Consider the following 57671-nt stretch of genomic DNA (forward strand, 5'->3'; position numbering starts at 1 on the left):
GCTGCTGGCCGTAACCCTGCTGCTGGCCGAAGCCACCCGGCTGCGGCGGGCCGAAGCCGCCCGGGCCACCGTAGCCGCCGGGGGCGCCGAAGCCACCGGGACCGCCGAAACCGCCAGGCCCGTCCGGCGGCAGGCCCACGAACTGCTTCGTCCCCGGGAAGAAGCCGAGGGCCGAGTACGCGGCGATCAGCAGGCCGAAAATCAAGGTCAGCGTGGCCCGAGTGGTCTCGGGAAGCGAGATCAAGTAGATCAGGGCGGCGATGGCGGCGACCGCTCCACCGGACACCGCGAGGATCACGCCCAGCTTGGCCGATTTGCGCAGCGCCACGAGCACGCCACCGGCCACCGCGAGGGCAGCGCCGACCGTCATCAGGACGGTGTAGATCCACGCCTCGGTCGTGCTGCACTCGTCCGGGCTCTCCCCCTTGAGTTGGGCCAACTGCTTGCACGCCTCGATGTCTTGATCGCCGATGCTGCCGAGGTCGGCCATCATCGTGATCATCAAAATGAGGACGGTCAAGCCCAGGGCGCCGATCACGGCGCCGGCGATCCAGGCGAACATCGCATTGTTCTGCCCGGGCCAGGCGCCGAAACCGCCCGGGCCACCAGGGCCGCCGTAACCCGGCTGCCCCATGGGCTGGCCGTAGCCCTGCTGCGGGAAACCCTGCGGCGGCTGGCCGTAGCCCTGCTGCGGGAAACTCTGCGGCGGCTGGCCGTAGCCCTGCGGCGGCTGGCCGAAACCACCCTGCTGCGGCGGCTGGCCGAAGCCGCCCTGCTGCGGCGGCTGCTGGCTGAAACCGCCCTGCTGGCCCTGCTGCGGGTTCTGCTGCCCGCCCGGGTTGTCCTGCGCGCTCGGCGGCGGGGTGTACGGGATCGACGGGGGCTGCGTGCCGGGCGAGACCATCTGCGTGGCCTCGCTGCTCTGGTCCTGCCCGCCCGGTGGCGACGGCGGCTTCACCATCTGCGTGGCGTCGCCCGCGCCTGCCGGCTCGTCCGGCGTCTGACCGGGCTGCACCACCTCGGTGGGCTCTGGCGCGTCACCGAACGGCGCGTTCTGCTGCTCCGCCTGCGGCTCAGGGCCGCTCGGCGGACCCCCCTGGTTCTCCTGTTGCGGATTCGGTGGCTCGGGAGCACTCATGTGGGCTCAATCCCCTTATGAGAAACGACGGGTGAAAAGCACCAACGTCGTTGGTCAGTCAGTTGTTGTCCTTCGCTGCGCCACACGCTATCGGATCATCGTGCCGTCCGCTGGAAAGGCCCCCCGGGGTGCCGGCCCTCAGCGCTGCTCGGAAGCGAAGAACGCGAGCATGTCGTGCCGCGTGATGACCCCGACCGGGCGACCGTCCTCCAGCACGAGTGCCCCGTCGGCGTCCGCCAGCGCGGTCATCGCCGCCTGGACCGGCTCGCCTGCGCCGATCGTCGGCAGCGGAGCCGACATGTGCCGGTCCAGCCGGTCGGACAGCTCCGCCTTGCCGGCGAACAGCGCCTGCAGCAGCTCCCGCTCGTTGACCGCACCGACCACCTCGGCGGCCATCACCGGGGGTTCGGCCGAGACCACCGGCATCTGGCTGACGCCGTACTCGCGCATGATCTGCACTGCCTCGGCCACCGTCTCGTTCGGATGGGTGTGCACCAGGTCGGGCAGCGACCCGTCCTTGCGGCGCAGCACGTCACCGACCGTGGCATGGCTGGACTCCGGCGGCAGGAACCCGTGCCTGGCCATCCAGGAGTCGGAGAACACCTTGGTCAGGTAGCCGCGGCCGCCGTCCGGCAGCAGCACCACGATCACCGCGTCGTTGCGGCCCTCGGCGGCCAGCCGTTCCGCCAACCGCACCGCTGCGGCCGTCGCCATGCCGCACGAGCCGCCGACCAGCAGCCCCTCTTCCCGCGCCAGCCGGCGCGTCATGGCGAACGACTCCGCATCGGAGACCGCGATGATCTCGTCCGGAACGGTCCGGTCGTAGGCGTCCGGCCAGAAGTCCTCGCCGACCCCTTCCACCAGGTACGGGCGGCCGGTGCCACCGGAGTACACCGAGCCCTCCGGATCGGCGCCGACGACCCGCACTGCGCCGTCGGAGACCTCCTTGAGGTACTTGCCGGTCCCGGAGATGGTCCCGCCGGTGCCCACGCCCGCCACGAAGTGCGTGATCTTGCCTTCGGTCTGCCGCCACAGTTCCGGGCCCGTGGTCTCGTAGTGGCTGCGCGGGTTGTTCGGGTTGGAGTACTGGTCGGGTTTCCACGCCCCCTCGATCTCCCGCACCAGGCGGTCGGAGACGCTGTAGTACGAGTCCGGGTGCTCCGGCGGCACCGCCGTCGGGCACACGACCACCTTGGCGCCGTACGCCTTGAGGACGTTCCGCTTGTCCTCGGACACCTTGTCCGGGCAGACGAACACACAGTTGTAGCCCTTGCGCTGGGCGACGAGGGCCAGCCCGACGCCGGTGTTGCCGGACGTCGGCTCCACGATGGTGCCGCCCGGCCGCAGCTCGCCGGATTCCTCGGCGGCCTCGACCATGCGCAGCGCGATGCGGTCCTTCACGCTGCCGCCCGGGTTGAAGTACTCGACCTTGGCCAGCACCAGCGGCCCGTTGTCGATGTGCGCGGTGACGGCGTTGAGTTTGACCAGCGGCGTGTTGCCGACGAGGTCGATGACGTGCTCGACGTAGTCCACGGGTCCTCTTCCTGACGTGAATGCCGACGCGAAGCTGCCACTGCCGACGGCCCGGACGGCACCTAAGCCTATGCCGACCGCGGTGACCGGGCAGCTTGCCACCGGTACCGGTGCGTCGATCAGGCCACGACGAACGACGTGACCGGCGACACGTCCGGCCATCCGGCTGGCAACCGTTGTCCGTATCGCCCGAAAGTGCTTAGCTTCCCGTCGTTCCACCGGACGACCAAGGGGTGATCATGTCCGCACGATCTTCTCGCCGGAGCAGGCTGACCGCCGCTGCGGCGGCCGCGGCCCTCGTTGTCAGCGCAGGCGTGACCGGCAGCGCGAGCGCCGTCGCCGCACCGCAGAAACCCGCGTTCACCCTGCACGTGCTGTTCACCAACGACGCCGAGTCGGCGTTGCTCGGCGTGGACGGGGACGGCAGCACGGACGAAGGGCCGATCGTCGACGACGGGCCGAGGCCCTACGGCAGCGCCTCCCGCATGGTGGCGTTGGCGAAGAAGCTGCGCGCGGAAGCCACCCGGGGCAAGCCGCCCGCGGGCCAGGCGGCCAAGCGCGGCGTGCTCACCCTGTCCGGCGGGGACAACTTCCTTGCCGGGCCGGAGTTCGCCGCCAGCCTGGACAAGGGCGTGCCGTTCTACGACTCGCTGGCGCACAAGGCGATGGGCTACGACCTGTCGATCATCGGTAACCACGAGTTCGACTTCGGCCCCGAGGTGACCGCGCAGTTCATCGACGGCTTCCGCGGAACCGTGCCGTTCGTGAGCGCGAACCTCGACGTCAGCGGGGAGCCGGCGCTGCAGTCGCACGCCGACCGCGGCACGATCGTGGCCACCCACGTGGTGAAGATCCGCGGCGAGCGGGTCGGCGTGATCGGCCTGACCACGCCGGAACTGCCATCGGTGTCCAGCCCGCGCAACGTCAAGGTCGACCCGGACCTCGCCGGGATCGCCAACTGGCACGCCGGCTACCTCGAGGCCAAGGGCGTGAACAAGATCCTGCTGGTCAGCCACCTGCAGGACATCGACAACGAGCTGGCCCTGGTGCCGAAGCTGCGCGGCGTGGACGCGGTGATCGGCGCGGGCGGGGGTGAGATCCTCGCCGACGAAGGCGACCGGCTGATCCCCGGCGACCAGGCCGAGCGCGGCTTCCCGCTGTGGGCGACCGACGCCCAGGGCAAGAAGGTCCCGGTGGTCACCACCACCGGCGACTACAAGTACCTGGGCCGCCTGGTGCTGAACTTCGACCGCAACGGCACTGTGATCGGCATCGACGAGGAGCAGACCCAGCCGGTGCGGGTGTCCGGTGTCGGACCGGACGCCATCAAGGGTGACCGCAAGGTGCGCGAGCAGGTGGAGAAGCCCGTCGCCGACTACATCGAGGGCCTGGCGGACAAGGTCGTCGCGGACAGCGCGGTGGCGCTGGACGGCGTGCGCAACAACGTCCGGTCCAAGGAGACCAACCTGGGCAACCTGATGGCCGACGCCCTGCTGTGGGCGGGCAAGCAGCAGGCGGCCGAGTACGGGGTTCCCGAGCCGCAGGTGTCGATCCAGAACGGCGGCGGCATCCGCAACGACTCGGTCATCCCGACCGGCCCGGTGACCGCTCTGAACACCTACGAGATCGCGCCGTTCGCCAACTTCGTGGCCGTGGTGCCCGACGTGCCGCGGGAAACGCTGAAGCAGCTGCTGGAGCGCGGAGTCGCCGCCGCGCCCGACGCATCCGGCGCGTTCATGCAGGTCGGCGGCCTGCGGTTCACCTACGACACCTCGAAGCAGGCGCAGGTGGTGGAGCCGGGCAGCGGCGGAACCATCGTGACACCCGGCGAGCGGGTGCAGGAGGTCGTGCTGGACGACGGCACGGTGATCGTCGAGAACGGCCAGGTGGTGGACGGTCCGCCGGTCACCATCGCGACCAACGACTTCTCCGCCCGCGGTGGCGACGACTACCCGTTCGGCGGCCTGCCGTTCACCCCGGTCGGCATCACCTACCAGGGCGCGCTCGAGCAGTACCTGACCGACGGCCTGTCCGGGAAGGTGACCGCCGAGGACTACCCCGAGGGCGGTGAGGGCCGCATCACACCGATCAACTGATCGATCGGCCTGGCCCTGCTGCGGGCAGGCGGGCACGATAAGGGGACTGGTTCGTGCCGTGGCCGGCCAAGGCCGTGTGCCGAGGGCACCGGGCCACGGCACGAACCGGGCACGAGCCACAGCCGTCTCACCGGTCCGAGGAGCCCGCCATGCCCGAAGCCGTCATCGTCGCCACCGCCCGCTCGCCGATCGGGCGCGCGAGCAAAGGATCGTTGGTGGACATGCGCCCCGACGATCTCACCGTGCAGATGGTGCGGGCCGCGCTGGCCAAGGTGCCGCAGCTCGACCCGGCCGACATCGACGACCTGATGCTCGGCTGCGGCCTGCCGGGCGGTGAGCAGGGATTCAACATGGCCAGGGTGGTGGCCGTCGCGTTGGGCTACGACCACTTGCCCGGCACCACGGTCACCCGCTACTGCGCGTCGTCCCTGCAGACCACGCGCATGGCCATGCACGCCATCCGGGCCGGCGAGGGCGACGTGTTCATCTCCGCGGGTGTGGAGACGGTGTCCCGCTACGCCAAGGGCAACTCCGACTCGCTGCCCGGCACCCACAACCCGTTGTTCGCCGAGGCGGAAGCGCGTACCGCCAAGGCGGCCGCCGAAGGGGCCGACGGCTGGACCGATCCGCGCGAGTTCGACCAGGTCCCGGACATCTACATCCCGATGGGGCAGACGGCGGAGAACGTCGCCCTGCTCAAGGACATCAGCCGGGAGGAGATGGACGAGTTCGGAGTCCGCTCGCAGAACCTGGCGGAGAAGGCGATCGCCGACGGCTTCTGGGCCAAGGACATCACGCCGGTGACGCTGCCGGACGGCACCCAGGTGACCAAGGACGACAGCCCCCGCCCCGGCGTGACGATGGAGGGCGTCGCCGCGCTGAAGCCGGTGTTCCGGCCGGACGGCCGGGTGACCGCGGGCAACTGCTGCCCGCTCAACGACGGCGCCGCGGCGGTGATCGTCATGTCCGACACCAAGGCCCGCGACCTCGGCATCACCCCGCTGGCCCGGATCGTCTCCACCGGCGTCAGCGCGCTGTCGCCGGAGATCATGGGGCTCGGCCCGGTGGAGGCGACCCGGCAGGCGCTCGACCGGGCGGGCATGACCATCGACGACGTCGACCTGGTGGAGATCAACGAGGCGTTCGCCGCCCAGGTCATCCCCTGCTACCGGGAGCTGGGCATCGACATCGACAAGCTCAACGTCAACGGTGGTGCGATCGCGGTCGGCCACCCGTTCGGCATGACCGGCGCCCGGATCACCTCGACGCTGATCAACTCGCTGCAGCACCACGACAAGCAGGTCGGCCTGGAGACCATGTGCGTCGGCGGCGGCCAGGGCATGGCCATGATCATCGAACGACTGTCGTAGGTCCCGGCACACGAAAGCGGGGCGCCTGACACCAGACGCCCCGCTTCGGCAGCTCGCTCACCGGCAGCCGGTCACTCGGAGTTGAAGATGGCCAGCAGCCGCACGATCTCGAAGTACAGCCAGACCAGCGCGGTCATCAGGCCGAACGCGGCGTACCAGGCGTACTTGGCCGGCATGCCCGCGCGGATCATGTTGTCGGCCATGTCGAAGTCCAGCAGCAACAGGAACGCGCCGAGCGCGACGAAGGCCAGGCCGACCAGCACGCCGAGGGTGCCGGTCCCGCGCACGCCCAGCTCGGCGTCGAACAGGCCGAGCAGCAAGTCGACGAGAACCAGGCCCATGGCCCCGAGCAGCGCACCGGTGACCCACTTGCGCATCCGCGGCGTGACCTTGACCGCGCCGCTGCGATAGACGAACAGCATCACGACGAACACCACCGCGGTGCCCATGACCGCCTGCAGCCCGACCCCGCTGGCGGCCGGCGGCAGGAGCGCCTCGAGCGTGCCGGTCATCGCACCCAGGAACACGCCCTCGACGGCCGAGTAGCCCAGGGTCAGCCCCGCGCTGGCCTTCACCGTGAACGAAATCGCGATCGCCAGCACGAACCCGGCCACCGCGGCCAGGGCGGTCACGATGAACACCGACAGCTGGGCACCGGCGGCCAGCTGACCGTGCGCCCACACCGCGGCGAAGATACCGGTGAGGATGGCCACGCCGACGCTCGCAGCCGTCTTCGTCACCACGTCGTCGACGGTCATAGGCCGCTCGATGGCCTCCGTCGCTCCGGGGTAGTGCGGCACCCCGGTCTGCGTGCCACCGAAACCCGCATAAGGCCCGCCGTCGATCACACCGCTCGGCAGCCTGCGGAATGCGGGGTTGCCACTTTGATGCACTACGTCCTCCTCGGGAGGTCACTGGAAGGTCTTTCCCGGCGCCTGCACCTGGTCAACGTCCGGTGTGGCGCACCAGTTCCACGGACACTCGACGATCTTCACCCTACTTGTGCTGCACGCACGACAGCGAGATCCGCGACCGGACCGTGACCGTGAGTCGACAATCGGCAACGACGGCACGAGAATGCACGTCATGACCAACTACCTGGTGACCGGGGCGACCGGGCTGATCGGGCGCCATTTCATGAGGGAAGTCCTGGCCGACCCGGAGACCGAACGGGTGTGGGTCACCGTGCGGCCCGGCTCACGGGACAAACTGGACAGAATGGCCCGCGACTGGCCGAATCGCGACAAGCTCACGCCGGTGATCGGCGACGTCAGCGAGGAACGCCTGGGGCTGTCCGAGGACGTGGTGCAGCAGTTGCGCGGCCGCGTCGACCATCTGGTTCACCTGGCCGCGCTGTACGACATCGAAGCGGACGACGAGGCCAACGAGCGGATCAACATCGCCGGAACCGCCAACACCATCGCCCTGGCCGCCGAGATCCGGGCAGGCTGCCTGCACCAGGTGTCGTCGGTGGCGGTGGCGGGTGACTTCGCAGGCACCTTCACCGAGGACATGTTCGACCAGGGGCAGCGGTTCCCGACGCCGTACCACCGCACCAAGTTCGAGTCCGAGAAGCTGGTGCGGGACCAGCACGACGTGCCGTGGCGGGTGTACCGGCCGTCGATCGTGGTGGGCAACTCGCGCACCGGCGAGATGGACAAGATCGACGGGCCGTACTACCTGTTCCCGGCCATCCAGAAGCTGGCGACGCTGCCCGCCGTGCCGTTCGTCGCCCCGGATCTGGGGGACACCAACATCGTCCCGGTGGACTACGTGGCCCAGGCGCTGCACGAGCTGGTGAAGCGTCCCGGCCTGGACTACCGCACGTTCCACCTGGTCAACCCGGAACCGCAGCCGGTGCTGGCGGTGTTCAATGCGTTCGCCAGGGCGGCGGGCGCCCCGACCGTGGCGACCACCATCGGCGGCAAGCTCGGCCGCACCCTGGTCGACGTGGTGAAGTTCACCGAGCACCTGCCCGGGGTGACCATCGCCAGGGACGCGCTGCTGGAGCGCCTGGGCATCCCGGCGGTGCTGCTGGACAACATGAACTTCCCGTCGGTGTTCTCCTCCGCCGCCACCCGCAAGGAGCTGGCAGGCACCGGGATCGATCTGCCCCGGCTGGAGGACTACGCGGCCACGCTGTGGGCCTACTGGACCGAGCACCTCGACCCGTTCCGGGCGCGCAGGCACCGTGGGCCGCGCGGCAAGCTGGACGGCAGGCACGTGATCATCACCGGTGCGTCGTCCGGCATCGGCCGCGCCACCGCGTTGAAGGTCGCCGCGGCCGGAGGGGTTCCGCTGCTGGTGGCGCGCCGCCAGGCGGAGCTGGAGCAGGTGCGCAAGGAGATCCTGGACGCGGGCGGCAAAGCGGCGATCTACCCGTGCGACCTGACCGACCACGAGGCGGTGCACAAGATGGTCGAGCAGATGCTCGACGAGCACGGCCACATCGACATGCTGGTCAACAACGCCGGCCGCTCCATCCGCCGGTCGATCCGGCTGTCGTACGACCGGATGCACGACTACGAGCGGGCGATGGCGATCAACTACTTCGCCGCCGTGCGGCTGATCCTCGCCGTGCTGCCGCACATGACGCAGCGCAAGTTCGGGCACATCGTCAACATCTCGTCCATCGGCGTGCAGGGCATCGCGCCCCGGTTCTCCGCCTACGTGGCGTCCAAGGCTGCACTGGACTACTTCTCCAAGATCGCCGCCGTGGAGATGCACGGCGACGGCATCACGTTCACCACGATCCACATGCCGCTGGTGCGCACGCCGATGATCCGGCCGACCAAGATCTACGACGCGTTCCCCACCAAGTCGCCGGACGAGGCGGCGGACATGGTCATGGACGCGTTGATCAACCGGCCCAAGCACATCGGCACGCCGACCGGACAGCTGATCAACGCCGCGTACAACGTCACGCCGGGGCTCACCGACGCGGTCGCCTACCAGGCCTTCCGCGTCTTCCCGGACTCCGCGGCGGCCGGCGGCGACGGCAAGCTGAAGATCGGCAAGGGCGAGCGGCACCTCGGCAGGGCGGCCAGCGCGCTGGTGCGGCTCACCAGGGGCTTCCACTGGTGACCATGATCGTCACTGTGGGTAACCGCGTCACCCGTTCGGGCAGCCCGACAGGCCGATGCCCGCTCCACCGGTGACATCGGGCCGTGCGAGAGTACCTTCGGAGTGGTCAGCGGCGTTCCCCGCGAGCCGTGGCCGATGAAGGAGGATCCTTGACTTCACCGACTCCGCCACCGCCTGTCCACCACGTCCCCGTGCCCGTCCAGCGGGAGTTCTCCACGCACTGGAACGGCTACGACCGCACCGAGGTGCGCACGCACCTGGCCCGTGTCGAGGAAGACATGCGCCAGCTGATGGCGGAGCGGGACAAGCTGACCGCGCAGCTGGGCTCCATGGCCAAGCAGCTGGAGGTGCTGCGCAAGGAGAACGCGAAGCTGAAGGAGCGGGTCGAGGAGCTGAAACAGCCGCCGAAGAACCTGGCGGACCTGGACGAGCGGATGCAGCGGGTGGGCAAGCTGGCGCACCTGCGGGCGGAGGAGATCACCACCAGGGCGCAGACCGCCGCGGAGGAGAACTGGAAGGCCACCGCCCAGGCGTCGATCGCGCTGCGGGAGCGGTACCGCAAGCTGCTCAAGGAGCTGGACGAGTACGCCGAGCAGCTGCACGCCGAGCACCGGGCGGCGCTGGAGGAGACCAGGGCGGAGGTGCAGGAGCTGGTGGTGGATTCGGTCCGCCGCCGGGAGGCGCTGGACGCGGAGGCGGAGCGCAAGCGCAGGGCCATCGAGCAGGAGTTCGACGCGACGATGGCGGCCAAGCGCAAGGAGCTGGAGAAGCACCTGGCCGATCAGCGCACGGCCGCCAAGCAGCAGGCCGAGCGTCGGATGGCGGAGGCGCAGGCGGAGGCGCGGCGCATCGTCGCGGAAGCCAATGCGGAGGCGCAGCGCCGCACCGACGAGGCCAGCCGGGTGGTCGACCGGCTGCTGGCGATCAGCAAGGCCGCGCACAGCCGGATGGCGGCCGCGAACCAGTACCTGGCGTCGGCGGAGGAGACGCTGAAGCCGACCGCCGAGGAACTGCAGCCGGTGCCGCGGGCCGAGGATGCCGTGCCGACTGTCCCGGAACCGCAGGCGAACGGGGCCAAGCCGGCGCCGGCCCAGGAGAAGGACGCGGACGGCAAGGCGGGCGGCGAGCAGGCCGCCGACGGGAAGACCGTCGCCGAGAAGGACTCGGCCGAGAAGGCCCCGGAGGCCGAGCCCGACGGCCGGCAGACGGCAGGCGGGAAGGCGGCCAACGGCAAGGCGCCCGACGACAAGGCCGCCGAGACCACCGTCGACGCCAAGGACGACACAGCGGACGAGCGCGAGCCGGAAGCCGCCAAGACCAGCTGAGGACCGGTCGGCCGAGCCGTCCCCGCACGGTCGTCGATTCGTGAGGTTTGCCCGTTCCGGCCCAGCCCGGCACGCGGGCGGCAGCACCGACCGCGCTGCCGGTGCGCTCAGCCCGCGTCCTGGATGCGCCGGAACGGCCGCTCCGCCTCCAGCTCGTAGGCCAGCTCCAGCAGCGTCCGCTCGTCCCCGTGGGTCGCGGCGAAGTGCACGCCAACCGGCATCCCGTCGGGTGTCTGTCCGAGCGGCAGCGACATGGCCGGACCGCCTGCCACGTTGTTCAGCGGCGTGAACGCCACGTATTTCGTCAGCCGGTCGAGCAGGTCGTCGAACGGGACGGTCGGGCTGAGATACCCCAGCTTGGGCGTGCTGTGCGCGAGCACCGGCGAGATGATCACGTGATAGCGCTCGAACATGCGCGCGTACTCGTGCTTGATCTGGTTCAGCCGGTACAACGCCTGCGGGAAGCGGTGCAACGATCGCTGGTAGCGGCGCCGCAGTCCCTTCGTGAAGCCGTCCAGCTTCTTGCTGTCGAAGCTCCGGTCCATCACGCGGCCGAACGCGCTGATGGTGAACGCGAGGAAGCCCCAGTAGACGATGAAGTCCTCGACGAACTGCGTGCTCAGCGGCAGCTCGACCGGCTCGACGGTGTGGCCGAGCTTTTCCAGCAGCACGACGGTGTCCTGCAGCGCGTCGGCGGTGGGCGCGTCGACCTCGGCGTCGGTGATCGAGCGGGTGACCAGCCCGATGTGCAGCCGCCGCTGCGCCGGCCCGCTGACCATGCCCAGGGCCGGGTAGCGCGGGTTGCGCCAGTACTGCTCGGCGGCCGCCCAGAACGCCGCGGTGTCCCGCACGGTCCTGGTCAGCACGCCTTCGGACACCAGGTTCAGCGGCATCGTCCTGGCCTGCTCGCCGTCGACGTGCCTGCCCCGGGTGGGCTTGAGCCCGACAAGGCCGTTGACCGCGGCGGGAATCCGGATGGACCCGCCGCCGTCGTTGGCGTGGGCGATCGGCACCGCCCCGGAGGCGACCAGCGCCGCGGCGCCGCCGGACGACGCACCCACCGAGAACTCGGTGTTCCACGGGTTGCGGGTGGGCTCGCGGCGGGCGTACTCGGTGCTGGCGTTGAGCCCGAACTCCGGCAGGGTGCTCTTGCCGAGTACGGTGAACCCCGCGCTGAGCAGCTGCTTGGCAACCCGCCCGTGCCGCGCAGCCGGCCGCGGCCGGTACGCGTCGGTGCCGTTTCCGGTGGGCATGCCCGCCACGTCGGTGTTGTCCTTGACGAAGAACGGCACGCCGGACAACAGCCCGGGCGCGGGGTTCGCCGCGGCCTCGACGGCCTGCTCGAACGCGGCGAACTCCACCGCGTTGAGCGCCGGATTCACCTTCTCCACCCGCGCGACGGCCGCCTCGGCGACCTCGACCGGGCTCAGTTCCCGGCGGCGGATCAGCTCGGCCAGCGCCACCGCGTCGTGCTCGCCAAGAGCATCGTCGGCGAACGCGTGCACCCTGGTGTCGGTCATCGGCGAGCTCCTTAGACGTCTGTATGAATCCGGACTCAGCGTAACCGATCCGCCAAGTGGGAATCCTGCATCGACCTACGGCGGCAAAAGGTGTCCTTGTGCCCTATTCGGACGCACACCTTACGCCGTAGCTTCAGCCATTCGGACGCCGTCGCGCGAGTCGGCGTACGCGGTAGGACACGAGGAGCTTGGCCGATGGCGCGCAGATCCCCTGCTCAACGCCCACCTGCGCCGGTAACCGGCACCACCGGCAAGGCCACCGGCGACGACGGCATGACCGACGACTTCTGCCCGGAGGCGACAGCCCGCGAAGAGGGCTTGCACCAACTGCTGCACGGGCTGCGCGCGGTCCGCGACGGCGACTTCTCCACCCGGCTGCCGCGCGTGGACGACCCGCTGATGGACGAGATGGGCACCGTGTTCAACGGCATGGTGGACCAGCTGACCCGCTTCACCTCCGAGGTGACCAGGGTGGCCAGGGAGGTGGGCACCGAGGGCAAGCTCGGCGGCCAGGCCGAGGTGCCCGGCGTCTCCGGCACCTGGAAGGACCTCACCGACTCGGTCAACGCCATGGCGGGCAACCTCACCGACCAGGTGCGCGACATCGCCCGGGTGGCCACCGCGGTGGCCAACGGCGACCTGACACAGAAGATCACCGTGGACGTCAAGGGCGAAGTGCTCGAGCTGAAGGACACCGTCAACACGATGGTCGACCAGCTCTCCTCGTTCGGCGCCGAGGTCACCAGGGTGGCGCGGGAAGTGGGCATCGAGGGCAGGCTGGGCGGCCAGGCGACCGTGCCCGGTGTGGCGGGCACCTGGCGCGACCTGACCACCTCGGTCAACTTCATGGCGGGCAACCTCACCGACCAGGTGCGCAACATCGCCCAGGTCACCACGGCGGTGGCCAAGGGCGACCTGACCCAGAAGATCACCGTCGACGCCCGCGGCGAGATCCTCGAGCTGAAGAACACCATCAACACGATGGTCGACCAGCTGTCGTCGTTCGCCGACGAAGTCACCCGCGTCGCCCGCGAAGTCGGCACCGAGGGCCGGCTCGGCGGGCAGGCCGACGTCAAAGGCGTCTCCGGTACCTGGAAGGACCTCACCGAGTCGGTGAACGTCATGGCGGCCAACCTGACCGACCAGGTGCGGTCCATCGCCGAGGTCACCACCGCGGTGGCCAAGGGCGACCTGACCCAGAAGATCCGGGTCGACGCGCGCGGCGAAATCCTGGAGCTGAAGGAAACCATCAACACGATGGTCGACCAGCTGTCGGCGTTCGCCGACGAAGTCACCCGCGTCGCCCGCGACGTCGGCACGCAGGGCAACCTCGGCGGGCAGGCGATCGTGCGCGGTGTCTCCGGCACCTGGAAGGACCTCACCGACAACGTCAACGTCATGGCGTCGAACCTGACGTCGCAGGTCCGCTCGATCGCCCAGGTCGCATCCGCGGTCGCCCGCGGCGACATGTCGCAGAAGATCACCGTGGAGGCCAAGGGCGAGGTCGCCGCGCTGGCCCAGACCATCAACACGATGGTCGACACCATCTCGGCGTTCGCCGCCGAGGTGACCAGAGTGGCCCGCGAGGTCGGCACCGAGGGCATCCTCGGCGGGCAGGCCAGGGTGCCGAACGTGGCGGGCACCTGGAAGGACCTGTCGGACAACGTCAACTCGATGGCCTCGTCGCTGACCAGTCAGGTGCGCAACATCGCCCAGGTGACCACCGCGGTGGCGCAGGGCGACCTGACCAAGAAGATCGACGTGGACGCCCGCGGCGAGATGCTGGAGCTGAAGACCACCATCAACACGATGGTCGACCAGCTGTCGTCGTTCGCCGCCGAGGTCACCAGGGTCGCCCGCGAAGTCGGCACCGAGGGCATGCTGGGCGGTCAGGCGCAGGTCGAAGGCCTGGCGGGCACCTGGAAGCGGCTCACCGAGAACGTCAACGAGCTGGCGGGCAACCTCACCAGGCAGGTGCGGGCCATCGCCGAAGTGGCCAGCGCGGTCGCCCGTGGCGACCTGACCCGCTCCATCGACGTCGAGGCGCAGGGCGAGGTCGCCGACCTGAAGAACTACATCAACGCCATGGTGCGGTCGCTGCGCGAGACCACCAGGGCGAACGAAGAGCAGGCGTGGCTGAACACCAACCTGGCCCGCATCTCCCGGCTCATGCAGGGCCACCGCGACCTGCGCAGCGTCGGCGAGCTGATCATGGACGAGCTGGCCCCGCTGGTCGGCGCCCAGCACGGCACGTTCTTCCTCGCCGAGACCACCGACCACGGCAGGCGGCTGCGGCTGATCGCCAGCTACGGCCGGTACTACGACGACCTCAGCCCCCGGCAGATCGAGCTCGGGCAGACCCTGATCGGCCAGGTCGCGCAGAGCAACCGGCTCGTGGTCATCGACCAGACGCCGCAGGACTTCCTGACCATCTCCTCCAGCCTCGGCGAGGCCGCTCCGGTCAACGTCGTGGTGCTGCCGATCACGTTCGAGGACCAGCTCATCGGGGTGCTGGAGCTGGCGTCGTTCAACCGCTTCACCGACGTGCACGTCGAGTTCCTGCGGCAGCTGAGCGAGTCGATCGGCGTCATCGTCAACACGATCATCGCCAACGCCCGTACCGACGCGCTGCTGGAGGAATCCCAGCGGCTGGCCGCCGAGTTGCGCGTCCGCTCCGAGGAACTGCAGGAACAGCAGGCCGAGCTACGCCGCTCCAACGCCGAGCTGGAGGAGAAGGCCGCCCTGCTGGCCAGGCAGAACCGCGACATCGAGATGAAGAATTTCGAGATCGAGCAGGCCAGGCAGGAGCTGGAGGAGCGGGCCCGCCAGCTCGCGCTGGCCTCGAAGTACAAGTCGGAATTCCTCGCCAACATGTCGCACGAGCTGCGCACCCCGTTGACGTCGCTGCTCATCCTGGCCGGCGTGCTGGCCAAGAACCCGACCAAGAACCTCACCGCCAAGCAGGTGGAGTTCGCCAACGTCATCCACTCCGCGGGCAGCGATCTGCTGCAGCTGATCAACGACATCCTGGACCTGTCCAAGGTCGAAGCGGGCAAGATGTACATCCACCCGGAGCCGTTCCCGCTCGAGCAGCTGCTCAGCTACGTCCGCACCACGTTCGCCCCGCTCACCGCGGAGAAGGGGCTGGATTTCGAGGTCGTGGCGGACGACGACGTGCCGGACCAGCTGGTGACCGACGAGCAGCGGCTGCGTCAGGTGTTGCGCAACCTGCTGTCCAACGCGGTGAAGTTCACCGAGCGGGGCATGGTGAGCCTGCGGATCAGCATGGCCGATCCGGACTCGCTGGCCGAGACCCCCCGCCCGGTGATCGCGTTCTCGGTGTCGGACACCGGCATCGGCATCGCGGAAGCCAACCTGGAGGCGATCTTCGGGGCGTTCCAGCAGGCCGACGGCACCACCAGCAGGCGGTACGGCGGCACCGGGCTGGGGCTGTCCATCAGCCGCGAGGTCGCCTATCTGCTCGGTGGGGAGATCCGCGCGAAGAGCAGGCTGGGCCAGGGCTCGACGTTCACGTTGCTGCTGCCCGTCGCCGCGACCGCCCCGGCGGACGGGGGTTCGCCGGCGGGCGAGCAGTTGCACACCGGCCGTGGCAAGGAGACGGCCGAGCCCGACCACAGTCGCGTGCTGGTGGTCGAACAGTCGGACGAGCAGCCGGGCCCGTTGCTGTCGCTGGCTCGTGGGGTGGCCAACGAGCTGGCCGCGGGCCAAGGGGACATCGGGTTGACCACGGTGGCCGACGCGGGGGCGGCGATCACCGCGCTGACCGCACGGCGCCATCGCTGCGCGGTGCTGGAGATCGCGCCGAACAAGCGGACCCTCGACGTGGTCAAGGCGCTGACGGAGAACCCGACGCTGCGCTCGCTGCCGATTTTGGCGGTGGTCACCGGCAAACTCACCGCGGCGCAGGACCGCATGCTGCGCAGCTACGCCCGCATCCAGCCGATGGAGCTGCTGTCGTCGTACGAGGAACTGCGCAACCGGATGCTGCTGTACTTCTCCGCGGGCGACCCCGGCGACCTGCTGCCGATGCTGCTGACCCAGCAGAAGGCCGGCGACGAGGCGGACGGCAAGGACGAACGGCCCGACGACTCACTCGACTACGGCGTGCTGCAGGGTCGCAAGATCCTGCTGGTCGACGACGACTTCCGCAACGTGCTGGCCATCGCGGGCATGCTCGAGTTCTACGGCATGACGGTGGTGCATGCCGCCAACGGCCGTCGAGGCATCGAGCAGCTGCTGGCCAACGACGACGTCGACGTCGTCCTGATGGACGTGATGATGCCGGAGATGGACGGCTACGCGACGACGACGGCGATCCGGCACATGCCGCGACATGCCGACTTGCCGATCATCGCGGTGACCGCCAAGGCCATGGAGGGTGACCGGGAGAAGTCGTTGGCCTCCGGGGCTTCGGACTACGTCACCAAGCCCGTGGACGCGGACGAACTGCTGTCGTGCATCCATCGGTGGATCACGCGGCGGGACGCGGCCAGGTCCCGGCCGGAACCGGAACCCGCCGTCGATCCCGCACCGCAGTGAGCCCTCTCCGGCACAGGCAGTGCCGATGACCAGGCCGAGGTGCCCGGCCAACCTCGAGAACGCAGGTCGCGGGCCATGCGAGCGTGCTCGCCGCCCCGGTCGGCACCGGCGGGTGTGCGCTACCTGCCCCGCGCGGCGCGCTGGCCCAGTACCCGGACGGCGTCGACCACTTCGTGGTTCGGCGCGCCTTTGACCAGGTAGTCCGACACCCCCAGGGACCGCATGGTGGCGATCGATTCATGGTCGCCGAGCGCCGAGAACGCCAGCAGCTTCGTGGCAGGCACCCTCCGGCGCAGCTCGCCCGCGGCACGCTCGCCCCCGCCACCGGGGAGCCGGATGTCCAGCACGATGACGTCCGGAGCCAGCTGCTCGGCCAGCGACACGGCCTCCTGCGCCGAACCGGCGACGCCGACCACCGCGATGTCCGGCTCGATCTCCAGCAGTGCGTGCAGCGCCGCCCGGATCGCCGGCTCGTCGTCCACGATCAGCACGCGTATCGGATCGTCCCCGATGGTCATGGTGTGGCTTCCAGCAGACGCAGTGGCAACCAGAATCGCACCGTGGTGCCCGTGGCGGACGCCTCGCTTTCCCACCACCCGCCGCCGGACAGCGCCCATTCCCGCATCACCCGGGAGCTCAGTTCGGCGCCTTCCGGCTGCCCGTCGTGCGGCCCGTTGTCCCCGACCTCGGTGAGCAGGCCGCCGTGGTCCGGCCTGACGGTGACCGTCAGCCGGGTGGCACTGCCGCGGCGCCGCACGTCCTCCACCGCGATCTGGGTGAGGCGGAAGGCCGTGAGGACGACGCGCGACTCGAGCTCGTCGGCCACCAGGTAGTCGACCTGCCCGTCCAGCGCCCACTCCTCGGCCGCGTGCAGCACGTAGGCGCGCAGCATCTCCTCGAGCGTGCCCAGTTCGAGCGCCCGCGGCCGCAGCGAGGTCACCAGCCCACGCAGCGTCGTCATCGCCGCCGAGACCGCCTCGGTCACCTCGTTCATGTGCTCGCGTTCGGCTTCCGGCAGCCGTGCGGCCAGCAGCTGCATGCGCAGCCCGACCGCGACCAGTGCCTGCATGGGGTCGTCGTGGATGCGTTCGGCGAGCCGCTGGCGGTCGAGCTCGTGCGCGTGCAGCAGGTGGTCGATCAGCCCGGCCGGGTCGGCGACGGGGCGTTGTCCGTCCAATGGCTCAGGCAGCACGCTGTCCACCCGCCGATTCGGCCAGCACGGCCATCGCGGCGTTGTGGCCGCCGATGCCGCTGACCCCGCCGCCCCGCAGCGCTCCGGCGCCGCAGAGCAGCACGCGCGGGTACTTGGTGGCCACTCCCCAGCTGCCCGGGTCGTGCTCGCCGTGTGCATACGGCCACTGCAGATCGCCGTGGAAGATGTGCCCACCCGGCATGCCCAGCTCGCCCTGCAAATCCAGCGGTGTCTTCGCTTCCAGACACGGCCTGCCCGCCGCGTCGGTGTGCAGGCAGCTCTCGATCGGCTCGCCGAGCACCGAGTCCAGCGACCGCAACGTGGCGCGCAGCGCTTCGGCTTTCGCCGCCTCGTGGTCGGCGGCGAACAGCCGTGCGGGCATGTGCAGGCCGAACAGCGTCAACGTCTGCATGCCCGCCTGGCCTTCCTCGGGCCCGAGAATCGAGTCGTCGGTCAGCGAGTGGCAGTAGATCTCGCACGGCGGCAGCTGCGGGATGCGCCCTTCGGCGGTGACCCGGTACGCCTCCTGCAGCTGCGCCAAGTCCTCGTTGACGTGCAGCGTGCCGCTGAACGCGTCGCGCGGATCCACCGCGGGGTCGGCCGGCTTCGGCAGCCGCCGCAGCACCATGTTGACCTTGAGCTGCGCGCCTTCCGGCGCCGACGCGGGGTCGCCGAGCAGTTCGCTCAGCACGCTCGGCGCCACGTTGGCCAGGATCCACCTGCCGTGCGCGGTGTGCTCGGCGTCGCGGCGGCGGAAGCGCACCTCGCCGTCGGGGTCGATGGCGGTGACCTCGGCCTCGGTCACGATGTCCGCGCCCGCCGACCGCGCGGCGTCGACCAAAGCAGCGGTGACCGCTCCCATGCCGCCGACCGGAACGTCCCAGTCGCCGGTGCCGCCCCCGATCACGTGGTACAGCCAGCACCTGTTCTGCCGCAGGTCCGTGCCGTCCAGGTCGGCGAACGTCCCGATCAGCCCGTCCGTGGCCACCACGCCGCGCACCGTGTCGTCAGTGAAGCGTTCCCGCAGCGTCTCGCCGAGCGGTTGCTCGAAGACCACCCGCCATGCCTCGTCGTCACCGACGGCCGCCCGTAGTTGCTCGCGGGTGGGCAAGGGCTCGGTCAGCGTGGGGAACACGCGCTGGGCGACACGACCGGTCAGCGCGGACAGTTCCTGCCACGCTTGGTAGTCGCGCGTCGATCCGGTCACACGGCGGAACGACTCGGCGGTCCGCTCGGCGTCCTCTCCGTCCACCAGCAGTCCGGTGGCCGCGTCGCCCCGCTTGACCGGCGTGTACGAGGAAATCCGGCGGCGCCGCAGCCGCACACGCAAGCCCAGGTCGTCGACGATTCGCTTGGGTAGCAGGCTCACCAGGTAGGAGTACCGCGACAGCCGCACGTTTACGCCTTCGAAGGCCGCATGGCTGACCGCGGCACCGCCGGGCGACGCTCCCCGTTCCAGGACCACCACGCGCAGGCCGGCTCGGGCCAGGTAGGCGGCGGCCACCAAGCCGTTGTGCCCGCCGCCGACGATCACCGCATCGTGTGAAGTCATCCCGCGAACCTACCTCCGTTCCGCGCCGCAGCGGAGCCCCCGCCCGGCCGGACGCCGGCCGCGTCAGACCTTCGAGCGGGCGCGGGCGGTTCGTTTCCGCACTTCACGCAGCATGAGCCGATGCAACTGGTGGCTCGCCTGCGGGGAGAGACGTTCCAGCCACCAGCCCAGGCGGGCGTAGAACGGGGTGATCACGAAGCGTCGCCCGCGCCGCACACCACGCAACAGCCTGCGCACCGCCTCCTCGGTGGGCAGTGGCCTGACCGGGACGATCGTCCTGGGGTTCGGCACGCTCATGCTGCCGTGCAGGGTGGCCGTGTCGAACATGCCGGATTCCACCCAGGCGGGGCAGAACACCGTGGTGCGAATGCCCGCCTCTTCCGCCTCCAGCGCCAGCGCCTTGTGCAAACCGACCACGGCGTGCTTGGTGGCGGTGTAGTGCACCTGCAGCGGGACCGGCACCAGGCCGGCCGCCGAAGCGGTGCTGACGATGTGGCCGGAGCGTTGGCGGAGCATCTGGCGGTAGGCGATCATCACCCCGTTGAGCACCCCGCGCAGGTTGACGTCGACCGTCGTGTCGGACTCGTCCAGGCTCACCGTTTCGACTTCGCCGAAGATGCCCACACCCGCGTTGTTGACCATGTAGTCCAGGCGGCCGAATTCGGCGACCACTTCGTCGACGGCGTCCTGCACGTCGGCCCGGTCCGCCACGTCCACCCGCATCGCCCGGGCCGAGCCGCCTGCACGCTTGATCTCGCCGATCACGGCGTGCAGCGGCTCCTCCGCCACGTCGGTGGCCAGCACGAATGCCCCTCCGGTGGCCATTTGCCTGGCGATCTCCGCGCCGATGCCGCTTGCCGCACCGGTGACGATGGCCGTCGCTCCCGCGAACGGACGCGTCATGCCGACCTCCTGGTGAATCGTGCGCTGACGGCCTGCACCACGCGGGCCAGACCGGTCGGCCGCCGTGGGGTGTCCGGCTGGATGCCGAGAGCGTTGATGGTCATCGCCACCATTTCGTAGTGCCCCACGAGCATGGGGAGTTCGATCAGCTGCCGCTCGTCGAGACAGCCGCGCAGCTGCTGCCACGTTCCGGACGTGATGGATCGGTCGTGGTGCAGCTCGTCGACGGCGGTCAGCAGCGAGCGATGCCGCGGTGTCCATGCCTGCGCCGACGGACCCACCGCGACCGCCTCGATCTCGGCGTTCGTGATCCCGGACTGCCGGGCGAGCTTCACGTGGTGCTGCCACTCGTACGCGCAGCCGCACAGGTGGGCGACGCGCAGGATGACCAGCTCGGTGTCGCGGCGCGGCAGTGTCCCGCCGGGCATGAGCGTGCCGGCGAACATCAGCCATGGGCGGAACATGCGGCGGTGGCGGGCCAACGTGGTGAACAGGTTGGGCGGCCCGGTGCCCGCCGCAGCGCCGAGCGCTCCGGTGATGGCCGTGTTCACCAGCCCCATGTCGCGCCGGGTGGCCGGTGGGATCCGCGGTTGGTCCACTACCGGACGGTAACATAAGTGAACACTTTTGTTCATAGAACCGAGCGTGGCCGCCGGACAGCCGACCGCCAGCCGGACGTCCACCACTGACGGCGGGGCGCGGGTCCGGTGGAGCCGGGAGGTTGTGCTGCGTAGTCGGCGCACCAGCGACCGGCCAGCGGCCGCACTGCGACAGCGCCTCCACCACGGGCGTCGTCGGCGCACGCAGGAACCGACCAGCCAGTGCCTGCCCTCGGCCACACGCCGGCTGGCCGGAGTCTGCCGTCCTCTCGCGTCGAGCCGGCGGCGATCGGCCAGGTCTGCCGTCAGCGGTCGGCAGCGCGCGAGCGGCCTGGCCGCCACGCGACCGCCGAACGTCCGCCCTCGTTACGGGCGACCATGCACAGCGGCGCCGGGTGGATCAGGTGGGGTTGCGCCTCGGTTTGATCACCACGTTCGGCAATGGCGGCGCAGGTAGGCGGCTGGGCTCGCCCCGATAACCGTCGACCCGGCCGAAGCGCTCGGACCCGGCTTCCCAGTCCGCCCGGTACTCGACGATTTCGTCGTGGCTGCGGGCGACGAAGTTCCACCACATGACGATCTCGTCCCCGAACGGAGGCCCGCCCAGGACCAGCATCCGCGCCGGAGCGTCGTCACCCGCGCGGAGCTCGACGCTTGCGCGCCGTGGCGCAAGGTAGGCGAGCTCCGCTTCTTTCACCGGGGTGCCCGCGACCGTGACGGCACCTTGGTCGAGCAGGACGCCGTGCTCGAAGGTCTCGTCCAGCGGCAGCTCGAACGTCGTGCCGGGATCCAGCACCAGTTCCGCGCCGAGCAGCGGAGTGAAGGTCCGCACCGGAGAGCTCGCCACCCCGGGCACCGATCCCAGGAACACGCGCGCGACGGCACCATTCGCCCGCACCGGCTCGGGCACGTGGAACTGCAGGTCACGCGGGGCATGGCGGGCGGAATCCGGCAGCGCCACCCACAGCTGGACACCGTGCAGGATCTCGCCGCTCCGCGTGGAGACCTCGGAGTGGCTGATGCCGTGTCCGCCCGTCATCAGGTTCAGCTCACCGGGCCGGACGAACTGATGGTGCCCGCCGCTGTCGCGATGCTCGATCTCCCCGTCGAACAGCCAGCTCACGGTCTGCAGCCCGGTGTGCGGGTGAGGCGGGACGATCATCGGCGTGGTGTCCGGCCCGTAGTGGTCGGCGAAGCACCAGGCGCCGATCAGCGTGCGAGCGCGTTGCGGGAGCGTGCGGCGCACCAGCAGCGCCCGCGGGCCACCGAGAGGAACCTCACGCGCGGTGAGGATCTGCACGCCTGCACCCTGGGCACCCTCTGCGCAGGTGACCTCGGGCGGGCGGCTCTCGGTGTTGCTCATCGTCATCCCATCGTAGGCTCGGCGCCATGGACTCCACGGCCGCGACGGTGACCGACAACCCGGACAAGCGTCGTTTCGAGCTGACCGCCGACGGCCGGCTCGCCGGGTTCGCCGAGTACCGCCTCGATGCGGACACCATCACGTTCATCCACACCGAAGTCGACCAGGCGTTCAGCGGCCGCGGACTGGGCAGCGTGCTGGCGCGCGGGGCGTTGGACGACGCACGCAGGCGGGGCCTGCGCGTGGTCGCCGAGTGCCCGTTCATCCGCGGGTGGATCGCCAAGCACCCGGACTACTCGGACCTGGTGTCCGGCTCGGCGCCGGAACCGGCCGCCGGCTCCGCGGACTCCGCCGATCCGGATCCGGCCTCCGGACGCTGATTCCGCTTGGCCACCCTAGGGTGCACCGGGGCCTCCGGGACGTGCGCGGGCCGCAGCGCGTCGAACTCCTTGCGCAGCACCGGGATGACCTCTTCGCCCAGGATGTCCAGCTGCTCCAACACGGTCTTCAACGGCAGGCCGGCGTGGTCGGCGAGGAACAACTGCCGCTGGTAGTCGCCGAAGTGCTCGCGGAAGGTCATCGTCCGGTCGATGACCTGCTGCGGGCTGCCCACGGTCAGCGGCGTGGTCTCCATGAACTCCTCCAGTGACGGCCCGCCGCCGTAGACCGGGGCGTGGTCGAAGTACGGGCGGAACTCCCGGATGGCGTCCTGGGAGTTCTTCCGGATGAACACCTGGCCGCCGAGGCCGACGATGGCTTGGTCGGCCGAGCCGTGGCCGTGGTGCTCGTACCGCTCCCGGTACAGCCCGACCAGCCGCTGGAAGTGCTCCTTCGGCCAGAAGATGTGGTTGGCGAAGAAGCCGTCGCCGTAGTAGGCGGCCACCTCGGCGATCTCCGGGCTGCGAATGGAGCCGTGCCAGACGAACGGTGGCACGCCGTCGAGCGGGCGCGGCGTGGAGGTGAACCCGTACAGCGGGGTGCGGAACTTGCCCTCCCAGTCCACGACGTCCTCGCGCCACAGCCGGTGCAGCAGCCCGTAGTTCTCGATCGCCAGCGGAATGCCCTGGCGGATGTCCTTGCCGAACCACGGGTAGACCGGGGCGGTGTTGCCGCGGCCCATCATCAGGTCGACCCGGCCGTCGGCCAGGTGCTGCAGCATCGCGTAGTCCTCGGCGATCTTCACCGGGTCGTTGGTGGTGATCAACGTGGTCGCGGTGGACAGGATCAGCCGCTCGGTGCGGGCCGCGATGTAACCGAGCATGGTGGTCGGCGACGACGGCACGAACGGCGGATTGTGGTGCTCTCCGGTCGCGAAGACGTCCAGGCCGACCTCCTCGGCCTTGAGCGCGATGGTGACCATCGCCTTGATCCGTTCCTCCTCGGTGGGCGTCCGCCCGGTGGTCGGATCCGGAGTCACATCGCCGACGCTGAAGATGCCGAACTGCATCGCGCCTCCCGTAGTCGCATGTTGCGTTGACGCAACCGGCGTACCGGCCACGATATTCCGCCCCGGCGGGGCAGGTCCGGCCACGCCGCCGAGTGGCCCGGCGAGCACGGCCCGGGATCCGGCCGCAGGCAGGGCGGGAACGGATCAGGCGGCCCGCCCGGCCTTCTTCTCCGCGCGGCGGATGGCCTTGCGCAGCTCGGCGGCCGTCATCGTGGACCGGCCGGCGATGCCGAGCTTCCTGGCCAGCTTCACCAGGTCGGTCTTCGACGCCTCGTCGAGATCGGGCTTCCTGCCACTCCCCTTACCGGATTTCGTGGCCTTGCCGGAGGCACCCTTGCCCTTGGCCTGCGCCACGCTGCGCTGCAGGACGTCCATCAGACTGGACACCTCGGTGGGCTCGGCGGGCTCGGGCGCGGGCTCCGGCTTCTTGCCCGCCTTCTTGTCCGCCACCAGCTTCTCCACCCGCTCGGTGTAGGTGTCGCGGTAGTCCTGCGGCCGCCACGGCGCTTCCATCGCCTCGATCAGCGCCACCGCCATGTCCAGCTGCTTGCCCTTGCCCGGCCGTTTGCCGAGATCGACGTCCAGCACGTCCGCGGGATCACGGATCTCGTCCGCGAAGTACAAGGTGTCCAGGGCGAGGACACCCCGGTCGGCACGCACCGCGGTGAGGTACTGCTTGTTGCGCATCACGAACTGGGCGATGCCGACGCGGTTGGTGCGGGCCATGGCCGCGGCCAACAGCCGGTACGGGTTCACGCTGCCCTCGCCGCTCGGCCCGAGCCAATAGGTGGTGCGGAAGTGGACGGGATCGATCTCGTCCAGGGCGACGAACGACTCGATCTCGATGGAACGGGAGCGCCCGGGGGCGATGTCGGCCAGCTCGTCCGGCTCCACCACGACGTATTCACCGTCGCCGACCTCGCGTCCTTTGACGATGTCGTCGAAGCCGACGTCGTCGCCGGTGCGCTCGTTGACCCGCCGATACCGGATGCGGTCGTTGGTGCCGCGCTGGAGCTGATGGAAATGGACGGTGTGATCGTCGACGGCGCTGTAGAGCGCCACCGGGATGCTCACCAATCCGAAGGTGATCGATCCACGCCACACCGGCCGAGCCATGCTGCCTCCTCGCTGCTTGCGCAGCTGACTACCCCGCACGAGGCCACCCCACACGACGACCGGAAGCGCGCGAGTGGCCAGCACGCGACAACGCCGCCGACCGGAAGGGCTCGGCGGCGTTGTCGGCCGATGGCAAGGTCGGACGTTGCCCGGCTGTCACAGCCTGCGCACGCGGCTGGCCTGGGGGTCCTTGTGCCCTTGCGCCAGCTCGAATTCGACGCGCTGGTTCTCCTCCAGGCTGCGGTAGCCGTTGCCTTCGATGGCCGAGAAGTGCACGTACACGTCGCTGCCGTCTTCCGCGGCGATGAAGCCGAAACCCTTTTCGGCGTTGAACCACTGCACGGTTCCGCGGGGCATTCGCCATCCCTTCAGGGTCGCACTCGTTCCGCACCGTGACGGTGCGGCTACTGAACACTTTCCCTGCGAGGCGAACGACGTCGCCCACGGGGTGGGCCAACGGCGCAGGGGCCTGTTTACTTCCCATCCTGCCGTCGGCAGGCCCTACGTCGCACGTCTCAGTACCGTCAGGAGGAGCGTCGCACGGCTCAGCGCCGTCAGGAGGACTCGGACATCTCCGCGCGGCTGCGGAGCCGGTTGCCCCGCACCAGGGAACGCGGAGCTGGTCACCCCACGCCACCAGAGACAGAGGGCTGGACATCTCCACGCGGCTGCGAAGCTGGCGCGCGCGGTCAATGACCAACAGCACGAGGGCCACGGCACCCGCGACGATCGCCGCCATCACCGCCGATCGGGAGCGGGGAAATCGGCGGCGTCCACGGTGACCGGCGCGTCGGCCGCGCTCACCACGAAAACGATGCCGCCGACGCCGCAGTGGCCGTTGAGTTTCGCCTCCGCCTGCGGGCCATTCTGCGCCGCGGACGCCCCCGGTCCGCCGAACAGGTTCCCGGCCGAAATCGGCTCGAGTGCTTTCGTGCCCCCGACGGGACTCGAACCCGCACTCGATCGGTTTTAAGCCGACTGCCTCTGCCAATTGGGCTACGGGGGCGAAAAAAGCCTATCGCGCCGCAGCTGGCGGCTTCCGGTCCGCGGACGGCCCATGCGGGCGCGCTTTCCCGTGGCGGCGGGCAGTCGCGCTGACCAACGCCGGCGTGCTCCCCAGTGACCGGCCGGAGCGGGGGTGACGATCGAGACACATCCGCCGTCTTATACAAGCGTGTAAAATCTGTCCGCATGGTGGCGCAGCACACAGACGTCCTCATCATCGGCGCGGGCCTGTCCGGGGTCGGAGCGGCCTGTCACTTGCGCCGGGAGCTGCCCGAGATCACGTTCACCATCCTGGAGCGGCGCGACTCGATCGGCGGCACCTGGGACCTGTTCCGTTATCCGGGGGTGCGGTCCGACTCGGACATGTACACCCTCGGCTACCGGTTCAAGCCGTGGCCGGGACAGAAGGCCATCGCCGACGGGCCGTCGATCCTGCGCTACGTCCGCAAGACCGCGTCGGAATACGGCATCGACCGGCACATCCGCTTCGGGCACCGGGTGGTGGCCGCCGAGTGGTCCAGCGACGACGCCGTCTGGCGGGTCACCGCCGAGCACGAGGGCGAGAAGGTGCAGTTCACCTGCAACTTCCTGTGGTCGTGCAGCGGCTATTACGACTACGACAGCGGCTACACGCCGCAGTTCGAGGGCGTCGAGGACTTCACCGGCACGGTGGTCCACCCGCAGCATTGGCCGGAGGACCTGGACTACGCGGGCAAGCGGGTCGTGGTGATCGGCAGCGGGGCCACGGCCGTGACGCTGGTGCCCGCCATGGCGCTCGGCGAGAACGCCGCCGAGCACGTCACGATGCTGCAGCGCTCACCGACCTACATCGTCACCGCACCGTCCCAGGACCCGCTGGCCACGCTGCTGCGCAGGTTCCTGCCCGACAAGGCGGCCTACGTCGTCAACCGCTGGCGCAACATCCTGGTGCAGACCGGTCTCTACCAGCTCAGCCGCCGCCGACCGCAGCTGGTGCGCAGACTGCTCAAGCGCATGGCCGCCCGCCAGCTCCCGCCGGGCTACGACGTCGACACGCACTTCTCGCCCAGCTACGACCCGTGGGATCAGCGCATGTGCCTGGTCCCCGACGGCGACCTGTTCAAGGCCATCCGGTCCGGCAAGGCGGACGTGGTCACCGACCACATCGACCGGTTCACCGAGAAGGGCATCCGGCTGCGGTCCGGTGTCGAGCTGCCCGCGGACATCATCGTCACCGCCACCGGGCTGAAGCTGCTGGCGTTCGGCGGCATGACGCTGACCGTGGACGGCAAACCGGTCGAGCTGTCCGACCGCATGGCCTACAAGGGCATCATGCTGTCCGGGGTGCCGAACTTCGCCTACATCATCGGCTACACCAACGCCTCGTGGACGCTGAAAGCCGACCTGGCCTGCGAATACGTCTGCCGGGTGCTGCGGCACATGCGCACCCGCGGCCACCAGCGGTGCGAACCGGTACCCGAGCCGGACGTTCACCCCGAGCCGTTCATCGACCTCAAGGCCGGCTACGTGCTGCGGTCGCTGCACGAGCTGCCCAAGCAGGGCGACCGGACGCCGTGGCGGCTGCGGCAGAACTACCTGCGGGACATCCCGGAGCTGCGGCACAGCCCGGTGGAGGACGGCGTGCTGACGTTCAGCCGCTGACCTCCGGCCGGCACGCCGCTCCCTCCACGCCGCGGAGATCCGTCAATCGTTCCAGAGCGACGGCATGGCCAGTGGAGGCCTGCTCGCAGGTGGCGCGAACGGCACGCCCGGTCGACGCTCTCACGCGGCGTCGACGTCTGCCTCCGTAGCGGTGTCCCCGCTCTTCGTGACCGCCGCCTGCTCGCGAACTTCTAGATGTCCGGCTTGCTGGCCCGCTGGAACTCCGCGAGCGGGTCGTGCAGCTGGCCCAGCGACAGGATGTCCCGCCGGAACAGCCCGCCGAGCAGCCAGTCGAACGTGATCCGGACCTTCCGGTTGAACGTCGGCATGGCCTTGACGTGGTACGCCCGGTGCATGGCCCACGCCGGCCAGCCCTTGAGCTTGAAACCCAGCGTGTCGGCGACGCCCTTGCCCAGCCCGAGGCTGGCCACCGAGCCCAGGTTCTTGTGGCGGTAGTCCTTCAGCTCCTTGCCGCGCATCCACCGGATCACGTTCTTGGCCAGGTGCCGCGCCTGCCGCACCGCGTGCTGGGCGTTGGGCGGGCAGACCGCGTTCGAGTCCTCCTCGATCCTGGACAGATCGGGAACGCCCGCGCAGTCGCCTGCCGCCCACACCTCCGGCATGTCCACCACCTGCAGCGTGGCGTGCGTCCGCACCCGGCGCCGGTCGTCCAGCGGAAGGTCCGAGTTCTTCAGCACCGGGTTGGCCTTCACGCCCGCGGTCCACACGATGGTGTCCGACTCGAACTCGGTGCCGTCGGAGAGCACCACGCGGCCGTTCTCGAACGACTTGGCCAGCGTCGACAAGTACACCTCGACACCGCGCTTCTCCAGCGCCCGCACCGTGTAGGCGCCCAGCGTCGGGCGCACCTCGGGCAGGATCCGGTCGGCGGCGTCGACGAGCACCCACCGCAGGTCCTTCTCGTCGATCGTCTCGTAGAACCGGCAGGCGTAGCGGGCCATGTCCTCCAGCTCGCCGAGCGCCTCGACGCCCGCGAACCCGCCGCCGACGAACGTGAAGGTGAGCTTTCTCCGCCGCACCTCCGGGTCGGTCGTGCTGGCCGCCTGGTCCATGCGCGAGATCACATGATTGCGCAGCCAGATGGCCTCACCGATGCTCTTGAAGCCGATTCCCTCCTCGGCCAGGCCGGGAACCGGCAGCAGACGGGCGACCGAGCCGAGCGCCACGATCAAAATGTCGTAACCCAGCTTCTTGGTCTCGCCCGCCGCGGTTTCCACGGTGACCGCGCGATCGGCGTGCCGGATTTCCTGCACGCGCCCGTTGAGCACATGGCATCGCCGCAGCACCTGCCGCAGCGGGACCACCACGTGCCGCGGTTCGATCGATCCGGCGGCTGCCTCCGGCAGGAACGGCTGGTAGGTCATGTGCGGTTGCGGATCGACCACGGTCACCGACGCCTCGTTGGCGCGCAGCCTGCGCTGCAGACCCAGCGCGGCATACAGTCCGACGTAGCCTCCGCCCAGGATCAAAATGCGTTTCGGTCCAGCCTTCTTGGCAGCCATGCCACTATCGTCGCACTCCCCCTGTCCGCGCGCCGCCGGAACGGGGGCCGAATGATCGCGTGCGTCACAGTCGGGCAACCGATTTCGCCCGGCGTAACACGTCTTTGATCATTTCCGGCGTAAGTTTTCCGGTGAAAGTGTTCTGTTGCGAAACGTGATAGCAACCGAACAAACGTAGTCCGTCGATGTCGTATTCGACACCGTGTCCAAATCGTGGACGGGGACGGGGCACCTGCCAGCCCGCCGGCGCCAGCGCGCTCAGCGTGGCCTGCCAGCCGAACCCGCCCAGCACCACGATCGCCCGCAGGGTCGGGGCGAGCAGCTCCAACTCACGTACCAGCCACTGACGGCAGGTGTCCCGTTCCGCCGGGGTGGGTTTGTTGGCCGGCGGAGCGCACCGGACCGGGGCGGTGATGCGCACGCCGAACAACTCCAACCCGTCACCGGCGTGCGTGCTGGTCGGTTGGGAGGCCAGGCCGACGTCGTACAGGGCGGCATAGAGAACGTCACCGGAACGGTCCCCGGTGAACATCCGGCCGGTGCGGTTGGCACCGTGCGCCGCTGGTGCCAGACCGATGATGGCCAGCGCGGCGTCCGCGGGTCCGAAACCCGGCACCGGCCGTCCCCAGTACTCCTGGCGGGCGAACGCTGCCCGTTTGGTGCGCGCGACCTCCTCGCGCCACGCGACCAGGCGCGGACACGCCCTGCAGTGCGTCACCGCCTGGTCGAGCTCCCCGATGCTGGTCGCGTGCACGCCGAATTCGATCACTTCCCCAGTGTGGACGCTTTAGTGTTGCGGCATGACATCCCCTGCCGACGAAACCCGACCCGAGGAGACATCGACGACCGAGACCACCGGCCAGCCCGAGGAACCCGTCGACGAGCTGGTCACCACGCACCACACGCTCGAACTGCCCACCGGCCCGCTGCGGTACACCGCCCAAGCCGGGCGCGTGGTGCTGCGCAAAGAGGTGTTCACCGACGGCAAGTCCGAGGGGTTGAAGCCGGTCGCGGCGATCTTCCTCACCAGCTACACCGTGGACGACGCCGACCCGACCCGGCGGCCCGTCGTGTTCGCGTTCAACGGCGGGCCGGGCACCTCGAGCGCCTGGCTGCACCTCGGGCTGCTCGGACCGCGCCGGGTGGTCTCCGGTGACGTCGGCGCCATGGAACCTCCGCCGTACGGGCTCACCGACAACCTGGAGACCCTGCTGGCCCACGCCGACCTGGTGTTCGTCGACCCGGTGTCGACCGGCTACTCGCGCCCGGTGAAGGGCGAACCGGACAAGGACTTCCACGGCTTCACCGGCGACATCGAGTCGGTCGGCGAGCTGATCCGACTGTGGATCTCCCGCAACGGCCGCTGGCTGTCGCCGAAGTTCCTGGCCGGCGAGTCCTACGGCACACTGCGCGCCTCCGCGCTGGCCGAGCATCTGCAGACCCGCTTCGGCCTCTACCTCAACGGGCTGATCCTGATCTCGGCGGCGCTGGACCTCGGCACGCTGATCGCCGACGGCCACAACGACCGCCCGTACCCGCTGTTCGTCCCGACGTACGCGGCGATCGCCCACTACCACGGCCTGCACGGCGACCGCCCGCTGGCCGACGTGCTGCGCGAAGCCGAGGAATTCGCCTCCCGGGAGTACCCGTGGGCGCTGGCTCAAGGTGCCCGGCTGTCCGCCGAGGAACGCGCCGACATCGCCGCCAAGCTCGCCCGGCTGACCGGCCTGTCCGCCGATTACATCGACCGGGCCAACCTGCGCATCGAGCACATCCGGTTCTTCACCGAGCTGCTGCGCAGCCGGCGCAAGGTGGTCGGCAGGCTGGACGCCCGCTTCACCGGGCCGGAGGCCGACTACGCACGGGAGCGGTTCAGCTCCGACCCCACGATGGACGCGCTGCTCGGCCCGTATGCCGCGGCGTTGAATCACTACGTACGCGCGGAGCTGAACTACCACAGCGACCTGCCGTACGAGGTGATCAACCTGCGGGTCAATGCGAAGTGGTCGTACGCCGAGTTCGAGGGCAAGCACATCAGCGTGGTGGACCGGCTGTCCGCGGCCATGCGCGCCAATCCGCACCTGAAGCTGCACGTCTCGTTCGGCTACACCGACGGCGCCACCCCGTACTTCGCCGCCGAGCACAGCCTGGCCCAGCTGGCCATTCCCGACGAGCTGCACCAGAACATCGAGCGGGCGTACTACCCCGCCGGGCACATGATGTACGTACACGACGAGACCCGCGTCCAGCAGGCCGCCGATCTCGCCGCCTTCGTCCGGAGCGCGTCGAACCGGTAGCCCGATCACGCACAGCACACCCGAGGGCCGCGTTGCGAGCGTCAACGCGGCCCTCGGCATGCCCTATTCCCGCAGCTCATGAGGGCTTCCCCACATACCGTTAGCCAAGGTAATGAGCTAAACTAACTATGTCTCGTCACGCTACGCTGTCAGGAGGCGAATCCACCCCAGTGCGTCAGATGTTCCGCTCGCTGCGGCACCGTGACTACCGGCTCTACTGGTCGGGAATGTTCGTGTCCAACGCCGGAACGTGGATGCAACGGGTCGCCCAGGACTGGCTGGTGCTCGTCACCCTCGGCGGTGGCGCAACGGCCGTCGGCATCACCACCGGGCTGCAATTCCTTCCCTTCCTGCTGGCCGCGCCGTTCGGCGGGGTACTGGCCGACCGGCTGCCGAAGCGGCAGCTGCTGATCGCCACCAACGGCTTTCTCGGCCTGGTCGCCCTCGTCCTCGGTGTGCTGGTGGTGTCCGGCCAAGCCGAGATCTGGCACGTCTACGTGCTGGCTTTCCTGCTCGGCGTCGGGACGGCATTCGACAACCCCGCACGGCAAGCGTTCGTGTCCGAGCTCGTCGGCCAGGAGGACATCACCAACGCCGTCGCGCTCAACAGCGCTTCGTTCAACGGAGCCCGGCTGCTCGGGCCCGCGGTCGCCGGTGTGCTGATCGCGGTGCTCGGCCCCGGTCCGGTGTTCCTGCTCAACGGCCTGTCGTTCGCCGCCCCGATCATCGCGCTGCTGCTGATCAAGCCGTCGGACGTCCCGAGCGATGCCACTTCCGACGACCGCGACGGCCCGCTGGCCAGGATGGCCGCCGGTGTCCGCTACCTGCGCGGCCGCCGCGACTTGGTCATGGTCATGGTCGTGATGTTCGGTGTCGGCACGTTCGGCATGAACTTCCAGATGACGAACGCGCTGATGGCGGCCGACGTCTACCACCGCGGCCCCAGCGCGTACGGCCTGCTCGGCACCATCATGGCCATCGGAACGCTGTCCGGCGCGCTGCTGGCCGCCCGGCGCAAGGCGCCCCGCCTGCGGGTCGTCCTCACCGGCGCGGTGTCGTTCGGCGTGCTGGAGGCGGCATCCGGCCTGATGCCGTCGTACGAACTGTTCGCGGCCGCCCTCGTGCCCATCGGTGTGCTCACCATGACCGTGCTGACCTCGGCCAACGCCTACATCCAGACCACCGTGCCCGCGGCCATGCGCGGCCGGGTGCTGTCGCTGTACCTGATGCTGCTGATGGGCGGGACCCCGGTGGGCGCGCCGATCATCGGCTGGGTGGCCGGCGAGCTGGGCGCCCGCTGGTCGCTGCTGGGCGGTGGCGCGCTGACCGTGGCGTTCACCGTGGCGGCTTACCTGGCGTTGAACACGCGCCCGGAGCCCGGTGTGCGGGCTTTGCTCGTCCATGCCCACCTGCGTCCGCTGCACACCGCCGCGAGAACGCGGTCCGACGCTCCCAAGGTGGCCGCTTGACCGGCATCCGCGAACCGGCCGCCTGACACCCACGAAGCAAGGGCCCGAGCCGCCACGCTCGGGCCCTTGCGCATGCTCGAACCCCTGAGGCCACGTGGGCTCGTGCCCGGGTCGGGTCCGGTTCGCATCGGCGACGGCGCGCGAAGTCGCCGGACACCCATGGCCCGGCTCCGCTCAGCATTCGTCGCCCCGCGGCAGGACATCTCGACGCCGTGGCCTCCCAGCTCCTGCCGCACAGTTCCCGATTGGCGAACGGGAGGCCCCGCCCAGCGGCGGCGCCGCTGTGGCGGCAACAAAGCAGAGCCCTCCGGACGGGAAGTCCGAAGGGCTCTGCCCATGGGGTGGAGTGATGGGGGTCAGTTGTTCAGGTAGGACGCGCCGTGGCGGACCGCGCCGTAGGCGTCGACGACACCGTGGCCGTAGAAGCCGTTGAACTCCCAGCCACCCTCACAGGTCGCGGTCCAGGTCTCGTCGCGACCCTCGTTGATGTAGTCGACCGTGCGCGGAACCGGGCACGGAGTGGCGATCGCGGTGCCTTCCAGGACCGCACGCACCTTCTCCGGCTCCAGGCCGAAGTCGGCGCCCTCACCGGAGCCGTACTGCGACACGATCAGCGCGGCCACGCCCGCGGCATGCGGGGAAGCCATCGACGTGCCCTGCAGCGGCTGGTAGTAGGCGTACTCGCCGTCCTCGGTCTCGACACGCTGGACGCCCCACGCTTCGCCGAGCTCGGTGATGTTGCCGTCCTCGTCGATCGCGCCCTCGGCCAGCGCCACGTTCTTCGGGTACGCGGACAGAATCAGGTTGTCGTTCTGCGCGAAGTCGGGCGTGCCGTAGTAGTCACGGTAGTAACCACCGGGCGCGGACACCGAGATCCGCTCCAGGCCGTAGCTGGAGTAGTCCGCCTTCTTCTTCGACGGGCCGAGCGCCGACACGTTGATCACGTTCGGGCCCTCGGTGGGCATGCTCAGGCAGGTGTCGTTGTCGATCTCGCGCGTCTTGGCGACACCCGACGGGAAGTTCGGGCTCGAGGTGTCCGGAAGCGGGTTGCCGCTGTCCTCGTGCTGGTTGCCCAGCGCCGACACCAGGGTCACGCCCTTGCTGTGCGCGTACTCCAGCGCACGGGTGACCGCTTCCTTGATGGTGCGCTGCGCCGCCTGCTCCTCCGGCGAGTCCTCCGGGTGAGCGTCGCAGTTGTACAGCCACGGGTCGACGTAGAAGCTCATGTTCACCACGTCGATGCCGTGGTCGCCGGCGTAGGTCAGCGCGTCCACCACCGGCTGGACGAAGAAGTAGCCGGCGTCCATGCCTGCCCGCAGGTTGACCAGGGTGACGTCCGGAGCCACGCCGGAGATACCGAGGTCGTTGGCCGCGGCGGCGATGATGCCCGCGACATGCGTGCCGTGCCCGTTGTCGTCGTGGTCGGCCGGGTCGACACAGCCGCGGAACTCACACGGGCCGTCCACCGGCACGCCGTTCGGATCGGTCGGCATGTCCACGGTGAAGTTGCGCGACAGGTCCTTGTCGAAGTTCGGGGCGATGTCCGGGTGCGAGCCGTCCACACCGGTGTCGATCACGCCGACCAGGACCCGCTTGTCGCCGGAAGTGACGTCACGCGCCAGGTCCGCGCGCACCATCTTCAGGCCCCACAGCTGGTCGTCCAGCGGGTCCATGGTGGACCGCTTGCTGCCCTGCTTGGCGGCCCGGTTGGTGCCCTTCCGCTGCTTGGCCTTGCTGTTGCGGTGCTCGGTCTCGATGCTCTTGAGCTGCTTGGCCTTCTTCTGCAGCTTCGGCGCGACGCCGATCGCCCTGGCCTTGGTCGCGCCGTAGACCGCGTCGTCCTTGGTCACCGCGGCCGTGAAGCCCTTCTCCGGCGCCCGGACCGTCAGCAGCCCGACGGCCTTGTTGGCCTTGACCACGGTGCCGCCCGCCGCTTCCACCGCCTCGGCCACTTCGTCGAGGTCGGCGCCACGCTCGGCGAGCACGTTGAACTCGACGGTCTTTCCGGACACTGCCGGAGCCGCCATCGCGGGCACGGCCACCGCCGCGGTTCCCCCGGCGAGGGCCGCCGCCACCGCGGCGACGATCAACTTCCGTTTGTTCATCCGTTCCTCCGCCCTGTATGGGATGGGGTGAACTTAGTGCACTCTGCGCCGGAATGTGGGGACTTTGCCACGATCGACGTGAGCCATTCGGAGTAGTGGAAACCTGATCGTTAGCGCCGGCAAGCGAATGTCCAGGTCAGCCGACCGAGTGTCACTCACACGTGGCGGCGGGACGGCCCGTCGTCGAGCCGGACGTCTGAAGGGGAAGCGGATTTCGCCAGCCTGACTTCCCCGGAAACGGACCGGAGGGCACTCGCCAGGCAGCCGGGCGCGGCGGCTCGGCAGGGGCGGCCTAGGCCGGACCACCCCAGCCAACCGCGCCGCCACCACGACGGCGCAGCCCGACCGACTGCACCGGCCTAGCGCGGCTACGCCAACACGCCATCGACCCGGCTGGTCCAGGCAGGCGCACCGCCACGGCGCCAGCACATCCCCAGCGGAGCTACGCCACTCAGGCACCGCACCGCAGCCGTACCACCCCACGAGCCAGCACCACCACCCACGCACGCACCCCCACCACAACCGCACACCCCCAGCCGACCCACACCACTCACGAACGTGTCACGGCCACGACGCACTACCGACCTAGCTGCACAAACCAAGCGCGCCGCGACGGTGACAACCCCGGCCTAGCTGCCTGAGCCAGGCAGCCTGTGACGCAGCCGGTGATCAGTGCACGACACGGCCGCGTCTCACCCGCGTGACGGCCAATGAAAGCGGCGCGCCTGCAGACGTCCAGCGCAAAGCTGCGCAAGCCACGACATGTCCCGCGAAGAAGCCGAACGCTTCCCTCCCGGCCCCACTGCGCGGGACAGGCGTCAGTCGGCCAGGCTGAGAGCGATTCCGTCGAGGATGTCGTGCTCGCTGACGTGCAGGTCGACCGGCCCGCCGCGCTCGGCGAGCATTTGCCCGATCGTGTGCACCACCAGGGCACCCCCACCGATGACGTCCACCCGCCCGGCGTGGATCACCGGATTGGCCGCGCGCTCTTCGTGGCTTTGCGCAAGCAGCTCGTTGGTGACGCGCTCCAGCTCCCCGGGCGTCAGCGTGGACTGATGGATCCTGTCGCGGTCGTAGCTGGGCAGCCCCTGAGCCACACCGGAGAGCGTGGTGACCGTCCCCGCGACACCGATCCAGCGCCGGGCTCGCGACACGTCCACGGCGTCGAACGCTTCCGTCAGGACCTTGCGGGCGAACTCGCGACCTGCGGCGATCTCCTCGGCTGTCGGCGGGTCGGACTTCAGCACCCGCTCGGTGATCCGCACACACCCGACGTCGACCGATTTGGCCGCGAGGACCTTCGCCTCGCGCCCGTCCCACTCGCCGAGAACCAGCTCGGTCGAACCACCGCCCACGTCGACCACCAGGAACGGCCCGTCGTCCGGGTCCTGATCGGCGACCGCGCCGGTGAACGACAACCGCGCTTCCATGTCCCCGCTGATCACCTCGGCCCGGACGCCGAGGGTTTCCTCGGTCATGGCGAAGAAGTCCTCGCGGTTGCCGGCATCACGGGTGGCGGAGGTAGCCACCATGCGGATGCGCTCGACGCCCTTACGCCGCGCGGCGACGGTGTAGGCAGCAAGCGCCTGCCGGGTGCGCTCGATGGCCTCGGGCGCGAGCCGGCCGGTGGCATCCACGCCCTGGCCGAGCCGCACGATGCGCATCTCCCGGTGCAGGTCGCGCACGTACCAGGTGCCGTCGAAATTGGGCATGAGCTCCGCGACCAGCAAGCGGATGGAGTTCGTCCCACAGTCGATCGCGGCAACCCTGGTCATGGGCTCAGCCTAACGGTCGCCCGCGGCGCCACGGCGGCAGGGAACGAGCTTTCCCGGTGGACGCCACGGCGGCAGGGAACGAGCTTTCCCGGTGGACGTCGCGCCCGGACGCCACGACGCGTTCGCGAACCTACCGGCCCGGTGTGCGGCCGGTCATTCGGCGGCGCAGTCTCCTGCCGGCCAGTCCTTGCTGATCAGGTCGAACGTTTCGTCGCCGAACGGGTTCACGCCGGGCCCCACCGCCAGCCGGTGGGCCAGGTGAACGTGCAGGCACTTGACCCGCGTGGGCATGCCTCCCGCGGTGACCTGGTGGCCGAGCGGTTCGATCGCGTCCCGCTCCGCCAGGTACTGCTCGTGCGCCCGCCGGTACGCCGCGGCCAGCTCGTCGTCGGTCGCCAGCCGCGCGGTCATCTCCCGCATGATCCCGCTGGCCTCGAGCCTGCCGACCAGCGAGCACAGCCGCGGGCAGGTCAGGTAGTACAGCGTCGGGAACGGTGTGCCGTCCTCCAGCCGAGGGTTGGTCTGCACGACCGCGGGATGCCCGCTCGGGCAGCGCGCCGCGATGGCCCGCATCGCCCGCGGCGGCCGGCCCAGCTGCTGGCGGACCACCTCCCGGTCCGCGTCGGTCACCGGCTCGAATTCCCTGCGCATGGCCGTCGAGACTACTTGGTCGGCTGGGGTCACTTCGCCGGCACCGGGCGCGCCTGGTTCACTTCGCCACCCCGGCCCACAGCTTCTCGAACCACGCCTCGTCGACCTTGTCCCGCTTGCCCGGCTCGCTGGTGCCGTCCGTCCAGGCGTCCCCGGGCAGCTGCACGATGTAAGGCGTCTCACCGGGCATCACGTACCGCAACCGCCTGCGCGCCTCGGCCTCGATGTGTGCGGGATCGGACAGCTCCCGCTTCCTGCGCTCCAGCTCGGCCACCTTGCCGACCAGCTGCTGTTTGAGTTCTTCCTGTTCGGCGACCTCGGCCCGCTGCGCCAGATACGTGCGCAGCGGCACCGCCAGGGTGAACGCCAGCGCGCACACCACGAGGGCGGCGATCGCCGCACGACGGGTCGACGTCAACCCGAGCGCACGCGCCGCCCCGGCCAGCCGCTTGCTGCGCACGCCTTCGGCGACCCGGGCCCGCACGGTCGTCCTGGCGCGGGTCCGGGTCGCGGCGCTCGGGCCGGGCCGAGGCCGGCCGCGCGTGAGCTCCGGGCGACGCGACGTGCCCCGTGGGGCCCGCCGTTGGTCAGGTTTCGCCCGGGTCATCGTCCTGCCTTATCCGTTCGCACCGTCGGAGCCGTTCGACCCGCTCGCGGTGAAGCGGGGGAAGGCCAGGTCACCGGCATACCGCGCGGCGTCGGCCAGGTTCTCCTCGATGCGCAGCAGCTGGTTGTACTTCGCGGTGCGCTCGCCACGAGCCGGCGCCCCGGTCTTGATCTGCCCGGCACCGCTGGCCACCGCCAGGTCCGCGATCGTGGTGTCCTCGGTCTCGCCGGACCGGTGGCTGATCATCGACTTGTAGCCGTAGGAGGTGGCCAGCGCGATGGCGTCCAGCGTCTCCGACAGCGTGCCGATCTGGTTGACCTTCACCAGCAACGCGTTGGCGGCCCGGCGGGCGATGCCGTCCTCCAGCCGGTCCAGGTTGGTGACGAACAAGTCGTCGCCGACCAGCTGCACCCGGGAGCCGACGCGGGCGGTGAGCTCCACCCAGCCGTCCCAGTCGTCCTCGGCCAGCGGGTCCTCGATCGACACCAGCGGGTAGGAGTCGAGCAGCTCCTCGTAGTAGTCGCCCATCTGGGCCGCGGTGCGCTGGTTGCCCTCGAACTTGTACGAGCCGTCGGCGAAGAACTCGGTCGCGGCGACGTCCAGCGCCAGCGCCACGTCGCTGCCCGGGGTGAAGCCGGCCTTCTTGATCGACTCGACGATCAGGTCGAGCGCCGCCCGGTTGTTCGGCAGGTTCGGCGCGAAACCGCCCTCGTCGCCGAGTCCGGTGCTCAGCCCCTTGGCCTTCAGCACCGACTTGAGCGCGTGGTAGACCTCCACGCCCCAGCGCAGCGCCTCACGGAACGACTCGGCGCCGATCGGGGCGATCATGAACTCCTGCACGTCCACGTCGGTGTCGGCGTGTGCGCCGCCGTTGAGGATGTTCATCATCGGCACCGGCAGCACGTGCGCGTTCGGGCCGCCCAGGTACTGGTACAGCTCCAGGCCCGCCGAATCCGCGGCCGCCTTGGCCACCGCCAGCGACACGCCAAGGATGGCGTTGGCACCCAGCCGTGACTTGTCCGGCGTGCCGTCCAGGTCGACCAGCTTCTGGTCCACGATCCGCTGGTCGACCGCGTCGATACCGACCAGCTCGGGCGCGATCTCGTCCAGCACCGCGGCAACGGCCTTCTCGACCCCTTTGCCGTTGTAGCGCTGCGGATCGCCGTCGCGGAGCTCGACCGCTTCGTGCTCCCCTGTCGAGGCGCCGGAGGGAACCGCGGCCCTGGCCAGCGTCCCGTCGTCCAGCGCCACCTCGACCTCGACCGTAGGGTTGCCACGCGAGTCGAGAATCTCCCGCGCACCTACCTGATCGATTACCGCCACGCTCACTCCTCGCTACCTGCTCACGGTGAGCTCGTACCTGCCGATACGCGCTCTCACGACTGACGTCTCGCAGCGTAGCCGCCGCGCGGTGTCACCCGTTGGAGGCATGCGGTAGCTCACGTCGTCTCTGCCCGTCCGGGCCGGATGCGCGGTCCTAGACGCCGACCGCACCGTTCGCCCTCATCGGCCGGCGGCAGCGCTTGCCTTGGCATACCGCTCCGTCGCCAGGTACACCCGCTGCGCGAACTTCGTCGAGCCGCCGAATGCGGCCACCGCCTTCCACCAGGCACGCGCCCCGGTCAGGTCATTGCCCTGCGCGCACAGGACTCGGGCCGCCGTCACCGCCGCGTCGTCGATGTGCTGCGGATCGGGACGTTCGCGGTCCCGCGCCGCCCGGAAACGGTGCGCCTTCCACTTCGCGGGCGTGATGTGCAGCGGGCCGACCCGGCCGTCGCCGGCCACCACGGGCTCGCTCAGCTCACCGTTCGGCTCGACCTTGCCGCCCGCATGTTTGCTGGCCACCTCCCCGATGCCGGCCAGGGTCGACCAGGCAAGACGGCACTTGGGGGCGTCCGTGCGCATCCACATCTCCGCCAGGCCGTACGCCCGGACCGCCCGTACCGGGATCCCGGTCAGGCCGCCGACCTCCTTCGCCCACGCGGCCAGTTCCGCTTCGTCGGAGGCGTGCGGGCGGTCCACCGGCGCGGGGACGCCGCGCGGCGGCGCGGCTGCGTTGGGCGCGGGCAGCGATCCGGCATGTGCGGACGCGGCTTCGTCGCTTTCGGCGGCCGGCCGGTTGACGCCGATGGTCAGCAACAGCGTCAGGCCCACGGCGATCACCAGCCCCGTGACCGCCAAGCGTGCGACAGGCGGCCGGAGCCGCAGTGGCAAGCCAACAGGCCGTGGCGGTTCGCTCACTCGATCAGGTTATCCCGTCTGTGTCGAACGTCCGGTCACGCCGACGCTGTGTCGGCTTCCTCCTCCGATTTCGGCCAGTATCGCCGCCAGCCGTCCGCGCCCATCGTCAGCGGATCGGCACCGTCGGCGCGCGCCGCCTGCTCGGCCCTGCGGACCAGGGCGGCGAACCGCTTGGCCGCGGCGCGCAGCTCCCCTTCCGGCTCACGCTCGGCCCGCATGGCCCGCGCCGCGTGCGCGAACAGCTCCGCTCCGGGACCGTCCACCGACAGCAGGTCCTCGGGCAGGTCCGCGCGCAGCACCCGTTCGACGATCTTGCCCGCCAAGGCCGCCGCAGGCTGCCCGAGGGCCACCCCGTCGAGCGTCGACGTGCGGCCCATTTGCTGCTGCTTGAGGCGGTGCCAGTTCTCTTCTTGTGCCTGCGCCGTAGGCGCAGCTTCCGCCCCCGCGAACAACTGCGGGTGACGGCGGATCAGCTTGTCGACCAGTTCGGTGGCCACGACGTCGATATCGAAGGGGTCGTCTGCGTGCTCGGCGGCGATCCGGGCATGGAACAGCACCTGCAACAGCACGTCACCGAGTTCTTCGCGCAGCGCCCGCCGATCGCCAGACTCGATCGCTTCGAGCAGTTCGTAGGCCTCTTCCAGCAGGTAACGCCGCAACGACTCGTGCGTCTGCTCGCCGTCCCACGGGCAACCGCCGGGCGACCTCAGCGTGTCCATCACCTCCACCGCGCGCTGCAACGGCGGCGTGGGCTGCTCGACGACCCTGGCGCCCGCGGCCACGAGCGCTTGCGCGGCCTGATCGGCACGATCGGCGGCGAGCAGCACGACGGACTTGCGTTCGGCGACGCCCAGCAGTTCGGACCGCTCCGGTGCCGGCTCGGCGCCGGGCACGGTCAGCCCCACGCCGGGCGCGCAGTAGACCACGTCCGCCGCCCGCACGGCACTCAATGCCTCGGCGGGGACGCCCGCCGCCGTGACGATCACGACGACCGGGCCCAGGGGCGAGCCCGGCACCGCTGCGGTCACTGCCGTTCGACTCCGTTCGCCTGGAACAGGTGGTTCTGCGCGTGCTCCTCGTCGTTCAGGATGACCATGCCTGCCTCGTCCCACACGCCGTAGCGCGGGCTGACCGTCACCCCGAGCCGTTCCGCGGCCGGCCGGAGCATCTGCAGACCGATCTGGGCCAGCACCTCGTCCGGGTAGGAACGGTCGCTGTCGCCCTGCGTCTCCGTCCTGTCCTCGACCAAGGCGACCAGCCACAGCGAGCCGTTCTGCGGGCTCGGCCGCATCACCACCACGGTGCCCGGTTCGACCGAGAACAGCGGGGTCTGCGCCAGGACTTCCCGGTCGGTGCCGATCAGCTCGGACAGCGTCAGCTCGTCCGGCAGCCGTTGGTCACCGCGCTCGGCCAGCTCGGCAGCCGCCCCCGGGGTGGCCGCCATGCGCTTGCCCAGCTCGACCGCACGCTGCCGCGCCGACGAGCCAGGCTCCTCCTGGCTGATCAACGTGCCGGTGACGCGCACGGACAGCCGGTCCACGTAGTGATCACCGATCGCCCGCAGCAGGAGCATGTCCTCGATGCGCTCCCTGGCCAGGCCCGGTGTGGTCAGCAGCCGCTTGGCCGCTTCGGTCTCCCCGCCGAGGCGGCCGAGCAACGTGTCGACCTCCCCCGGGTCGGCCCGCAGGCCGAGCCGGGCCGCGGTGTCGGTGATCAGCTCATGGCGGATACGCGCGGCCAGCGAGTTGCTGGTGATTCTGCCGAGCGCTTTCTCCGCCCTGAGCTGCTCGGCTTCCGGGACGTTCTTGAGCAACCAGTTGAACTCGCGCTGCAGCGAGTCCACCGAGATCTGGGTGTTCCCGACCACGGCGGCGGCCCCTGCCTGCCTGGGCCCGGTGTCACAGGCGCCAAGGGTCAACACACTTGTCACAGCGAGCAGCGCGAGCCAGCTACGGCGGATGAAGTGCCTCACAGCGCGATACCTTCTCATAACGCCCGGCCTCGGTGGGACGGCACCCGCCACCTCAAGTGGCCGCGGCAGCCGGATGCGCAGCGTGCGACCGGCGAGAACCGGTCAGCCGGTGATCGACTGGACGAACTTCACGCACCACTCCAGCAGCGCGTCGTCGCGCAGCGGCGGGGCGCCGATCCGGCCACCTGCGGGGCCTTCGGTGGGCCGCGGCACCGACACGGTGGACGTGGCCGCCTTGTAGATGGCCTTCGGGTGCAGCCGCTTGAGCCGCACCTGCTGGGAATCCGCCAGCTTCATCGGCGCGAACCGGATGTTGTTGCCCTGCAGCGAGACCTCGGTGACGCCCGCCGCCCGGCACACCTGCTTCAGCCCGGCGATCGCCAGCAGCCGCTCCACCGGGGCGGGCGGCTGCCCGTAGCGGTCGATCAGCTCCTCGCGGACCTCGGTGATCGCGTCGGCCTTGTCCTGCTGGCTGGCGGCGGCGATCTTCCGGTACGCCTCCAGACGCAGCCGCTCGCCGGTGACGTAGTCGTGCGGGATGTGCGCGTCGACCGGCAGGTCCACCCTGACCTCGACCGGCTCTTCGTCGGCGGGCTCCGCGCCCGCCGAGCGGCGGAACGCGTCCACGGCCTCGCCGACCAGCCGCACGTAGAGGTCGAAGCCGACACCGGCGATGTGCCCGGACTGCTCGGCGCCGAGCAGGTTGCCCGCTCCGCGGATCTCCAGGTCCTTCATCGCCACCGCCATGCCCGCGCCCAGCTCGGTGTTCTGCGCGATGGTGGCCAGCCGCTCGTGCGCGGTTTCGGTCAGCGGCACCTCCGGCGGGTAGAGGAAGTACGCGTAGCCGCGCTCACGACGACGCCCGACCCGGCCGCGCAGCTGGTGCAGCTGGGCCAGGCCGAGCAGGTCCGCCCGCTCCACGATCAACGTGTTGGCGCCCGCGATGTCCAGGCCGGTCTCCACGATCGTGGTACAGACCAGCACGTCGAACTCGTGCCGCCAGAAGCCCTCGATGATCTTCTCCAGGCGGTCCTCGTTCATCTGGCCGTGCGCCACCGCGATGCGCGCTTCCGGCACCAGCTCGCCGAGCCGCTTGGCCGCCTTGTCGATGCTGCGAACCCGGTTGTGCACGTAGAAGACCTGGCCGTCGCGCAGCAGCTCGCGCCGGATGGCCGCGGCGACCTGCTTGTCGTCGTACTCGCCGACGTAGGTCAGGATCGGGTGCCGCTCCTCCGGCGGGGTCAGGATCGTCGACATCTCCCGGATGCCGGCCAGCGACATCTCCAGGGTGCGCGGGATCGGGGTCGCCGACATGGTCAGCACGTCGACGTGGGTGCGCAGCGCCTTGATGTGTTCCTTGTGCTCGACGCCGAAGCGCTGCTCCTCGTCCACGATGACCAGGCCGAGGTCCTTGTAACGGACGCCGGTCTGCAACAGCCGGTGGGTGCCGATCACGATGTCCACTTCGCCGTCGGCAAGGCCGGCCAGGATCGCCTCCGCCTCAGTGTCGTCGGTGAACCGCGACAACGCCTTGATCGTCACCGGGAACGCGCTCATGCGCTCGGTGAACGTGGCCAGGTGCTGCTGCGCCAGCAGCGTGGTCGGCACCAGCACCGCGACCTGCTTGCCGTCCTGCACCGCCTTGAACGCCGCCCGCACGGCGATCTCCGTCTTGCCGTAGCCGACGTCGCCGCAGATCACCCGATCCATCGGCACGCCGCGCTCCATGTCGGCCTTGACTTCCTCGATCGCCGCCAGCTGATCCGGCGTCTCGGTGTACGGGAAGGCGTCCTCCAGCTCCCGCTGCCACGGCGTGTCCGGGCCGAACGCGTGCCCCGGCGACGCCTGCCGTGCGGCGTAGAGCTGGATCAGCTCGGCGGCGATCTCCCGCACCGCCTTGCGCGCCCTGGCCTTGGTGTTCTTCCAGTCCGAGCCACCCAGCTTGTTCAGCGTCGGCTGCTCACCGCCGACGTACCGGGAGATCGCGTCCAGCTGATCGGTCGGGACGTAGAGGCGGTCACCCGGGTGGCCGCGCTTGGAGCTGGCGTACTCCAGCACCAGGTACTCACGCGTGGCGCCGGCGACCGTGCGCTGCACCATCTCGACGTAGCGGCCGATGCCGTGCTGTTCGTGCACCACGTAGTCGCCGGGCTTGAGCGCCAGCGGATCGACCGCGTTGCGGCGCCGCGACGGCATCTTGACGGCGGCTTCCGTTTCCACTGCGCCGCGGCCGGTGATGTCCGACTCGGTGAGCACGGCCAGCGCTGCCGACGGCAGCGAGAAGCCTTCGGTGAGCGTGCCGCGGGTGACCGTGACGACCCCGGCAGGCGGCGGCTCGCCGATGCTCTCGGCCAGCGCGGCGGGCACGTCCTCGGCGGACAGCTGCTCCACTGCACGCGCCGCTGTGCCCGCGCCCGCGACGACCACCACCGCTGCCCCGTCGGAGGCGGTGTGGGCCCGCAGGTCCTTCGCCGCCTTCGGGAAGTCACCGCGATATCCCGGGGCCGGTTGCACGCCGGTGTCGATCACGTCGCCGACGTCGGTGGTCAGCTGGCTGAGCGTCCACCAGCATCGGCCTGTCGCCTTGGCGTGCTGCTCGATCTCGGCCAGGTCGCGATACGCCGACGCGCCGAGGTCGATCGGGGCCTGGCCACCGGCCGCGGCGCCGGACCAGGATGCCTCCAGGAACTCCTGGCCGGTGCGCACCAGGTCGTGCGCGCGGGCCACGATCCGCTCCGGGTCGGCCAGCACCACGTGCGTGCCCGCGGGGAACGCGTCGGTGAGCAGCTCCAGCTCGCCCTCGAGCAGCACCGGGATGAGCGCTTCCATGCCCTCGACCGGGATGCCCTGCGACAGCTTCTCCAGCATTTCGCTGAGCGCCGCGTCAGCTTCGTGCTCGACGCGCAGCGCGGCCGCCCGCGCCTTGACCTCGGTGGTCAGCAGTAGCTCCCGGCACGGCGCCGCCACCACCCGATCCACCGGCTCGGGCAGCGAGCGCTGGTCGGCGACGGCGAACATGCGGATCTCGGAGACCTCGTCGCCCCAGAACTCCACCCGGTACGGGTGCGGCGCGGTGGGCGGGAAGACGTCCAGGATGCCGCCTCGCACGGCGAACTCGCCGCGCTTTTCCACCAGGTCCACGCGGGTGTAGGCGAGCTCGAGCAGCCGGTTGATCATGGCGTCGAACTCGTGCTCTTCGCCGGGCGCGAACTCGATCGGCTCCAGGTCGGCCAGCCCGGGAGCCATCGGCTGGATCAGGCTGCGCACACCGGCGACGACCACCCGCAGGGGCCCCTCCGGCCCCGGGTACTTCAGTCGCCGGAGCACCTGCAGACGCGTGCCGATGGTGTCGGCACGCGGCGACAGCCGCTCGTGCGGCAAGGTCTCCCAGGACGGGAAGGCGGCGACCCGGTCCGGCCCGAGCAGGTCGGCCAGCGCCGCGGACAAGGCGTCCACCTCGCGGCCGGTCGGCACCACCGCGAGCACCGGCCGCTCCGCTCCCCCTGCCGCCTGCTCCGCGGCCAGCGCGGCCACCACCAGCTGCCGCGCGGCCGCCGGACCCTGCAAAGCGAGCTCAGCGGCCCCCGCACGGTCGACGACTGCGCGCAGGCCGGGCGTGGACAGGGCGGCGGACAACAAGCCGGAGAGCACGATTCAACAGGGTACGTACCACCCCCGACACACCCGGGTGCGGGCGGCTTTCGACCCTTTTGACACACTCGCCCCATGAGACGCCTCCGCGTGACTGCAGCCGTACTCGCCGGCCTGTCCGTGCTGCTCGCCAGCTGCTCGGACGGCGCGTCGAGTCAGGAGCCTCCGCCTGGGGCGATCCCCGGCGACCAGCGCACGCACTCGCAGGGGAAGATCAAGGTCACCGAGGTGGCCGAGGGACTGAAGGTCGGCTGGGACATCGGGTTCCTGCCCAGCGGCAACCTGCTCGTCCCGCAGCGGCCGGGCACGTTGTCGGTCATCGCGCCCAAGAAGAAGGGGCAGAAGATCTCCGACGTCACCGACCCCAGCCAGACCACGGTCACCGACGTCGAGATCGACCTGCCGGAACCGTACGTGAAGGCCGAGGGCGGCCTGCTGGGCATGGTGCTGCACCCCGACTTCGAGAAGTCGCGGAAGTTCACACTGTGCCAGACCACGCAGACGCCCGACGGCAAGCCGCAGGACATCCGGCTGATCACCTGGCGACTGAGCGAGGACGAGAAGTCTGCGACGAAGGTCAAGGACCTGATCACCGGGTTGCCGCTCGGCCCGACCGGTCAGCACGTCGGCTGCCGGCCGACCGTGGGCCCGGACGGCGAGCTGCTGATCGGCACCGGTGACGGGTACGACCTCGACGCCGCACAGGACAAGGACAGCCTCGGCGGCAAGGTACTGCGGGTCGACTGGAACACCGGCAAGGCGCTGCCGGACAACCCGTTCGTGGCGGACGGTTCGGCCAAGACCGACAACGCCGAGCGCGTCATCAGCTACGGCCACCGCAACGTGCAGGGTGTCGCGGTGCGGCCGGGCACCAAGGAGATCTGGACCGCCGAGCACGGCACCACCCGGGACGACGAGATCAACCTGATCCAGCCGGGAAAGAACTACGGCTGGGACCCGTCGCAGGGCGGCGAGAAAACCGACGACAGCCAGTACGGCTCGCTGGAGCTCGAAGTCGACATGACCGACAAGGAACGCTTCCCGGACGCAGTGGACGCCAAGTGGTCCACCGGCGAGCCGACCGAAGCACTGTGTGCAGCGGTCTTCCTCGACGGCGAGCAGTGGGGCGAGCTCGAAGGCAAGCTGGCGGTCACTTCGCTGAAGGGTTCCAAGCTGTTCCTGATGACCGTCGAAGGTGAAGGCAAGGACAGCAAGATCACCGCTGTCGACGTGCCGAAGGAACTGGACTGGACCTACAAGCGGCTGCGTGCGGCTCGCATCGGCCCGGACGGCGCGTTGTACCTGACGACCGCGGGCGGCGAGAACGACTACGTGCTCCGGGTCGAGCCGGACAAGGTCGACGGCGGCAAGTAGTCCCAGCCTGCTGACCTCGGGCTGCTTCCCGGCGAGGTCACACGAACCGGACACCAGCGCGGGCATGATGGTCGGTATGACCAGGATCGTGCCCGCGCTGGTGTTTTCTGCGCTCGCCGTGCTGCCCGCAGCGTGCACCGGCGCGCCGGTGCAGCCGGCGCAGAGCCCACCGCCGCCGGAAGACGCGCAGCCCGTGGGCCTGCGGGTGCAGCGGGTCGCCGCGGGGTTCGAGCACCCATGGGACATCGGATTCCTGCCCGGCGGCGAGCTGCTGGTCACCGAGCGGCCCGGCCAGCTGACCCTGTTGTCCGGCGGCAAGCCGGGAGCGCAGCGGACCCAGGTCGAGGCCGACCTGTCCGATGTCTACGCGGTCGGCGAAGGCGGCTTGATGGGCCTGGTCGTCGACCCGGAGTTCGAGAAGACGCGCGAGTTCACCGTGTGTCACGCCTACCAGGAGGGCGGCGAGCCGGTCGACGTGCGCGTGGTGACGTGGAAGCTGGCCGAGGACGGCAGGTCGGCGTCGAAGGCGCGAACGCTGGTCACCGGGATCCCGCTCAACGACAGCGGGCGGCATTCCGGGTGCCGGCTGGAGTACGGGCCCGACGGGGAGCTGCTGATCGGCACGGGCGATGCGGCCGTGGGCACGAATCCGCAGGACAAGAAGGGCCTCGGCGGGAAGGTGCTGCGCGTCGACGCGAAGACCGGTGAGGGGTTGAAGGACAACCCGTTCGCCGACAGCTCCGACCCCAACACCCGCCGGATCGCCACGTACGGGCACCGCAACGTGCAGGGTGTGGCGCTACGGCCGGGCACCGACCAGGTGTTCACCGCCGAGCACGGGCCGGACGTCGACGACGAGGTCAACCGCATGAAGCTCGGCGGCAACTACGGCTGGGATCCGTCGCAGGGCGGCACCGTCGACGGCTACGACGAAAGCGTGTCGATGACCGACACCGAACGCTTCCCGGACGCCGTCCGCCCACTGTGGACCACCGGCGACCACACCGAGGCCCTGTGCGGGGCGGAATTCCTCGACGGCGAGCAGTGGGGCGAGCTCGAGGGGCTGCTTGCGGTGACGGCACTGAAGGCGCAGAAGATGTTCCTGCTGCGGCTCGACGACGCCGGGGAGAAAGTGGAATCGGTGTCGGTACCCGAGGAACTGGACGGCACGCACGGCAGGCTGCGGGCCGCCCGGCTCGGGCCGGACGGCGCCCTGTACGTGAGCACCGACGACGGCGAGGACGACGAAATCCTGCGGGTGACAGCGGGCTAGCCGGCGGACGGCCCGGTACGGGTGGCCCGCAGCCGGCTCTTGCCCCGTTCAGCGTTTCGGCGTCTTCGCACGGCTCGGCGGTGGGGCGTCGCGCACCGCTCGCCTGCGACCTGCGGCTGCACAGATGGTCAGGACGCCGACGACGAGCAGGGCCGCTCCGGTCAGTGCCGCTGCGGCGAAGCCCCCGGCCGTCGCGAGGCCGGCGATCTGCGGTCCGAGGCTCGTGCCGACGAACAGCGCCGCGCTGTAGAGGGCGATCGCTGTGCCGATCGCGTCGGGCGCGGCTGCGTGGATCAACTCGAGGATGGTGGGCGCTGCGACGGCGATTCCGCCGACGAGCAGCAGCAGCGCCAGGCCGAGGAGGATCACGTTCCCGCCGACCAGGCCCGCCGCGGCCGCGCCGAGCGTTGCCACCAGCAGAGCGAGCACCGCCTTGGTGCGGGGGCTGAGCCGGGTGGCCATACCGGTCAGGAAGGGCGCGACGACCACAGCGGGCAGCGAGCTGGCGCGGAGAACGAGAAGTGCCGTCGGGTTGTCCGCCACGGCGGGCGGACCGGCGATCTCGATCGCCGTGTAGACGATGACCAAACTTCCCAACAGTGTGCTTGTCGCGGCATACAGCGCGAGCAGCCGGGGACGGGCCAACAGCCTCGGCACGCTGAGCAACGCCGTCGTCATGGTGTTCGCGCGTTCCGCGGTGTCAGCGCGCAGGCGGATGAGCACGGCAGCGAACAGCAACAGCATGACCGCCGACGAAGCGACGAAGATCGCACGCCAGCCCGCCGGAGCAAGAGCCTGGGCCGCGACCTGCATCACCACGGCCGCAGCCAGTCCGCTGCTGCTCATCGCGCCGAGCGCTACCGGTCGGCGACGCGGATCGGCGTGCTCCGCGAGGTAGGCCGTCGCGGTAGGGCCGATCGCGGCCACCGTCACGCCCTGCAGACAGCGGAACGCGACGGCGGCGGGCAGACTCTGGGCAAAGGTGACGAGCAGCGTCGAGAACGCGGCCCCCAGCAGGCCGACGAGGATCACCTTGCGCGGCCCGTACCGGTCCGCTGCCGGGCCCGCGAAGAGGAAACCGATCGCGAAGCTGAGGCTGAAGCCGGTCGCCAACCATGTCGTGGCCGACAGCGCGATTCCCCAGTCGCGCGCGATGGCCGGCATCAGCGGGATGACGGTGTAGGTCTGGCCGACGCCGACGACAGAGGTCCCCACGAAGATCGGCAGCATGCGCCCGAGGGGAACCCAGCGCTGCGTCTCCCGTTGCGGTGAGAACACGTCGTGAGGTGAACGCACGTCCCCCACGATGCCAACCAACTAGTTGGATGTCAACCGTCTGGTTGGTTGGCCGGCTATGCTGGCAGGCATGGCCACAACGAGGTCCCGCACCACCAGGGAGCGTCTCCTGGCCGCAGCGCGCGAGGAGTTCGCCGCGCACGGCATCGCCGGGGCGAGAGTCGACCGGATCGCGGCAGCCGCCGGAGTGAACAAGGAGCGCATCTACGCGAACTTCGGCAGCAAGGAAGCCTTGTTCCAGGCTGTGGTCACGCAAGCGATGGCCGAGCACGCCGACGGGATCGGCCTGCCCGAGGGCGATCTCGCCGAGTACGTCGGCCGGCTGTACGACTTCCATCGTCGGCACCCGACCCTGCTCCGGCTCATGCTGTGGGAGGCGCTGCACTACGGCGACCGACCGTTCGACAGCAGTTCGCGCCAGCCGAGCTACCGCAAGAAGGTCGAGGCACTGGCCGAGGCACTCGGCAGGCCCGCGGACCACCACACAGCGGCCACGCTGATGGTGCTCATCGGGCTCGCCTGCTGGGCGCACACCATGCCCCAGCTCGCACGCTTCCTCCTGGAGGGCGAAAGCGCCGAGACCCGCCACCAACTCATGCGCGCACAAGTGGTCGAGTTCGCACGCCGGACGTTGTCCACCGGCCAACCCGGGACGGCAAGCGTGGACCAGCGGGACTAGTCGTCGAGCTGAAGCCTGGGCTTCGGGTCGAGCCTCGACAGGCCGTTCCACGCCAGGTTGACCAGGTGCGCGGCGACCTCGTCCCGCTTGGGCTTGCGCGCATCCAGCCACCACTGCCCGGTCAGCGCCACCATCCCCACCAGCGCCTGCGCGTACAGCGGCGCCAGCTTGCGGTCGTACCCACGGGCGGAGAACTGCTGCCCGAGGATGTGCTCGACCTGGCTGGCGATGTCGTTGAGCAGCGTGGAGAACGTACCGGTCGAGGTGACCACGGGCGAATCCCGCACCAGGATGCGGAATCCGCCCTCGGACTCCTCGACATACGTCAGCAACGCCACCGCGGCCTGCTCCAGCATCGTCCGGGGATGGTCGGCGTCCAGGCTGCTGACCATCAGGTCGAGCAGTGTCTGCGTCTCCCGGTCGACCACCACGGCGTAGATCCCTTCCTTGCCGCCGAAGTGCTCGTACACCACCGGCTTCGACACGTCGGCACGCTGGGCGATCTCCTCCACCGACGTGCCGTCGAAGCCCTTCTCCGCGAACAACGCCTTGGCGACGTTGAGCAGCTGCTGCCGGCGTTCGGTGCCGGTCATGCGCACGCGAGGCACCGAAGCCGCCGATGATTGCCGCTGGGCCCCGCTCGTCCGCTTCGACCGCCGTGCCATGCCGCCAGGCTATCCGCCGAGCGGCCGTCCACCGTGATCAGCCCTTCACGGCCAGCCGGGCCAGCCGCTGCTTGGTCGGCCAGCGAACGTCGTACGCCCAGCCGAGCTTTTCGAACAGCCAGATGATCCGCGCCGAGATGTCGATCTGGCCCCGTTTCACGCCGTGCCGGGCGGACGTCGGGTCGGCGTGGTGCAGGTTGTGCCACGACTCGCCGAGCGACAGGATGGCCAGCGGCCAGAAGTTCGCCGACCGGTCCCTGGCCTTGAACGGGCGCTCACCGATCATGTGGCACACCGAGTTGATCGACCAGGTGACGTGGTGCAGTACGCAGATGCGCACCAGACCGGCCCAGAAGAACGCGGTGAGCGCGCCCCAGAGCGACCAGGTGATCAAGCCGCCGAGCAGCGCGGGCAGCGCCAGGCTCAGCAGCGTCCACAGCCAGAACAGCTTGTCCACCCGCACCAGGGTCTTGTCCTTGAGCAGGTCGGGCGCGAAACGGTCGATGTTGGTGACGTTGCGGTCGAACAGCCAGCCCATGTGGGCGTGCCAGAAACCCTTGGCGATGGCCAGCGGCGTCTCCCCGAACGCCCACGGCGAGTGCGGATCCCCCTCGCGGTCGGAGTAGGCGTGGTGGCGACGGTGGTCGGCCACCCAGATCAGCGGCGGGCCCTGCATCGCCGTGCTGCCCGCGATCGCCAGTGCCGCCCGCAACCACGGCTTGGCCTTGAACGACCCGTGGGTCAGATGGCGGTGGTACCCGACCGTGACACCGGCCGCTCCGATGAAGTAGAACGCCACGAACAATCCGACGTCCACCCAGGTCAGGCCCCATCCCCAGGCGAGGGGCACAGCGGCGACGAGCGCCAGCATCGGCGCGATCACGCCGATGTAGACGGCCACTTGCACCTTGACCGGACGCCGACCCGAGATGATCGGCTTCGGACCTTGCTTGAGCTTGTCGGTCGTCGAGGGCTCGGCGTTGGTCTTGCCGGCAGTAACCGTCATGAGCCCGCTCCTGATTCCTGCTACCTACGGTTCCGTAGGTTACGGTACCCCACGGCACCGGCGGGCAAACCAGATCGACGTGACAAGCCCCTCAACAGACGAACACGCGGATGTGCTGGCCCTCGTCCCACCGGCCTTGAGCGGCCGTGCACAATGTCACCAGGAGGGGTAGACGGAAAACCCCTACCGATCCGCCGTGGTGTAATGGGCAGCACTTCAGATTTTGGTTCTGACGGTTCAGGTTCGAGTCCTGGCGGCGGAGCTTCCCTGCGCGTGAGCGCGCCCGAGGCGGCGCGCCCGAGACCGCGCCCGTCCGTGTCGACGATGTCCAACGCCTGGCTGGTCGGCCGGGCGCGGGAACTGCGCGCATCCGTGCAGACCAGCGAGCGCGCCGAGCAGCTGCGCATCATCGACGAGCTGGACGTCCTGCTGCAGGAGGCCAAGCGGCGGGGGGACCCGTTGATGATCGCCGACCTGCTGCGCAGCGCTGCCCTGGCACGGCTGGCCACCCGCGGCCGGTGCGCGACGTCCGAGCCGTTGCTGGACGAGCTGCTCGCGCACACCAGGCGCAACGGCATGCCGATCCATCGCGCCGGGGCGCACGCCCTGCAAGCCCGCCGGCTCATCCTGGCAGGCAAGCAGGACGCCGCGGTCACGGAAATCGCCCGTGCGCTGGCGGTGCTGGACGATCCCCCGGCCGACGACGCCCACGCCGGCGACCGCGACACGGAGCGGGCGCTGGTCCGTGCGCTGATCGACTGCTGGCAGGTGCTGTCCGAACTGAGCCTGTACGAGACCGCCGAGGAGGTCTCCGCACGTTCGCACAGCGCGCTGCTGCAGAGCGCGGGCCCGCACGAGATCACCATCCACCTGCTCAACTTCATCGAGATGCTGCTGGCCTGGGCGCTGCGGCTGGAGCGGGTGCGGAAGAAGGACCTCGCCAGGCAGAAGTTCCGCATGGCCGCCTCGGTGGCGCGCGAGGTCGAGAAGCCGTTCACCGATTCGCTGTTCCGCAAGCGGGACGAGCCGGCGATCGAGCAGGTGGGCCTGGTCGCCGCCGCCGTGGCGTTCGAAAAGCCAGGTCAGGAGCACGTGACCAGGTTGCGCAGGCTGCTCGCTCAGCCGTCGTCCGGCCAGGAAACCGTGCTGGTGGCCATCGCGCTGGCGCGCTGCCTGGAAGTCGACGGCTCGCGCGACGAAGCCATGAAAGTGCTGGTCGCGGCGCGCGAGGAAGCCCGGGCCATGAACGCACCGACCTCCACCCAGCTCAACATCGACCGGGAGCTGGCGCGTATCGAAACGGCAGGCCGGGTGGCCCAGACGGTCGTCAGCTACGTGCAGTCCCTCGAGGCCGAGTTGTGGGCGCTGCGGGAGTCCCAGGCTGCCGCCCTGGAAACCCGGCGCAAGCACGAGCGGCTCTCCGCGCAGCACGGCGCCATCGCCAAGGCGGCCTTGCAGGATCCGCTGACCGGCTTGCCCAACCGCCGTGCCCTCGACGAGCGGCTCCGCCAGCTGTCCGGTGATGCGTCCGCACAGCCGCTGGCGGTGGCCCTGATCGACCTGGACGGGTTCAAGGGCGTCAACGACAACAAGTCGCATCAGGAAGGTGATGACGTCCTGCGGGTCATCGCCAGCACTTTGCGGGACGCGCTGCGTGGTGGGGACTTCGTCGCCCGGTACGGCGGTGACGAGTTCGTCGTGCTCCTGCCCGGCGCGCCCGCATCGGCGGCGGCCAACGCGATGAACCGCTGCCGGTCGGCCGTGGCGGACCTGCCCGGCCACCTGTCCCACGGCGTCACGCTGTCCGTCGGGCTGGTCTCGATGGCGCCGACCGAGAACGTCGACGAAGTGCTGTCCCGGGCCGATGCCGCGATGTACGAGGCGAAGCGCAACGGCGGCAATCAGGTCGTCTCCGCCATGCAAGACGGCGCCGAAGCGGTCAGCTGACATGGCGCGGTCGACGCGGTTGACGCCATTCGGTGCGCTGGAGCGCAGCGAGTGCCGCAACCGTGACGGCGAACACGCTGTTCGGTGGCGTCGCACCGGAAAGCAGAGAGAATGACCAGGTGAAGACGTATAGCGATCCGCCTGGGTCCGGTCGGTGCGCCGAAGCCCCGTAGGATCGGCTGTCGCGACGAGCCCACCACGTATCGCACTGGGAGAACCGTGACCTCCAGCCTCACCACGTTGATCCTCGCCGCGGGCGAGGGCACACGGATGCGTTCCAGCATTCCCAAGGTGCTTCACCCGATCGCCGGACGGCCGCTGGTGGAGCACGCCGTCCGCGCCGCCGCCGGACTGAAGCCGGACAACCTCGTGGTCGTCGTCGGCCATGGCCGGGAAGCGGTGAGCGAACACCTCGAGTCGGTGTCCGACGCGCTCGGCATGACCATCGGCACCGCGGTGCAGGAAGAGCAGAACGGCACCGGCCACGCGGTGCAGTGCGCGCTGGATTCCCTGCCGTCCGGGCTGACCGGTACCGTGCTGGTCACCTATGGTGACGTCCCGCTGCTGGACACCGAGACGCTGGCCGCGCTGCTGTCGCAGCACGAGTCGACCGGCGCCGCGGTCACCATCCTGACCGCCGAGCTGGACGACCCGACCGGTTACGGCCGGGTGCTGCGGGACGAGAGCGGGGCGGTGCAGGCCATCGTCGAACACAAGGACGCCACCGCTGAGCAGCTGGCCATCAAGGAGATCAACTCCGGGGTCTACGCCTTCGACGCGGCGGTGCTTGCCGACGGCCTGCAGCGCCTGTCGACCGACAACGCGCAAGGCGAGCTGTACTTGACCGACGTGGTCGGCATCGCCCGCGCGGACGGCCGCCGGGTCTCCGCGATGGTGGTGGAGGACCCGTGGCTGACCGAAGGAGTCAACGACCGGGTCCAGCTGGCAGCGCTCGGCGCGGAACTCAACCGCCGCATCGTGCAGCGCTGGCAGCGTGCCGGGGTCACCATCGTGGATCCGGCGACGACGTGGCTGGACGTGGACGTCGAGCTGGGTCAGGACGTGGTCATCGAGCCGAATGTGCAGCTCAAGGCGGGCACCACGGTCGGGGCGGGAGCGATCATCGGCCCGGACACCACGCTGATCCGGGTCGAGGTGGGTGCCGGAGCGACCGTGGTCCGCACGCACGGCAGCGATTCGGTGATCGGCGCGGGCGCCAACGTCGGTCCGTTCACGTACTTGCGGCCCGGCACCAAGCTGGGCACCAAGGGCAAGCTCGGGGCGTTCGTGGAGACCAAGAACGCGGAGATCGGCACCGGCACGAAGGTGCCGCACCTGACGTACGTCGGTGACGCCACCATCGGCGAGTACAGCAACATCGGCTGCGGGACGGTGTTCGTCAACTACGACGGCGTGAACAAGCACCGCACCACCATCGGTTCCCATGTTCGTACCGGCGCGGACAACCAGTTCGTGGCGCCGGTGACGATCGGCGACGGCGCTTACAGCGGCGCGGGCACGGTCATCCGGCGGGACGTCCCACCGGGTGCCTTGGCCATCTCGGGCGCACCGCAGCGCAACATCGAAGGCTGGGTGTTCCGGAAGAGGCCGGGCACGCCCGCCGCCGAGGCCGCCGAACGCGCCCTCGCCGAGCAGAAGTCCGCCGACAACGACTCCGAGAACGGAGAGGCATCATGACCTCCAAGTCCGGCACCCCGAAGAAGAACATGATGCTCTTCGCCGGCGGGTCCCACCCGGAACTGGCGGAGGAGGTGGCCAAGCACCTCAACGTGGCGATCACTCCGCAGGTGGCCAGGACGTTCGCCAACGGTGAGATCTACGTGCGGTACGAGGAGTCGGTGCGCGGCGTCGACGCCTTCGTCATCCAGAGCTTCCCGCCGCCGATCAACGAGTGGATCATGGAACAACTGATCATGGTGGACGCGCTCAAGCGCGGCAGCGCCAAGCGCATCACCGTGGTCATGCCGTTCTACCCGTACGCGCGGCAGGACAAGAAACACAAGGGCAGGGAGCCGATCTCCGCCCGGTTGATCGCCGACCTGCTCAAGACCGCAGGCGCGGACCGCATCCTGACCGTGGACCTGCACACGGCGCAGATCCAGGGTTTCTTCGACGGCCCGGTGGACCACATGTTCGCGCAGAACGTGCTGATCAAGCACCTGCGCGAGCACTACGAGCCGGACGTCACGGTGGTCTCCCCGGACACCGGGCGGGTGCGGCTGGCCGAGAAGTGGGCGCAGCAGCTGGGTGACCGGCCGATCGCGTTCATCCACAAGACCCGCGACCCGGACCGGCCCAACGAGGCGATCGCCAAGCGCGTGGTGGGCAAGGTCAAGGGCCGCACCTGCGTGCTCATCGACGACATGATCGACACCGGCGGCACGATCGTGGGTGCGGTGCAGGCGCTGAAGGAGGAAGGCGCCAAGGAGGTCATCGTGGCGGCCACCCACGGGGTGCTGTCTCCGCCCGCCTCCGAGCGGCTGGCCAAGTGCGGGGCCACCGAGGTGATCTTCACCAACACCTTGCCGATCCCGGAGGAAAAGCGCTTCCCCGGCATGACGGTGCTGTCCATCGCGCCGCTGCTGGCCACGGCCATCCAGGAAGTGTTCGAAGACGGGTCGGTGACGAGTCTGTTCGACGGCAACGCCTGATTCGTCGGCGGAAGCGGGATTGCCCGGGCGGCCGCCGAAGGCGAGGGCTGCATCGGCAACCGCCGTGCGGGCTTGCACCTGTCAGAGCCGCAGAGGGATTGCACAGCCGTAGCCCCCAGCCGGGTTGGCACCGGCAGCAGTCACGGAGGGAGTGGTTCGCCTGCGGGCGCGCGGGCGCTACCGACCCGACGAGCGGCGGTGTGCGGGCGCCCGGGTTGTCCTGCCCAGGCGCGGGCTACTCGGCTCACCCACGCGTTCCGGCGCACGGTGGCTTCGGCGGCGGGGGCACGGGCGCTCACCGGCACCTGCCCAGCCGCGGGGCACTCCGGCTGCCACATGCACCGCACACTGGCTGCCATACGCAGCAGCGCACCGGCGACCACACGCAGCGACACCCTGAATGGCATCTGCGGGCACCGGCCTCCACCACGCGAACACTCCAAATGCCCTACGCACGATGCACCGGTGGGCACCGGAACTGGGGATGTTCAGCGGCGGCCGTCGAAGGCTTGCACGACCAGCTGCTTGTCGCGGCTGAGCCCCGTTGCCGCCGCCGTGGGCGGGCTTGCACGCCCCACGGCCCGTTGCCGCCAAAAGGCACCGCAGCCCCCGAACCGGAGCGCGGGAGCGGCTTGATCACCGACGGCCCGGAACCAGCCGCCGCGAGCTCGCACCCCGGGCCGATCGGTTCCGTGCCCGTTGCGTAGACTGAGCTGGTTGCCCCGGCGAGGCGGGTTTCGACCCCGCGTGATCGACGTGGCGGTAGAGGTTTCACTTGCCGCGCGCACGCGCGCTCCTCCCCGGGCCCGAGAGCACACACCGTCCGAGTGTCGAGGAGCATTCCGTGTCCGAAGAGATCAAGCTGGTCGTCCAGCAACGTACCGAGTTCGGCAAGGGTGCCGCCCGGCGTGCGCGCCGCGCAGGCAAGATTCCTGCGGTGCTGTACGGCCACGGCACCGAGCCGAAGCACCTGTCGCTGCCCGCCATCGAGTTCGCCCGGGTGATCCGCGAGCACGGCCGCAAC

Annotated in this window: 43 protein-coding genes and 2 tRNA genes (1 of these 45 running past the window's edge); 17 read left to right on the plus strand and 28 right to left on the minus strand. The window is 69.9% G+C overall.

From position 1 onward, the window contains the following. Positions 1–1138: ABC transporter permease (locus tag CXP56_RS02665; protein ID WP_286899615.1), on the minus strand; the 1138-nt coding region annotated here is incomplete at its 3' end. A 138-nt stretch (positions 1139–1276) separates the two neighbouring features. Continuing rightward, a complete protein-coding gene (locus CXP56_RS02670; RefSeq protein WP_286899617.1) occupies positions 1277–2671 on the minus strand; it encodes a cystathionine beta-synthase in 1395 nt (464 codons plus the stop codon). 239 nt (positions 2672–2910) lie between these two features. Between CXP56_RS02670 and CXP56_RS02675 the strand changes: the two genes are divergently transcribed. After that, the gene (locus CXP56_RS02675) at positions 2911–4767 is read left to right on the plus strand and encodes a bifunctional metallophosphatase/5'-nucleotidase (protein ID WP_028847619.1); all 1857 of its coding nucleotides are present in this window, start codon (positions 2911–2913) and stop codon (positions 4765–4767) included. Positions 4768–4916: 149 nt separating this feature from the next. Next, complete coding sequence (locus tag CXP56_RS02680) at positions 4917–6137, plus strand: acetyl-CoA C-acetyltransferase (protein ID WP_286899619.1); 1221 nt, start codon at positions 4917–4919, stop codon at positions 6135–6137. A gap of 71 nt (positions 6138–6208) precedes the next feature. On the opposite strand, the gene CXP56_RS02685 is transcribed toward CXP56_RS02680, so the two are convergent. After that, positions 6209–7030 carry a Bax inhibitor-1/YccA family protein gene (locus tag CXP56_RS02685; RefSeq protein ID WP_028847617.1) on the minus strand — a complete coding sequence of 274 codons (822 nt, stop codon included), beginning with the start codon at positions 7028–7030 and terminating at the stop codon, positions 6209–6211. A gap of 193 nt (positions 7031–7223) precedes the next feature. On the opposite strand from CXP56_RS02685, the gene CXP56_RS02690 reads away from it, so the two are divergent. Further along, complete coding sequence (locus CXP56_RS02690) at positions 7224–9221, plus strand: SDR family oxidoreductase (RefSeq protein WP_286899624.1); 1998 nt, start codon at positions 7224–7226, stop codon at positions 9219–9221. Positions 9222–9370: 149 nt separating this feature from the next. After that, positions 9371–10546 (plus strand): DivIVA domain-containing protein, encoded by a 1176-nt coding sequence (locus CXP56_RS02695; protein WP_286899627.1) that lies wholly within the window; start codon positions 9371–9373, stop codon positions 10544–10546. A gap of 107 nt (positions 10547–10653) precedes the next feature. Here CXP56_RS02695 and CXP56_RS02700 read toward each other — a convergent pair whose 3' ends face one another. Beyond that, positions 10654–12066, minus strand: a complete 1413-nt coding sequence (locus CXP56_RS02700; protein WP_286899650.1) for an amidase — start codon at positions 12064–12066, stop codon at positions 10654–10656. 273 nt (positions 12067–12339) lie between these two features. Between CXP56_RS02700 and CXP56_RS02705 the strand changes: the two genes are divergently transcribed. Next, positions 12340–16626 (plus strand): HAMP domain-containing hybrid sensor histidine kinase/response regulator, encoded by a 4287-nt coding sequence (locus CXP56_RS02705; RefSeq protein WP_286899716.1) that lies wholly within the window; start codon positions 12340–12342, stop codon positions 16624–16626. Positions 16627–16745: 119 nt separating this feature from the next. On the opposite strand, the gene CXP56_RS02710 is transcribed toward CXP56_RS02705, so the two are convergent. The 6 genes from CXP56_RS02710 to CXP56_RS02735 form a co-directional block, all read right to left on the minus strand. After that, on the minus strand, positions 16746–17144 hold the full coding sequence (locus CXP56_RS02710; RefSeq protein WP_038045008.1) for a response regulator: 399 nt from the start codon (positions 17142–17144) through the stop codon (positions 16746–16748). After that, positions 17141–17818, minus strand: a complete 678-nt coding sequence (locus tag CXP56_RS02715) for a sensor histidine kinase (protein ID WP_286899663.1) — start codon at positions 17816–17818, stop codon at positions 17141–17143. The genes CXP56_RS02710 and CXP56_RS02715 overlap by 4 nt, the downstream gene beginning before the upstream one ends. Beyond that, complete coding sequence (locus tag CXP56_RS02720; RefSeq protein ID WP_286899665.1) at positions 17808–19370, minus strand: phytoene desaturase family protein; 1563 nt, start codon at positions 19368–19370, stop codon at positions 17808–17810. The genes CXP56_RS02715 and CXP56_RS02720 overlap by 11 nt, the downstream gene beginning before the upstream one ends. Positions 19371–19433: 63 nt before the next feature. After that, the gene (locus CXP56_RS02725; protein ID WP_038045007.1) at positions 19434–20273 is read right to left on the minus strand and encodes an SDR family oxidoreductase; all 840 of its coding nucleotides are present in this window, start codon (positions 20271–20273) and stop codon (positions 19434–19436) included. Continuing rightward, the gene (locus tag CXP56_RS02730; RefSeq protein ID WP_038045005.1) at positions 20270–20872 is read right to left on the minus strand and encodes a carboxymuconolactone decarboxylase family protein; all 603 of its coding nucleotides are present in this window, start codon (positions 20870–20872) and stop codon (positions 20270–20272) included. The genes CXP56_RS02725 and CXP56_RS02730 overlap by 4 nt, the downstream gene beginning before the upstream one ends. Positions 20873–21272: 400 nt before the next feature. Further along, entirely contained in the window at positions 21273–22235 is a 963-nt protein-coding gene (locus CXP56_RS02735) for a pirin family protein (protein ID WP_028847610.1), read from the minus strand. A 26-nt stretch (positions 22236–22261) separates the two neighbouring features. Here CXP56_RS02735 and CXP56_RS02740 point away from each other — a divergent pair, with 26 nt between their 5' ends. Next, positions 22262–22615: a GNAT family N-acetyltransferase gene (locus CXP56_RS02740; RefSeq protein ID WP_051310151.1), complete on the plus strand. Its 354-nt coding sequence runs from the start codon at positions 22262–22264 to the stop codon at positions 22613–22615. On the opposite strand, the gene CXP56_RS02745 is transcribed toward CXP56_RS02740, so the two are convergent. The 4 genes from CXP56_RS02745 to CXP56_RS02760 form a co-directional block, all read right to left on the minus strand. Next, a complete protein-coding gene (locus CXP56_RS02745) occupies positions 22528–23682 on the minus strand; it encodes an LLM class flavin-dependent oxidoreductase (RefSeq protein WP_084609188.1) in 1155 nt (384 codons plus the stop codon). The two genes, CXP56_RS02740 and CXP56_RS02745, sit on opposite strands and share 88 nt — an antisense overlap. Before the next feature lie 144 nt (positions 23683–23826). Beyond that, a complete protein-coding gene (gene ku, locus CXP56_RS02750) occupies positions 23827–24798 on the minus strand; it encodes a non-homologous end joining protein Ku (protein ID WP_286899669.1) in 972 nt (323 codons plus the stop codon). 156 nt (positions 24799–24954) lie between these two features. Beyond that, positions 24955–25155: a cold-shock protein gene (locus tag CXP56_RS02755; protein ID WP_028847608.1), complete on the minus strand. Its 201-nt coding sequence runs from the start codon at positions 25153–25155 to the stop codon at positions 24955–24957. Between the two features lie 575 nt (positions 25156–25730). Continuing rightward, positions 25731–25804 (minus strand) — tRNA-Leu (locus CXP56_RS02760). A 185-nt stretch (positions 25805–25989) separates the two neighbouring features. Between CXP56_RS02760 and CXP56_RS02765 the strand changes: the two genes are divergently transcribed. Next, on the plus strand, positions 25990–27444 hold the full coding sequence (locus tag CXP56_RS02765) for a flavin-containing monooxygenase (RefSeq protein ID WP_038045002.1): 1455 nt from the start codon (positions 25990–25992) through the stop codon (positions 27442–27444). A 191-nt stretch (positions 27445–27635) separates the two neighbouring features. Here CXP56_RS02765 and CXP56_RS02770 read toward each other — a convergent pair whose 3' ends face one another. Continuing rightward, entirely contained in the window at positions 27636–28967 is a 1332-nt protein-coding gene (locus tag CXP56_RS02770) for an NAD(P)/FAD-dependent oxidoreductase (RefSeq protein ID WP_028847606.1), read from the minus strand. Between the two features lie 64 nt (positions 28968–29031). Beyond that, the gene (locus CXP56_RS02775) at positions 29032–29736 is read right to left on the minus strand and encodes a uracil-DNA glycosylase (protein ID WP_286899672.1); all 705 of its coding nucleotides are present in this window, start codon (positions 29734–29736) and stop codon (positions 29032–29034) included. Between the two features lie 31 nt (positions 29737–29767). On the opposite strand from CXP56_RS02775, the gene CXP56_RS02780 reads away from it, so the two are divergent. Together CXP56_RS02780 and CXP56_RS02785 are read left to right on the plus strand one after the other, a co-directional pair. After that, positions 29768–31264 (plus strand): S10 family peptidase, encoded by a 1497-nt coding sequence (locus CXP56_RS02780; RefSeq protein WP_028847604.1) that lies wholly within the window; start codon positions 29768–29770, stop codon positions 31262–31264. 179 nt (positions 31265–31443) lie between these two features. Further along, complete coding sequence (locus CXP56_RS02785) at positions 31444–32733, plus strand: MFS transporter (RefSeq protein ID WP_286899718.1); 1290 nt, start codon at positions 31444–31446, stop codon at positions 32731–32733. A gap of 356 nt (positions 32734–33089) precedes the next feature. On the opposite strand, the gene CXP56_RS02790 is transcribed toward CXP56_RS02785, so the two are convergent. The 9 genes from CXP56_RS02790 to mfd form a co-directional block, all read right to left on the minus strand. After that, positions 33090–34838 carry a S8 family serine peptidase gene (locus tag CXP56_RS02790; RefSeq protein ID WP_028847602.1) on the minus strand — a complete coding sequence of 583 codons (1749 nt, stop codon included), beginning with the start codon at positions 34836–34838 and terminating at the stop codon, positions 33090–33092. A gap of 818 nt (positions 34839–35656) precedes the next feature. Continuing rightward, positions 35657–36613: a Ppx/GppA phosphatase family protein gene (locus tag CXP56_RS02795; RefSeq protein ID WP_286899676.1), complete on the minus strand. Its 957-nt coding sequence runs from the start codon at positions 36611–36613 to the stop codon at positions 35657–35659. A gap of 153 nt (positions 36614–36766) precedes the next feature. Next, positions 36767–37264 carry a DUF501 domain-containing protein gene (locus CXP56_RS02800; protein WP_028847600.1) on the minus strand — a complete coding sequence of 166 codons (498 nt, stop codon included), beginning with the start codon at positions 37262–37264 and terminating at the stop codon, positions 36767–36769. A 58-nt stretch (positions 37265–37322) separates the two neighbouring features. Then, positions 37323–37748, minus strand: coding sequence for an FtsB family cell division protein (locus tag CXP56_RS02805; protein ID WP_245566642.1), 426 nt, complete (start codon positions 37746–37748; stop codon positions 37323–37325). Between the two features lie 132 nt (positions 37749–37880). Next, complete coding sequence (gene eno, locus CXP56_RS02810; protein WP_028847598.1) at positions 37881–39194, minus strand: phosphopyruvate hydratase; 1314 nt, start codon at positions 39192–39194, stop codon at positions 37881–37883. Between the two features lie 180 nt (positions 39195–39374). Then, positions 39375–40112: a lysozyme family protein gene (locus CXP56_RS02815; RefSeq protein ID WP_286899681.1), complete on the minus strand. Its 738-nt coding sequence runs from the start codon at positions 40110–40112 to the stop codon at positions 39375–39377. A gap of 35 nt (positions 40113–40147) precedes the next feature. After that, entirely contained in the window at positions 40148–41140 is a 993-nt protein-coding gene (locus CXP56_RS02820) for a nucleoside triphosphate pyrophosphohydrolase (RefSeq protein ID WP_286899683.1), read from the minus strand. Continuing rightward, entirely contained in the window at positions 41137–41979 is an 843-nt protein-coding gene (locus tag CXP56_RS02825; protein ID WP_028847595.1) for a hypothetical protein, read from the minus strand. Before CXP56_RS02825 ends, CXP56_RS02820 begins: the two co-directional genes overlap by 4 nt. Positions 41980–42186: 207 nt before the next feature. Then, positions 42187–45735, minus strand: a complete 3549-nt coding sequence (gene mfd / locus CXP56_RS02830; protein ID WP_286899687.1) for a transcription-repair coupling factor — start codon at positions 45733–45735, stop codon at positions 42187–42189. A 75-nt stretch (positions 45736–45810) separates the two neighbouring features. Between mfd and CXP56_RS02835 the strand changes: the two genes are divergently transcribed. Together CXP56_RS02835 and CXP56_RS02840 are read left to right on the plus strand one after the other, a co-directional pair. Beyond that, a complete protein-coding gene (locus CXP56_RS02835) occupies positions 45811–47109 on the plus strand; it encodes a PQQ-dependent sugar dehydrogenase (RefSeq protein ID WP_286899689.1) in 1299 nt (432 codons plus the stop codon). 76 nt (positions 47110–47185) lie between these two features. Next, positions 47186–48382, plus strand: coding sequence for a PQQ-dependent sugar dehydrogenase (locus CXP56_RS02840; protein ID WP_286899691.1), 1197 nt, complete (start codon positions 47186–47188; stop codon positions 48380–48382). A gap of 48 nt (positions 48383–48430) precedes the next feature. Here the strand turns inward: CXP56_RS02840 and CXP56_RS02845 are convergent, their stop codons facing one another. Further along, positions 48431–49612, minus strand: a complete 1182-nt coding sequence (locus CXP56_RS02845; protein ID WP_286899692.1) for an MFS transporter — start codon at positions 49610–49612, stop codon at positions 48431–48433. A 136-nt stretch (positions 49613–49748) separates the two neighbouring features. Here CXP56_RS02845 and CXP56_RS02850 point away from each other — a divergent pair, with 136 nt between their 5' ends. After that, complete coding sequence (locus CXP56_RS02850; RefSeq protein WP_028847591.1) at positions 49749–50357, plus strand: TetR/AcrR family transcriptional regulator; 609 nt, start codon at positions 49749–49751, stop codon at positions 50355–50357. Here the strand turns inward: CXP56_RS02850 and CXP56_RS02855 are convergent. Continuing rightward, positions 50354–50950 (minus strand): TetR/AcrR family transcriptional regulator, encoded by a 597-nt coding sequence (locus CXP56_RS02855; RefSeq protein WP_028847590.1) that lies wholly within the window; start codon positions 50948–50950, stop codon positions 50354–50356. The genes CXP56_RS02850 and CXP56_RS02855 overlap by 4 nt on opposite strands. Before the next feature lie 109 nt (positions 50951–51059). Then, positions 51060–52028, minus strand: coding sequence for an acyl-CoA desaturase (locus tag CXP56_RS02860; RefSeq protein ID WP_028847589.1), 969 nt, complete (start codon positions 52026–52028; stop codon positions 51060–51062). A 190-nt stretch (positions 52029–52218) separates the two neighbouring features. Here CXP56_RS02860 and CXP56_RS02865 point away from each other — a divergent pair. From CXP56_RS02865 to CXP56_RS02885, 5 genes are all read left to right on the plus strand, one after another. After that, a tRNA-Gln gene (locus CXP56_RS02865) sits at positions 52219–52290 on the plus strand. Positions 52291–52352: 62 nt separating this feature from the next. Beyond that, the gene (locus tag CXP56_RS02870; RefSeq protein WP_245566640.1) at positions 52353–53975 is read left to right on the plus strand and encodes a GGDEF domain-containing protein; all 1623 of its coding nucleotides are present in this window, start codon (positions 52353–52355) and stop codon (positions 53973–53975) included. A gap of 219 nt (positions 53976–54194) precedes the next feature. Next, complete coding sequence (gene glmU, locus CXP56_RS02875; RefSeq protein WP_028847588.1) at positions 54195–55673, plus strand: bifunctional UDP-N-acetylglucosamine diphosphorylase/glucosamine-1-phosphate N-acetyltransferase GlmU; 1479 nt, start codon at positions 54195–54197, stop codon at positions 55671–55673. Then, positions 55670–56647 (plus strand): ribose-phosphate diphosphokinase, encoded by a 978-nt coding sequence (locus CXP56_RS02880; RefSeq protein WP_028847587.1) that lies wholly within the window; start codon positions 55670–55672, stop codon positions 56645–56647. Before glmU ends, CXP56_RS02880 begins: the two co-directional genes overlap by 4 nt. 844 nt (positions 56648–57491) lie before the next feature. Beyond that, positions 57492–57671 carry the 5' portion of a 50S ribosomal protein L25/general stress protein Ctc gene (locus CXP56_RS02885; protein ID WP_286899698.1) on the plus strand. The gene runs 450 nt beyond the window's last position, so 180 of the gene's 630 nt are visible here — the first part of the coding sequence; the start codon lies at positions 57492–57494; its stop codon lies beyond the right edge, outside the window.

The organism is Thermocrispum sp. (genome assembly GCF_002919275.1).
Taxonomy (GTDB): Bacteria; Actinomycetota; Actinomycetes; order Mycobacteriales; family Pseudonocardiaceae; genus Thermocrispum; species Thermocrispum agreste.

What these genes read in the sequence shown, in the direction of transcription:
- CXP56_RS02700 (WP_286899650.1), bottom strand. Translation starts at nt 12,066, where the DNA reads ATGACCGACACCAGGGTGCACGCGTTCGCCGACGATGCTCTTGGCGAG.
- CXP56_RS02740 (WP_051310151.1), top strand. Translation starts at nt 22,262, where the DNA reads ATGGACTCCACGGCCGCGACGGTGACCGACAACCCGGACAAGCGTCGT.
- CXP56_RS02860 (WP_028847589.1), bottom strand. Translation starts at nt 52,028, where the DNA reads ATGACGGTTACTGCCGGCAAGACCAACGCCGAGCCCTCGACGACCGAC.
- CXP56_RS02735 (WP_028847610.1), bottom strand. Translation starts at nt 22,235, where the DNA reads ATGAGCAACACCGAGAGCCGCCCGCCCGAGGTCACCTGCGCAGAGGGT.
- ku (WP_286899669.1), bottom strand. Translation starts at nt 24,798, where the DNA reads ATGGCTCGGCCGGTGTGGCGTGGATCGATCACCTTCGGATTGGTGAGC.
- CXP56_RS02705 (WP_286899716.1), top strand. Translation starts at nt 12,340, where the DNA reads ATGACCGACGACTTCTGCCCGGAGGCGACAGCCCGCGAAGAGGGCTTG.
- CXP56_RS02755 (WP_028847608.1), bottom strand. Translation starts at nt 25,155, where the DNA reads ATGCCCCGCGGAACCGTGCAGTGGTTCAACGCCGAAAAGGGTTTCGGC.
- CXP56_RS02870 (WP_245566640.1), top strand. Translation starts at nt 52,353, where the DNA reads ATGTCCAACGCCTGGCTGGTCGGCCGGGCGCGGGAACTGCGCGCATCC.
- CXP56_RS02845 (WP_286899692.1), bottom strand. Translation starts at nt 49,612, where the DNA reads ATGCTGCCGATCTTCGTGGGGACCTCTGTCGTCGGCGTCGGCCAGACC.
- CXP56_RS02780 (WP_028847604.1), top strand. Translation starts at nt 29,768, where the DNA reads ATGACATCCCCTGCCGACGAAACCCGACCCGAGGAGACATCGACGACC.
- CXP56_RS02680 (WP_286899619.1), top strand. Translation starts at nt 4,917, where the DNA reads ATGCCCGAAGCCGTCATCGTCGCCACCGCCCGCTCGCCGATCGGGCGC.
- CXP56_RS02835 (WP_286899689.1), top strand. Translation starts at nt 45,811, where the DNA reads ATGAGACGCCTCCGCGTGACTGCAGCCGTACTCGCCGGCCTGTCCGTG.
- CXP56_RS02675 (WP_028847619.1), top strand. Translation starts at nt 2,911, where the DNA reads ATGTCCGCACGATCTTCTCGCCGGAGCAGGCTGACCGCCGCTGCGGCG.
- CXP56_RS02850 (WP_028847591.1), top strand. Translation starts at nt 49,749, where the DNA reads ATGGCCACAACGAGGTCCCGCACCACCAGGGAGCGTCTCCTGGCCGCA.
- CXP56_RS02790 (WP_028847602.1), bottom strand. Translation starts at nt 34,838, where the DNA reads ATGAACAAACGGAAGTTGATCGTCGCCGCGGTGGCGGCGGCCCTCGCC.
- CXP56_RS02785 (WP_286899718.1), top strand. Translation starts at nt 31,444, where the DNA reads ATGTTCCGCTCGCTGCGGCACCGTGACTACCGGCTCTACTGGTCGGGA.
- CXP56_RS02840 (WP_286899691.1), top strand. Translation starts at nt 47,186, where the DNA reads ATGACCAGGATCGTGCCCGCGCTGGTGTTTTCTGCGCTCGCCGTGCTG.
- CXP56_RS02880 (WP_028847587.1), top strand. Translation starts at nt 55,670, where the DNA reads ATGACCTCCAAGTCCGGCACCCCGAAGAAGAACATGATGCTCTTCGCC.
- CXP56_RS02855 (WP_028847590.1), bottom strand. Translation starts at nt 50,950, where the DNA reads ATGACCGGCACCGAACGCCGGCAGCAGCTGCTCAACGTCGCCAAGGCG.
- CXP56_RS02745 (WP_084609188.1), bottom strand. Translation starts at nt 23,682, where the DNA reads ATGCAGTTCGGCATCTTCAGCGTCGGCGATGTGACTCCGGATCCGACC.
- CXP56_RS02720 (WP_286899665.1), bottom strand. Translation starts at nt 19,370, where the DNA reads ATGACTTCACACGATGCGGTGATCGTCGGCGGCGGGCACAACGGCTTG.
- CXP56_RS02765 (WP_038045002.1), top strand. Translation starts at nt 25,990, where the DNA reads ATGGTGGCGCAGCACACAGACGTCCTCATCATCGGCGCGGGCCTGTCC.
- CXP56_RS02690 (WP_286899624.1), top strand. Translation starts at nt 7,224, where the DNA reads ATGACCAACTACCTGGTGACCGGGGCGACCGGGCTGATCGGGCGCCAT.
- CXP56_RS02795 (WP_286899676.1), bottom strand. Translation starts at nt 36,613, where the DNA reads ATGACCAGGGTTGCCGCGATCGACTGTGGGACGAACTCCATCCGCTTG.
- CXP56_RS02725 (WP_038045007.1), bottom strand. Translation starts at nt 20,273, where the DNA reads ATGACGCGTCCGTTCGCGGGAGCGACGGCCATCGTCACCGGTGCGGCA.
- CXP56_RS02770 (WP_028847606.1), bottom strand. Translation starts at nt 28,967, where the DNA reads ATGGCTGCCAAGAAGGCTGGACCGAAACGCATTTTGATCCTGGGCGGA.
- CXP56_RS02710 (WP_038045008.1), bottom strand. Translation starts at nt 17,144, where the DNA reads ATGACCATCGGGGACGATCCGATACGCGTGCTGATCGTGGACGACGAG.
- CXP56_RS02800 (WP_028847600.1), bottom strand. Translation starts at nt 37,264, where the DNA reads ATGCGCAGGGAATTCGAGCCGGTGACCGACGCGGACCGGGAGGTGGTC.